Raw genomic sequence first — 56,945 nt, 5'->3', positions numbered from 1 at the left:
CGGGGAGGGGACGCCGGTGCAGGACGCTCTCCTCGAACTCTGGCAAGCAGACGAGAACGGGGACATCGTCCGCCAGACCGGCTCGCTCAAGCGCGACGGTCACACCTTCACGGGATGGGGGCGAGCGGCAACAGACGACGACGGCCGCTACACGTTCAGCACCCGCGTGCCAGGGCCGACCGAGGACGGGGCACCCGCCTTCTTCGCCGTGCTGGTCTTCGCCCGCGGGCTCCTCGACAAACTGCACACCCGCGCATACCTCCCGGACGACGAGGCGGCGCTCGCCGCAGACCCGTTCCTCTCCTCGCTGCCGGAGGACAGGAGACGAACCCTGATCGCCGAGCGCGAACCGGACGGTTCGCTGCGGTTCGACCTCCGGCTGCAGGGGGACGCGGAGACGGTCTTCCTCGACTTCGGCGGCGTCGGCCGGTGACCCGCCCACCCCGGAGCGACGGGGACGTCGGAATCCTCGATCCGGCACAGGCCGCATCCACGGGGGCGGCGCTCTGCTCGGACAGAGCCGTCGTGCAGGCCATGCTCTACGTCGAACTCGCCTGGGCGCACGTCCTGGTCGAGAACGGCGTCGGCGACGCTGCGTGGCTGCCCGCCATCGACGACGCCTGCGACGTCGAGCGCTACGATCTGTCCGCCATTGCACGGGATGCGGTCGGCGGCGGCAACGCGCTCATCCCGCTGCTGGCGAGGCTCAGGGCCACGACGGCGGAGCGCTCGCCGGAGGCCGCCGCATTCCTGCATCTCGGGGCGACCAGTCAGGACATCGTGGACACCGCGCTGCTGCTGGTGGCCACGAGCACCATCGAAGCGACCATTGCGGCGCTCGACAGGGCGGGGAGCGCCCTGGTCGCGCTGATCGGCGAGCACCGGTCGACCCTGGGTGTCGCGCGCACGCTGGCCCAGCACTCGCTGCCGTCCACCTTCGCGCTCAAGGCGGCGCACTGGCTCGCCGGGATCACCGCGGCGCAGCGTCAGCTCGGTGCGCTGCTGCCGACGCTGCCGCTGCAGTGGGGCGGCGCAGCGGGCACGCTCGCCTCGCTCTCCGCCGTGCGCCGAGCGGACGGCCGACCGGTCGACGCGCTCGCGCTGGCGGATGCGCTGGCTGCGCGCCTCGGACTCGCAGCTCCGGTCGCACCCTGGCAGACGAACAGGTGGCCCGTGCTGCGCAGCGGGGCCGCCGCCGCAGAGGCGGTCGCCGCGTGCGCCGTGATCGGCGCGGACGTCGCCATGCTCAGCCGCCCGGAGTTCGGGGAGCTGTCCGAACCGCGTGCGGCCGGACGCGGGGTGTCCTCGGCGATGCCGCAGAAGCAGAACCCGGTGCTCTCCGTGCTGCTGAAGCGCGAGGGTCTGCGTGCGCCGTCCGACCTCGGCGCGCTCACCGCCGCGATCACAGCCACGGTCGACGAGCGCTCGGACGGCGGTTGGCACGCGGAATGGACGCCGCTGCGCTCACTGCTGCGCTCGGCGGTGGTCTCCGCGGAACTCGCGGCCGAGCTGGTCGCCGGACTGGGTGTGCATCCCGGGCGGATGCGGCAGAACCTCGACGAAGCCGGCCCGGCGCTGCTGAGCGAGCGCATCGTCGCTGTGCTCGGCCGGTCGCTCGCTGGCCAGGGTGACCACGACGGGCCCCGCGACGTGCGGGAAGCGCTCGCGGCGGCGCGGGATGCGGTCGCCGCCGACTCCGGCGCTCTCGGAAACGCGTTGCGAGACGCCATCGGCGGCGACCGGCTCGAGGCGGCGTTGCGCGGGGCGGGCACGACCCTGGACGACCTGCTCGATCCAGCAGGCTACCTCGGCAGAGCGGACGACCTCTGCGACCGCATCCTGGCGGACAGGGAATCGTCGGACACCAGAGAGAACGGGAAGACCGCATGACCGTCCCCACCATCGTCCTCACCGCCCTCGCCGGGCAGCCGGGGGATGCGGCGACGCCGACCCTCCTGCTCGGCCCGTCGCTCGGCACCTCGGTCAGTGCGGTCTGGGCGCCGGCTGTTCCGCACCTCGCCGAGCGCTACCGGCTGATCGGCTGGGACCTCCCAGGACACGGCCGCAGCCCTCGCCCCGACGCGCCGTTCACGCTGGACGAGCTCGCCGCAGGCGTCCTCGTCGCGGTCGCTGCCGCACGCGCCGCGGGCGACCTCGGTCACGGCGGCCTGTTCGCAGCCGGTGTGTCGCTCGGCGGCATCACGTCGCTGCGCATGGCGCTCGATGCTCCCGAGGTCCTCTCCGGCGTCGCGCTGGTGTGCTCCGGCGCGCGGATCGGCGACCCTGCCGCCTGGCGGGCACGGGCGGAGACCGTGCGGACCCAGGGCACGCCGACCATGCTCGTCGGCTCGGCGGAGCGCTGGTTCGCCCCCGGCTTCCTGGAGCGGGAGCCCGAGGTGTCCAGCCGTCTGCTGCACTCGCTGGCCGACGCGGACAAGGACGGCTACGCGGCCTGCTGCGAAGCGCTGGCGGAGGCCGACCTGCGCGGCGAGCTGTCGCGCATCCACGTGCCGGTGGTCGCCATCGCCGGCGAACACGACGGGGTGGTGACCGGAGAGGACGCCTGGGTGGTCGCCAGCGGCGTGCGCACCGGGACCGCCGAGTGGGTGCCGGGGGCAGGGCACCTCGCCTCCGCGGAGCGGCCGGAGCGGGTGGCGGAGATCCTGAGCAGGCACTTCTCGCGGGTCGCCGTCTACGACAGTTACAGCGCAGGGATGCGCGTGCGGCGCGAGGTGCTCGGAGCGGAGCACGTGGAGCGGGCGACGGCGCGAAGCGCCGGTGCGGTCGACCAGGACTTCCAGGAGTTCATCACCCGATACGCCTGGGGTTCGATCTGGACGAGGCCGGGGCTTCCGCGCACCACGCGCAGCGCCATCACGCTCACGGCGCTGATCGGGGGCGGTCACTGGGAGGAGTTCGAGATGCATGTGCACGCCGCGCTGCGCAACGGACTGACGGCCGAGGAGATCCGCGAAGTGATCATGCAGAGCGCGATCTACTGCGGCGTGCCCGCCGCCAATCACGCCTTCGCCATCGCCCGCGATCTTCTGGCAAGCCAGGGCGCTTCTGGCGAGCGGACTCCGGGCTAAACTGTTCGTAGAACGCACGGATGTGCGCAGAGCGAACCAACAGAACTAGAAAGGCGATAGGAGACCCTGGTGCAGCACGCATACCTCTACGACGCCGTACGGACTCCGTTCGGCCGATTCGGCGGCGGCCTCGCCGCAATCAGGCCGGACGATCTGGCCGCCTCGGTCGTGACGGGCATCGTCGGCCGGAGCCCGTCGCTCGACCCGGAGCGGATCGACGGCGTCGTCTTCGGAAACGCGAACGGCGCGGGGGAGGAGAACCGCAATGTGGCACGCATGGCGACGCTGCTCGCCGGACTGCCGACGAGCATCCCCGGCACGACTGTCAACCGGCTCTGCGGCTCGTCGCTCGACGCCGCGATGATCGCGAGCCGCGAGATCGAGGTGGGAGACGCCGACCTCTTGCTCGTCGGCGGCGTGGAATCCATGACCAGGGCGCCGTGGGTGCTGCCGAAGACCGAGCGGCCGTATCCGGCAGGCGACCTGAACCTCGCATCCACCACCCTCGGCTGGCGGCTGGTGAACCCGGCGATGCCGGGCGAGTGGACGGTGTCGCTCGGCGAGGCGACGGAGATTCTGCGTGAGCGTTTCGGCATCACCAGGGAACGGCAGGATGCCTTCGCGGCGCGCTCGCACCAGCTCGCCGACGAGGCGTGGAGCGCGGGGCGCTACGACGATCAGACGGTGTCGCTGCCCGGCGTCGCGCTGGAGCGGGATGAGAGCATCCGTGCGGGAAGCACCGCGGACGTGCTCGCCGGGCTGAAGACGGTCTTCCGGCCGGTCGGCGACACTCCGGCAGGCGGCACGGTGACGGCCGGGAACGCGTCGCCCCTCACCGACGGCGCCGGGGCGCTCTTCCTCGGCTCCGAGGCGGCGGCGGAGACGCTCGGCCGTGCGCCGCTCGCCCGCATCGCCGGGCGCGGCGCGTGGGCGAACGAGCCTCAGCTCTTCGGCTTCGCCCCGGTGGAGGCGGCGAACCGCGCGCTCGCCAGGGCGGGCATCGCCTGGGATCAGGTGGGAGCCGTCGAGCTGAACGAGGCGTTCGCCGCCCAGTCTCTCGCGTGCCTGGATGCGTGGCCGGTCGACCTCGGCATCGTCAACGCCTGGGGAGGTGCCATCGCGATCGGGCACCCTCTGGGTGCGACGGGTGCGCGCCTGCTCGGCACACTGGCCGCGAGGCTCGTGGCCGAGAACCAGCGCTGGGGCGTTGCGACGCTCTGCATCGGCATCGGGCAGGGGCTCGCGATCGTGCTGGAGAACGTCACCGGCACGGCCACGGGAGGAACGGCATGACGACCATCACCGAGAGCGCACTGGAGGCCGTGTCCGGCATCCAGGACGGCGCGACCGTGCTGATCGGTGGATTCGGCAAGGCCGGGCAGCCCGTCGAGCTGATCGCCGCGCTCCTGGAGCACGGCGCCTCCGACCTCACCGTCGTCAACAACAACGCCGGCAACGGCGACGACGGGCTCGCCGCGCTGATCGGCGCGCGTCGCGTGCGCAAGATCGTCTGCTCCTTTCCCCGCCAGGCCGACTCGCACCGCTTCGACGCGGAGTACCGCGCCGGCCGTATCGAGCTGGAGCTGGTGCCGCAGGGCAACCTCGCCGAACGCATCCGTGCTGCCGGTGCCGGCATCGGCGGATTCTTCACCCCCACCGGCTACGGCACGACGCTCGCGAACGGCAAGGAGACCAGGATGCTCGGCGGCGTCGGTCAGGTGTTCGAACTGCCCATCCACGGGGACGCCGCCCTCATCGCCGCGCACACCGCCGACCGGCAGGGCAACCTCGTCTACCGCAAGACCGCGCGGAACTTCGGCCCGATCATGGCCACCGCGGCGGCCACGACGATCGCACAGGTCGGCAGCGTGGTGCCGACGGGCGGGCTCGACCCGGAGAACGTCGTGACGCCGAGCATCTTCGTCACCACGGTCGTCGACCTCGGCGCTGGGAAGGAAACGCTGTGAGCGCGCAACGCAACGCAATGCTGGACGCACCGCTGACCAGGGGGGAGCTGGCGCAGCGAGTGGCCTCCGACATCCCCGCCGGATCGTTCGTGAACCTCGGCATCGGCCAGCCGACGCTGGTCTCCGACTACTTCAGCCCCGGCCAGAACGTGATCCTGCACACCGAGAACGGGATGCTCGGCATGGGCAGGCAGGCGGCCGGCGACGAGATCGACGACGACCTGATCAACGCGGGCAAGATCCCGGTCACCGAGCTTCCTGGCGCGTCGTACTTCCATCACGCGGACTCGTTCGCGATCATGCGCGGCGGCCACCTCGACGTGTGCGTCCTCGGAGCGTTCCAGGTGTCCGCATCCGGAGACCTGGCGAACTGGCACACGGGGGAGCCGGACGCCATCCCCGCGGTGGGCGGAGCGATGGACCTGGCGACGGGCGCCAAACGGATCTTCATCATGATGACCCTGTTCGGCAAAGACGGGAAGAGCAAGCTGGTGCCGGTCTGCGACTACCCCGTGACGGGGATCGGATGCGTGAGCCGCGTCTACACGGACGTGGCCGTCTTCGACATCGCAGACGGGCGGGTCACGGTGACCGACACCTTCGGCATCACGGTCGCTGAACTACAATCGAGGCTCGATGTCCCGCTCGACGTCGCGCCAGGGCTCCGCCTGGGCTGAGCGAGCGGGCCGACCGGGCGGGCTGAGCCGAGGTTCCGGTGCGAAAGGGGTGGCATGGCGCAGGAACGGGCAGCGCAGCAGAAAACGGCGGAGAGCGGCGACGAGCACTTCGTCCAGTCGCTCGCCCGCGGCCTGGCGGTCATCCGCGCGTTCGATGCCGACGACCCGAGCATGACGCTGAGCGAGGTCGCCAGGAAGACCGGCATGAGCCGGGCGGCGGCGAGGCGCTTCCTGCTGACCCTGATCGATCTCGGCTACCTGCGCACGGACGGCCGCGAGTTCGAGCTGACCGCCAGGGTGCTGGAGCTCGGCTACGCGTTCCTTTCCGGGCAGTCGCTGCCGCGGCTCGCCACTCCCGTGCTGCAGGAGCTGTCTGCCGAGCTGGGGGAGTCGGTGTCGATGGCCGTGCTCGACGGCACGGACATCGTCTACGTCGCGCGCGTGCACACCCGCAGGATCATGTCGGTCGGCATCGCCGTCGGCAGCCGCTTCCCCGCGTACGCGACGTCGATGGGCCGCGTGCTGCTCGCCGGGCTCGACGACACGCAGGTCCGTGCGGTGCTCGCTCGCAGCGACCTCCGGCCGCTGACGCCGAACACGACGACGGATCCGGCCGCTCTGGTCGAGGCCATCGCCTGCGTCGCCCGTGACGGGTGGGCGTCCGTGGACCAGGAGCTGGAGCTCGGTCTGCGCTCGATAGCGGTGCCGGTCCGGAACCCGTCCGGCGCCGTCGTCGCCGCGATCAACGTGTCCCTGTCGGCCGGTCTGCTCGCCCAGCAGCACGACGCCGGGCGGGTCGAGCGGATCAGGGATGCGCTGGCGGCTGCGGCGGACCGTCTGCTCGAGATCCAGCGAACCGTCGACGTCTCCACCCCGATGTCCGGCGGCGCGTTCGCGAGCTAGTAGCCTGTAGTGGTGAAAACCTTCGACGACCTCTTCGCCGAGCTCAGCGAGAAGGCTGCGACCCGCCCGGAGGGTTCCGGCACGGTTCGTGAGCTGGATGCTGGCGTGCACGCCATCGGAAAGAAGATCGTGGAGGAGGCGGCCGAGGTCTGGATGGCCGCCGAGTACCAGTCGGACGAGGAGACGGCCGAGGAGATCTCGCAGTTGCTCTACCACCTCCAGGTGCTGCTCATCGCGAAGGGTCTGAGCCCGGCCGACGTGTACCGACATCTGTGACCGGCACCCCCGCGTCCTGATCGTCCCCTCGTACACGAAAGACCCCTCATGCTGAAGATCGCCGTTCCCAACAAAGGCTCCCTGTCCGAGACCGCGGCGCAGATGCTGCACGAGGCCGGCTATGTCGGCCGCCGCGACCCCAAAGAGCTGATCGTCACCGACGCCCGCAACGACGTCGAGTTCTTCTACCTGCGCCCGCGCGACATCGCCACCTATGTCGGCTCTGGCGCGCTCGACGTCGGAATCACCGGGCGCGACCTGCTGCTCGACTCCGGCTCGACCGCCGGCGAGATCGCCGCGCTCGACTTCGCCGCATCCACGTTCCGGTTCGCCGGGCCCACCGGCTCGTTCTCCGAGCTGGCCGACCTCGACGGCAAGCGCGTCGCCACCAGCTACCCCGGGCTGGTCGGGGCGTTCCTGGCCGAGAACGGCATCGCATCCACCACCCTCATCAAGCTCGACGGCGCGGTGGAGTCCGCTGTGCGGCTCGGCGTCGCGGATGCGGTGGCCGACGTGGTCGAGACCGGCACAACGCTGCGCAAGCAGGGCCTGGAGATCTTCGGCCCCGTCATCCTGGAGTCGGAGGCGGTGCTCATCTCGTCCGCGTCGCCGGCGGCCGGCGTCGACACGCTCCTGCGCCGCCTGCAGGGCGTCATGGTCGCCCGCCAGTACGTTCTGATCGACTACAACCTCCCTGCCGTCCTGCTCGACAGGGCCGTCGCGCTCACCCCCGGAGTCGAGTCGCCGACCGTGTCTCCGCTGGGCGAGCCGGACTGGCTGGCGGTGCGCGTCATGATCAAGCGCGACCAGACCAACCACATCATGGATGCGCTGTACGAGCTGGGCGCGCGCGCCATCCTCGTCACATCGATCCACGCTGCGCGGATCTGATGTCCGTCGCGGTCAGGGTCATCCCGTGTCTGGACGTGGCAGACGGCCGCGTCGTCAAGGGCGTCAATTTCCAGAACCTGCGTGACGCGGGCGATCCCGTGGCGCTCGCGCGCCGGTACTACGAGCAGGGAGCGGACGAGCTCACCTTCCTCGACGTCACGGCGACGGTCGACAACCGGGCGACCACCTACGACGTGGTGCGCGCGACGGCGGAGCAGGTCTTCATCCCGCTGACCGTGGGCGGCGGCGTGCGCAGCACGGAGGACGTCTCGCGACTGCTCGCGAGCGGAGCAGACAAGGTCGGCGTGAACTCGGCCGCCATCGCGAGACCGGAGCTCGTCGCCGAGATCGCCGACCGGTTCGGCGCTCAGGTGCTCGTGCTCTCGCTGGACGTCAAGCGCTCGGCCGTCACCGCATCCGGTTTCGTCGTCACGACCCACGGCGGCCGCACAGAGACCGACCTCGACGCCCTGGAGTGGGCGGAGCGCGCGATCGGTCTGGGCGCCGGTGAGCTGCTGGTCAACTCGATCGACGCCGACGGCACCAAAGAGGGGTTCGACACCGAGCTCATCCGGCTGATGCGCGGCATCAGCAGCGTGCCCGTGATCGCCTCAGGCGGCGCGGGGAAGGTGACCGACTTCGTCCCGGCCATCGAGGCTGGGGCGGATGCGGTGCTCGCCGCGAGCGTGTTCCACTCGGGCGAGATGACGATCGATCAGGTGAAGGACGAGCTCGTCCGCGCCGGACTGGAGATCAGGGCATGAACGGTCAGATCCCGAACGGTCAGGGCGCGAACGGTCAGGGCGCGAACGCCGTCGACCCCGCCATCCTCGAGCGCGTCGCCTTCAACGCCGACGGGCTGGTGCCCGCCATCATCCAGCAGTGGGACACCAAAGAGGTCCTGATGATGGGCTGGATGGACGCAGAAGCCCTCGGCCGCACCCTCAGCGAGGGCCGCGTCACGTTCTGGTCCCGCTCCCGGCAGGAGTACTGGCGCAAGGGCGACACGTCCGGCCACGCGCAGTACGTCAAGGGCGCCGCGCTCGACTGCGACGGCGACACCCTCCTGGTGACCGTCGAGCAGATCGGCGCAGCCTGCCACACTGGAACCCGCACCTGCTTCGACGCCGACCAGCTCTCACCCGTGGTCGGTCACGTCGAGGCGAGTCAAACGGAGGATTCGTGATCGACACCGTCACCAGCTCCACCACCCGCGACGGCTTCGCCGAGCTTCTCGCCGACCACCGGGTCGTGCCCGTCGTCCGCGAGCTGTTCGCGGACGGGGAGACGCCGGTCGGCATCTACCGCAAGCTCGCGTCCGGCCGCCCAGGCACCTTCCTGCTCGAATCGGCGGAGCAGGGCGGTATCTGGTCCCGGTTCTCGTTCGTCGGCGTCTCCTCGTTCGGCGTGCTCACCCAGCAGGGGGATGCGGTGCGCTGGCTCGACTACGGCATCCCGGCCGAGCGCGCCATCGGCTCCTCGGCAGCGCTGCCGCCGCTGGAAGCTCTCGCCGCGCTGTATGCGCGGTGGCAGACCCCGCGCATCCCCGGCCTGCCCCCGCTGACCGGCGGCCTGGTCGGCTTCATCGGCTGGGAGGCGATCCGCCAGATCGAGCGGCTGCCGCATCAGCCGCCCGCCGACTACGACATCCCCGGCCAGGCGCTCGCGTTCTGCTCCGACCTCGTCGCCATCGACCACCGCTACGGCACCGTGCAGCTCATCGCGACGGTGCTGAACGACGGCGTCGACGACGCCGACACGATGTGGGAGTCGGCGCAGCGCAGGCTCGACGCGATGCAGGAAGGCCTCGCCCAGCCGTCGGAGGCCTGGCTGGCCCAGGTCGACCTCGGCACCCCGGCGCATCCGGTGTCGCGCACGGCGAAGGACGAGTTCCTCGCCGCGGTGGAGACGGCCAAGACCCGCATCGTCGACGGCGACATCTTCCAGGTCGTCATCTCGCAGCGCTTCGAGCTGGAGTGCGAGGCGGCTCCGCTCGACGTGTACCGCGTGCTGCGATCGCTGAACCCGAGCCCGTACATGTACCTGCTCGCGCTGGAGCGGCCGGACGGCGGGGAGTACTCCATCGTCGGCTCGTCGCCCGAGGCGCTGTTCAAGGTGCAGAACGGGCGAGCGTTCACGCATCCGATCGCCGGTTCCCGTCCCCGCGGCTCGTCGCCGGAGGAGGACCTGGAGCTGGAGACCTCGCTCCTCGCCGACGACAAGGAGCGTGCGGAGCACCTGATGCTCGTCGACCTCGCCCGCAACGACCTGCTCAAGGTGTGCGCTGCCGGTTCGGTGGAGGTGACGGAGTTCATGCGCGTCGAGCGGTTCAGCCACATCATGCACATCGTGTCGTCCGTCGAGGGCGACGTGCTTCCTGGCAGGACGGCAGTGGATGTGTTCCGCGCCACCTTCCCGGCCGGCACGCTCTCCGGCGCTCCCAAGCCGATGGCGCTGGCGATCATCGACGAGCTGGAGCCCGCGCAGCGCGGCGTCTACGGCGGTGTGATCGGCTACTTCGGGTTCTCCGGGGATGCCGACCTCGCCATCGCGATCCGCACGGCGACCATCATGGACGGCGTCGCACGCGTGCAGGCAGGCGGCGGCCTCGTCGCCGACTCTGTTCCGCAGAGCGAGTTCGAGGAGTCGCAGAACAAGGCGGCCGCGCCGCTGCGCGCCGTCGCCGTCGCCAACGCGATGAGGCGGGTGACCGGTGAGCGAGCAGAGTGACGTCTCGGCCGTGCGCCGCGTCTCCCGCAGGGCCAAGTACCTGACGCTGCTCGCCCTGGTGGTGGGCAGCCTGCTCGCGCTGCTCGCATCGACGCAGACCTGGTTCACCGTGCACCTCACCGACGTCGCTGAGCACACGACGACGCTGGCCGTCGCGGGTTCCGCTGCCGCCCCCGCGCTCACGGCGCTGTCCCTCGCCGGGCTGGCGCTCACCGCCGCCCTCGCGATCGCGGGGCCGGTGTTCCGCATCGTGCTCGCGCTGCTCGGGCTGCTGCTCGGCGCGTCCGTGCTCATCTCCTCGATCAGCGCTCTGGCCGACGCTCTGCGCGCATCCTCGGCGACGATCACGACAGCGACCGGCGTCGCGGGCACGGCGTCGATTCAGCGGCTGGTCGACTCGGTCGGCGCGGAACTCTGGCCCGGCGTCGCCGTCGCCGGGGGCGTCGTGCTCGTGCTCGCGAGCGCCTCCGTCGTGCTGACCAACCGGCTCTGGCCCGGCTCGTCGCGCAAGTACCAGACGCGCTTCGAGGACCAGGACGGCACAGCGCTGCTCCTCGACGGGGACGCTGACGCAGAGACATCGGCCGAGGTGTCGGACGACGCGGAAGCGCGCGCCGTGGCAGAGGGTGACGCAGCGCAGGGCACCGGCGTCATCGACAAGGACACCGCCATCGACAGTTGGGACGACCTCACCCGCGGCGAGGACCCGACACGCTGACCCGACGCGCTGACCCGCCGCCCCGGTGGCGAGCGAACGCGCGCCACTCGCTAGACTTGAACCCGTATTCCCCCGATCCACCGTGCGCGGCGCCTCTCGCGGCGCGCACCTCACGAAGCAGGAGTCCCATGAGCACCGAGTCAGTCGAACCAGGCCACGGTCACTCGCCGGCGGCGTGGACGGCCGTCATCATCATGCTGGTCGCCTTCACCATCGGTGCCGTCGCGTTCTACTTCGACGCCCCGATCGTCGTCTGGGCGGCCGCGGGACTCGCCATCATCGGGCTGATCGTCGGATGGGCGATGAAGAAGGCCGGTTACGGCGTCGGCGGCGTCAAGTACCAGTCGAAGGGCCACTGACGCGTGCTCGACGACCTCGTCGCCGGCGCACGCGAAGACGCTGAGCGGCGCCGGGCAGAGCGCCCGCTCGCAGTGGTCGAGGCCGCCGCAGCCGACCGCGCTCCCGCCCTGGATGCACTGGGCCACCTCGCACCTGCCGATCGCGTCAAGATCATCGCCGAGGTGAAGCGCGCGAGCCCGTCTCGCGGCGCTCTCGCCGAGATCCCGGACCCCGCCGCCCTCGCGGTCTCCTACGAGACCGGTGGAGCGAGCGCGATCAGCGTCCTCACCGAGGAGCGCAGGTTCAAGGGATCGCTCGCCGATCTCGAAGCGGTGCGCGATGCCGTGTCGCTTCCCGTGCTGCGCAAGGAATTCGTCTCGGACCCGTACCAGGTGTTCGAGGCGCGCGCGGCAGGAGCCGATCTCGTGCTCCTCATCGTCGCGGCCCTCGACCAGAGAAAGCTCGTGGAACTGCACGAGCTCATCACGTCGCTCGGCATGACCTCGCTCGTCGAGGCGCACACCGCGGACGAACTCAGCCGTGCTCTCGACACGGGGGCCGGGCTCGTCGGGGTCAACGCCCGCAACCTCTCCACGTTCGAACTGGACAGAGACCTGTTCGGCCGCCTGGCCGACAGCATCCCGTCCGGTGTCATCCGCGTCGCGGAGTCCGCCGTCACATCGGCGGACGACGTCGCGCACTATCGGGCGGCAGGGGCGGACGTCGTCCTCGTCGGCGAGGCGCTCGTCACGAGCGATCCCGTCGCGACGCTCGAAGAATTCCTGGTGGCCTGATGTCCTTGCGTTCCGAAACCGGTCCGTACTTCGGCGACTTCGGAGGGCGTTTCGTCCCCGAGTCGCTCGTCGCTGCTCTCGACGAGCTGTCGGTGGCGTGGGAGGCGGCGAAGGCAGACCCCGCGTACCACGCGGAGCTGGATGAGCTGAACCGCACATACACCGGCCGTCCGTCCATCATCACCGAGGTGCCGCGCTTCGCCGCGCACGCGGGCGGCGCCCGCATCATCCTCAAGCGCGAGGATCTCAATCACACCGGCTCGCACAAGATCAACAACGTGCTCGGCCAGGCGATCCTCACCAAGCGCATCGGCAAGACGCGCGTGATCGCCGAGACCGGGGCCGGACAGCACGGCGTCGCCACCGCGACCGCCGCGGCCCTGTTCGGCCTGGAGTGCACCATCTACATGGGCGAGGTCGACACCGAGCGTCAGGCGCTCAACGTGGCCAGGATGCGTCTGCTGGGGGCCGAGGTCGTCGCCGTCAAGACCGGATCGCGCACCCTCAAGGACGCGATCAACGACGCCATGCGCGACTGGGTCACGAACGTCGAGAACACCAACTACATCTTCGGCACCGTCGCGGGGCCGCACCCGTTCCCGGCGATGGTCCGCGATCTGCAGAAGATCATCGGCGAGGAGGCGCGCCAGCAGGTCATCGACCTCACCGGCTCGCTTCCGGATGCGGTCGTCGCGTGCGTCGGTGGCGGCTCGAACGCCATGGGCATCTTCCACGCCTTCCTCGACGACGAAGACGTGCGCCTGGTCGGCTACGAGGCGGGAGGCGAAGGAGCGGAGACCCCGCGCCACGCCGCCACCATCACCAAGGGGCGCCCCGGCGTCCTGCACGGCGCACGCAGCATGTTGCTGCAGGACGAGGACGGCCAGACCATCGAGTCGCACTCGATCTCGGCCGGGCTCGACTACCCGGGCGTCGGCCCGGAGCACGCGTGGCTCGCATCCATCGGCCGGGCGCAGTACCTCCCCATCTCGGACGCCGAGGCGATGGATGCGCTGCGCCTGCTCAGCCGCACAGAGGGCATCATTCCCGCCATCGAATCCTCACACGCTCTGGCCGGCGCTCTGAAGCTCGGTCAGGAGCTCGGTGATGGCGCCACGATCCTGGTCAACCTCAGCGGCCGGGGAGACAAGGACATGGAGACAGCAGGACGGTACTTCGACCTGATCGACCACGACGCGGTGCAGTCGTGAGCGGCGGCGTGACGGGCGCGGGGAGCCGCGTCGAGAGAGTGATCGCGCAGCGGAAGTCCGAAGCGTCCGGCGCCCTGGTCGGGTACCTCCCTGCAGGGTTCCCCGACCTGAAGACCAGCATCGACGCTGCCGTCGCGCTCGCGCAGAACGGCGTCGACGTGATCGAGCTCGGCCTGCCGTACTCCGACCCGGTGATGGACGGCACGGTCATCCAGGCGGCCACCCAGCAGGCGCTCTCCAACGGCTTCCGCCTGCGCGACGGCTTCACCGCCGTGCGCGAGATCACCGCCCAGGTGGACATCCCCATCCTGGTGATGACCTACTGGAACCCCGTGCTGCAGTACGGCGTCGACCGGTTCGCCGACGACCTGCTCGCCGCAGGGGGAGCCGGCCTCATCACACCGGACCTCATCCCGGACGAGGGCGCATCCTGGCTCGCGGCGTCGGAGCGCACCGGTCTCGACCGTGTCTTCCTCGCCGCCCCGTCGTCCACCGACGAGCGCCTGCGGCAGGCAGTGGATGCGAGCCGCGGCTTCGTCTACGCCGTCTCGACCATGGGCATCACCGGGGCACGCTCCGACGTCGACTCCGCCGCCCGCTCGCTCGTCGCACGACTGCGCGACGCGGGGGCGACGAGCACCTGCGTCGGCATCGGCATCTCCACGGCCGCGCAGGTCACGGAGGTCCTGGAGTACGCGGACGGCGCGATCGTCGGATCGGCGCTCGTGAAGGCGCTGGCAGACGACGGCGTCGAGGGTGTCGGCCGTCTCGCCGCCGCCCTCTCGGCCGGCACCGCCGCCTAGGCGCGGCAGCCTCTCCAAACCGAATTAGACTATGGTGGCCGCGCGTGGTCTACGCGCGGTCTGATCAACACGAAAGGTGAGTCATCGGGTGTTTGCGACGATGAGCAGCTGGTACGCGAGCATCCCCAGCCCTGGGCCGGAGTGGCAGCAGATCCCGATCGACATCTTCGGTCTGCACTGGCGCATCCAGACGTATGCGATCTGCATCCTGATCGGCATCGTCGTCGCCGCCATGTGGACCTCCAGGCGACTCTCGAAGCGCGGGGGAGAGCCGGGCGTCGTGCTCGACATCATCCTCTGGGCGGTGCCGCTCGGCATCATCGGCGCCCGCGTCTACCACGTGGTGACCCACCCGGCCGACTACTTCTACCCCGGGGCAGACCTCCTCAAGACGCTCTACATCTGGGAGGGCGGCAACGCCATCTTCGGTGCGCTGATCGGCGGAGCGGTCGGCGCGTACATCGGCTGCCGCTGGTCGGGCATCCGGTTCTGGTCGTTCGCGGACGCCCTGGCGCCCGCCCTGCTGCTCGCTCAGGCGCTGGGCCGTCTCGGCAACTACTTCAACCAGGAGCTGTTCGGCCTGCCGACCAACCTGCCGTGGGGCCTGCAGATCGACTCGGGCAACAAGGCCATCCCCGTCGGCCTGCCGGACGGCACGCTGTTCCAGCCGCTGTTCCTCTACGAGATCATCTGGAACGTGATCGGCATCGTCGTGATCATCCTGCTCGAGCGCAAGTTCCAGCTTCGCTGGGGCAAGGCCTTCGCGGTGTACCTCATCTGGTACGGACTTGGACGCTCCTACCTCGAGTCGATCCGCATCGACCCGAGCGAGTTCAGCTTCCTGGGCATCCCGACCAACGTGTGGGCCGCCTTCGCGGCCGTCGTGCTCGGCATCGCACTCTTCATCGTGCAGTCGCGTCGCCACCCCGGGCTCGAGCCGAGCGTGTACCGCCCGGGTCGTGAATGGGTCAGGCCGGATGCTGAGGTAGACTCTGACGACACCTACTCGGATGACGAGGTTTCCGGCGATGACGCCGAGGAGCCCACCGAAAAGGACGCAGCCAAGGCCACAAGCTCACTCGGCGCGTAATCACACTGTCGAGGTCATCCCCGAGCACCTCCACCTCACCGTCTCCCAGAGCAGCACCAAGCCTCTCGTGAGCGGCGGAACCCCCTTCCCCTCAGTCCAGGGCCGATGGCGTCCCCCCGCACCACCGAATATGTGAGGACGGTCGTTGATGGCGCTTATGCCCTCCCGCTCCCGTTTCAGCACCACCCCTGTGAAGCAGGGTCTGTACGACCCAGCTCACGAGAAGGACGCCTGCGGGCTCGCGATGGTCGCGACGCTCCGCGGAACGGCCGGACACGACATCATCGACGCGGCGCTCGATGCCCTGCGCAACCTGGAGCACCGCGGTGCGGTCGGCTCTGACGCAGGCACGGGCGACGGCGCCGGAATCATCACGCAGGTGCCGGACGCATTCCTGCGCGCGGTCGCCGGGTTCGAACTTCCTGCGGCGGGCCGCTACGCGGTCGGCAACGTCTTCCTCCCCGTCGAGCCTGGCGAGCGCGCCACCGCCAAGGCAGGGATCGAGGCCATCGCGGCCGAGCAGGAGCTGACCGTCCTCGGCTGGCGCGAGGTTCCGGTGGCCGCTGACGAGATCGGCACGCTGGCGCGCGGAGCCATGCCCTTCATCGAGCAGCTCTACGTCTCCAGCACCCGCACCGGCGAGGATGGCGAGCAGGTCGGCGGCATCCTCCTCGACCGCCAGACCTTCTTCCTCCGCAAGCGCGCCGAGCGCGAACTCGACATCTACTTCTCGTCGCTGTCCAGCCGCACGCTCGTCTACAAGGGCATGGTCACGACGCTCCAGCTCGAGCCGTTCTACCCGGACCTCTCCGACCAGCGCTTCGCCTCCAAGCTCGCGCTCGTCCACTCGCGATACTCGACCAACACCTTCCCATCCTGGCCGCTCGCCCAGCCGTTCCGGATGATCGCGCACAACGGCGAGATCAACACCGTGCAGGGCAACCGCAACTGGATGCGGGCCCGCCAGTCCCAGCTCGAGAGCGAGCTGCTCGGCGATCTGTCTCCCGTGCTCCCCATCGTCACGCCGGGCGCGAGCGACTCCGCCTCGTTCGACGAGGTCGTGGAGCTGCTGTCGCTGTCCGGCCGGTCGCTGCCGCACGCCGTCATGATGATGGTGCCGGAGGCGTGGGAGAACCAGACCGAGATCGAGACGTCCCGCCGCGACTTCTACGAGTACAACTCGATGCTGATGGAGCCGTGGGACGGCCCGGCCGCGATCGTCTTCACGGACGGCTCGCTCGTCGGCGCGACGCTCGACCGCAACGGACTCCGTCCCGGCCGGTACGTGGTGACCAACGACGGCCTCGTCGTGCTCGCCAGCGAGATCGGCGTGCTCGACATCGAGCCGAGCCGTGTCGTGCGCAAAGGCCGGCTGCGCCCAGGGAAGATGTTCCTGGTCGACACCGTCGAGGGTCGCCTGATCGAGGACGACGAGATCAAGGCCGACCTCGCGGCGGGCGCCCCGTACGGCGAATGGCTGGACGAGGGACGCATCAACCTCAAAGACCTGCCTGAGCGCGAGCACATCGTGCACACTCCCGCGTCGATCACCCGCCGCCAGCGCACCTTCGGCTACACGGAGGAGGAGGTGCGCATCCTGCTCAAGCCGATGGCCACCACCGGTGCTGAGCCGCTCGGCGCGATGGGCTCCGACACGCCCGTCGCCGTGCTCTCCGACCGTCCCCGGTTGCTGTTCGACTACTTCACGCAGCAGTTCGCCCAGGTGACCAACCCGCCGCTCGACTCGATCCGCGAGGAGGTCGTCACCTCCCTGAAGCTCGGCCTCGGCCCGGAGCGCAACCTGCTCTCCGCAGGGCCGGAGCACGCCAAGCAGGTCGTGCTCGACTTCCCGGTGATCGACAACGACGAGCTCGCGAAGATCCAGCACATCGACCCGCGCCCTGGCAGCCGCCTCACGACGACGGTGAAGGGCCTCTACCGGTTCGACGCTGGAACGGACGCGCTCGCGCTCCGCCTCGCCGAGATGTGCGACGAGGTCGACGACGCCATCGCGGCGGGCGCCCAGTTCATCGTGCTGAGCGACCGCGACTCCACGAAGGACCTGGCGCCCATCCCGTCGCTGCTGATGCTCGCGGCGGTGCATCACCACCTGATCCGTGCCGAGAACCGCATGAAGGTGGGCCTGATCGTCGAGGCCGGCGACGTGCGCGAAGTGCACCACATCGCGCTCCTGATCGGCTACGGCGCATCCGCGATCAACCCATACCTGGCGATGGAGACCTGCGAGGAGCTCGTCCGAAGCGGCGCCATCGCCGGCATCACGCCGGAGAAGGCCGTCAAGAACGTGATCAAGGCGCTCGGCAAGGGCGTGCTCAAGATCATGTCGAAGATGGGCATCTCCACCGTCTCGTCGTATGCGGGCGCTCAGGCGTTCGAGGCGGTCGGACTCAGCCAGGAGTTCGTCGACCACTACTTCACCGGCACCACGAGCAAGCTCGGCGGCGTCGGCATCGAGGTCATCGCGGCCGAGAACCTGTCCAGGCACGAGAGCGCATACCCGGCGGAGAGCGCCATCGTCGCGCACGAGCGCCTGGCGACGGGCGGCGAGTACCAGTGGCGCCGTGACGGCGCTCCGCACCTGTTCAACCCGGAGACCGTGTTCCGGCTGCAGCACTCCACGCGCACCAGGCGGTACGACGTGTTCCGCGAGTACACCAAGCTCGTCGACGACCAGGCGGAGAGCCTGATGACGCTGCGCGGGATGTTCAGCCTGCGCACCGGCGTCCGTCCTGCCGTTCCGCTGGACGAGGTCGAGTCGGTCGAGTCGATCGTCAAGCGGTTCTCGACCGGAGCGATGAGCTACGGCTCGATCTCCCGGGAGGCGCACGAGACGCTCGCCATCGCGATGAACCGGCTCGGCGGCAAGTCGAACACCGGCGAGGGCGGCGAAGACCTCGACCGTCTGCTCGACCCGGAGCGTCGCAGCGCGATCAAGCAGGTCGCTTCCGGCCGGTTCGGCGTGACGAGCATGTACCTGACGCACGCCGACGACATCCAGATCAAGCTGGCGCAGGGCGCGAAGCCAGGCGAGGGCGGACAGCTCCCGCCGACCAAGGTCTACCCGTGGGTGGCCCGCACCAGGCACGCGACAGCGGGCGTCGGCCTCATCTCGCCGCCTCCGCACCACGACATCTACTCGATCGAAGACCTCAAGCAGCTCATCTTCGACCTGAAGCGGGCCAACCCGGAGGCGCGCGTCCACGTCAAGCTCGTCTCCGAGTCCGGCATCGGCGCTGTCGCGGCCGGTGTGGCGAAGGCACTGGCGGACGTCGTCCTGGTCTCCGGCCACGACGGAGGAACGGGCGCATCGCCCGTCAACTCGCTCAAGCACGCAGGCACCCCCTGGGAGCTCGGCCTCGCGGAGACGCAGCAGACGCTGATGCTCAACGGGATGCGCGACCGCGTCGTCGTCCAGGTCGACGGCCAGCTCAAGACCGGCCGCGACGTGATCGTCGGCGCTCTGCTGGGAGCGGAGGAGTTCGGCTTCGCGACGGCGCCGCTCGTCGTCTCCGGCTGCATCATGATGCGGGTCTGCCACCTGGACACCTGCCCGGTCGGCGTGGCCACCCAGAACCCCGAGCTGCGCTCCCGGTTCTCCGGCAAGCCCGAGTTCGTGGTGAACTTCTTCGAGTTCATCGCGCAGGAGGTGCGGGAGTACCTCGCCGAGCTCGGCTTCCGCACGCTCGACGAGGCGATCGGCCACAACGAGCTGCTCGGCGTCGACGGCGCGATCGACCACTGGAAGGCGTCCGGTCTCGACCTCTCGCCGATCCTCACCGGTCCGGAGTTCCCCGCGGACGCCCCGCGCAAGAACGCGAAGGCGCAGGACCACGAGCTCGACAAGCACTTCGACAACCATCTGATCGCGGAGAGCGCCGACGTGCTCGCCCGCGGCGGTCACATCGAGCTGAACCTCCCCATCCGGAACACGGAGCGCGCGGTCGGCACGATGCTCGGTCACGAGGTCACGGTGCGGCACGGCGAGAACGGCCTGCCCACCGGTTCCATCGAGATCACCCTCACGGGATCGGCAGGGCAGTCGCTCGGCGCCTTCCTGCCGAGCGGCATCACGCTGCGGCTCGAGGGCGACTCGAACGACTACGTCGGCAAGGGTCTCTCGGGCGGCCAGATCGTCGTCCGTCCTCCGAAGGGCAGCGTTTTCCCCGCGGAGCAGAACGTGATCGCCGGCAACGTGATCGGCTACGGCGCGACCCAGGGCAGCATGTTCATCCGCGGCATCGTCGGTGAGCGCTTCCTGGTGCGCAACTCGGGGGCCACCGCGGTCGTCGAGGGCGTCGGAGACCACGCGCTGGAGTACATGACGGGCGGGCTCGCCGTCATCCTCGGCAGCACGGGCCGCAACCTCGGGGCGGGGATGTCCGGAGGCACCGCGTACGTCTACGAGCTGCAGAAGGACCTCGTCAACAGGGACTCGCTCGCGAGCGGCGAGCTGGAACTGCTCCCGCTCGGCAGCGCCGATGTGGAGATCGTCCGCGACCTGCTCGAACGGCACGTCGCAGAGACGGAGTCCGAGCTGGCGGCCCGGCTGCTCGCCGACTTCGACGACACGGTCGCGAAGTTCGTCAAGGTGCTGCCGCGGGACTACGCCGCCGTGCTGCAGATGCGTCAAGACGCCGTCGACGAGGGACTCGACCCCGACGGCGACATCGTGTGGAACAGAATTCTGGAGGTGACAGGTGGCTGACCCCAAGGGCTTCCTCAAGGTAACGGAGCGCGAGCTCCCCAAGCGCCGGCCCGTCTCGGTGCGACTGATGGACTGGAAAGAGGTCTACGAGGCCGGCGACTCCGCCCAGCTCCGCAGGCAGGCAGGCCGCTGCATGGACTGCGGCGTGCCGTTCTGCCACCAGGGCTGCCCGCTCGGGAACCTCATCCCGGAGTGGAACGACCTGATGTACCGCGGCGAAGGCCGCCAGGCCATCGAGCGGCTGCACGCCACGAACAACTTCCCGGAGTTCACCGGCCGGCTGTGCCCCGCTCCCTGCGAGTCGTCCTGCGTGCTCGGCATCAACCAGCCCGCGGTCACGATCAAGCAGGTCGAGGTGTCGATCATCGACCAGGCCTGGCAGAACGGATGGGTGCAGCCGCATCCGCCAGAGCGCCTCACCGGCAAGACGGTCGCCGTCGTCGGCTCCGGCCCCGCAGGCCTCGCCGCGGCCCAGCAGCTCACCCGCGCCGGTCACACCGTCGCCGTCTACGAGCGTGACGACCGCATCGGCGGTCTGCTGCGCTACGGCATCCCGGACTTCAAGATGGAGAAGAAGCACCTCGAGGCGCGTCTCAACCAGATGATGGCGGAGGGCACCCGTTTCCGGGCCGGCGTCAACATCGGCGTCGACATCACGTGGGACGACCTGCGCGCCCGCTACGACTCGGTCGTGGTGGCGACAGGGGCGATGGTCCCTCGCGACCTCCCCATCCCCGGCCGCGACCTCAGCGGCGTGCACTTCGCGATGGAATACCTCGTCCAGCAGAACAAGACGGGCGCGGGCGACCAGGTCGCCGACCAGATCTCGGCGGAGGGCAAGCACGTGGTCGTCCTTGGCGGCGGAGACACCGGAGCGGACTGCATCGGAACGGCGCACCGCCAGGGCGCAGCGAGCGTCACCAACCTCGCCATCGGCACCCAGCCGCCGTCGGAGCGCCCAGGCCACCAGCCGTGGCCGATGACGCCGACGCTGTTCGAGGTCTCCTCGGCGCACGAGGAGGGCGGCAAGCGCGAGTTCCTCGCATCCACTGTCGAGTTCCTCTCCAACGAGTACGGAGAGGTCCGCGCCATCCGCGTCGCTGAGACCGAGTACCTCGACGGACGCCGTGTGCCCAAGGCGGGCACCGAGCGCGAGATCCCGGCCGACCTGGTCCTCCTCGCCCTCGGCTTCACCGGCCCTGAGCAGGACGATCTGGATGCGCAGCTCGCGCTGCCGTTCGACGACCGCGGCAACGTGGCGCGCGACAGCGACTACCAGACCAGCCAGCCGGGCGTGTTCGTGGCCGGCGACGCCGGCCGCGGCCAGTCGCTCATCGTGTGGGCGATCGCGGAAGGCCGTGCAGCGGCGGCCGCAGTAGACCGGTATCTTGAAGGGGAGACGCATCTGCCGTCCCCCGTCCGACCCACCGACAGGGGAATCCTCGTCTGAGCTGAACGGACACCCCGGCACCCCGCGGGCGTCATCACCGAATCGAGCGCCGTCAGGGGCGCAGAATCACGGAGCAAGTAAAAGTATGAGAAGGGCGAAAATCGTCGCGACCCTCGGGCCTGCGACATCGAGCTATGACAACATCCGCGCGATCATCGACGCGGGTGTTGACGTGGCCAGGATGAACCTGAGCCACGGAAGCTACGACGTCCACGAAGGCGTTTACGCCAACGTGCGCAAGGCGGCAGACGACGCAGGCAAGCCGGTCGCCGTGCTGGTCGACCTGCAGGGCCCGAAGATCCGCCTCGGCAAGTTCGAGGCAGGTCCATACGACCTCGCCGAAGGCGACATCTTCAAGATCACCACCGAGGACATCATCGGCACCAAGGAGATCTCCTCGACCACGTTCAAGGGGCTTCCCCAGGACGTCAAGCCGGGCGACTTCCTCCTGATCGACGACGGCAAGGTCCGCGTGCAGGTGCTCGAGTCCGACGGAACCGTCGTGACCACCAAGGTCATCGTGGCCGGCCCGGTGTCCAACAACAAGGGCATCAACCTTCCCGGCGTCGCCGTGAACGTGCCTGCGCTGTCCGAGAAGGACGAAGCGGATCTCCGCTGGGGCCTCAAGCTCGGCGCAGACCTCATCGCGCTGTCGTTCGTGCGGAACGCCGCCGACATCGATCGCGTGCACGAGATCATGGCGGAGGAGGGCCGCAAGCTCCCCGTCGTCGCCAAGATCGAGAAGCCGCAGGCCGTCGACAACCTCGAGGGCATCATCGAGGCGTTCGACGCGATCATGGTCGCCCGCGGCGACCTGGGTGTCGAGCTGCCGCTGGAGGCCGTGCCGATCGTGCAGAAGCGCGCCGTCGAGCTCGCTCGCCGCGCAGCCAAGCCGGTCATCGTCGCGACGCAGATGCTCGAGTCGATGATCTCCAGCCCTGTCCCGACCCGCGCGGAGACCTCCGACGTCGCCAACGCCGTCCTCGACGGCGCGGACGCGGTCATGCTCAGCGGCGAGACCAGCGTCGGCGAGTACCCGGTCATCACCGTGCAGACCATGGCGCGCATCGTGGAGTCGACGGAGGAGCACGGTCTCGACCGCATCCAGCCGCTCGGCACCCGCCCGCGCACCCAGAGCGGAGCGATCACCCTCGCCGCGGTCGAGGTCGCCGACTTCGTCGAGGCCAAGTACCTCTGCGTCTTCACCGAGTCGGGAGAGTCCGCCCGTCGCATGTCGCGCCTGCGCAACAAGATCCCGATCCTGGCGTTCACGCCGGAGGAGTCGGTGCGTCGTCGCATGTCGCTCAACTGGGGCGTCGAGTCGTTCGTCGTCTCGCGCGTCACCCACACCGACCAGATGGTCGCACAGGTGGATGAGGCCCTGAAGTCGACCGGGCGCGCGGAGAACGGTGACAAGGTCATCATCATCTCCGGTTCCCCTCCCGGAATCCCCGGCACCACCAACGACATCCGCGTCCACAGGGTCGGAGACGTCCTCTAAGACGACCGGATGTGCGAACGGCCCCCGCGGTGTGCGGGGGCCGTTCGTCGTCTACGCTCGTCACTTCCGGTCGTCACCTCCGGGATGCGCGGCGGCCGGTTCCCACGGAGTTCGCAGCATCCCGGAGGGTTCGACGCACCGCCACAGGCGTAGTCTCGAAGGCATGAAACGCCGTTGGGTTCGCTGGCTCCCCGCTGCTGTTGTGCCCGTCGCCATCGCGGCGGGTGCGATCGTCGCGCCGCTCGCGGCCGGGGCGGCGGATCTTCCGTCCAAGACCCCGGACGAGGTGCTGAGCCTCGTCGCGGCGAGCGACGTGAAGGCGTTCTCCGGCACGGTCGAGCAGAGCTCTGAGCTCGGCTTGCCGTCGATCCCGTCGACGGGGCCGGGCTCTAGCGCAGGTTCCGGTTCGGGCACGGGCGACGCAGCGAGCATCATCGAGCTCCTGACCGGCGACCACACGGCGAAGGTCTATGTCGACGGGCCGGCCAAACAGCGAGTGCAGGTGCTCGACCAGCTTGCGGAGCGAGACGTGATCCGCAACGGCTCCGACGTCTGGCTTTACACCTCCACAGGCAAGAAGGTCACGCACGTGACCCTGCCTGACCGGTCGGCCGTGAAGTCCCCGGACAACAGGCAGCCGGACCCGGATGCGACCACGGGAGCTGCGACCACCCCCTCCCAGCTCGCGCAGCGGTTCCTCACCGCGGTCGACCCCAGCACGTCCGTCACCCTGGGCGACCCGGTGAAGGTCGCCGGACGCGACGCGTACGACCTGGTCCTCACGCCGAAGACCGACGCGACCCTGGTCGGGTCGGTGTCGATCGCGGTCGACGGCACCACGGGCATCCCGCTGCGGGTGCAGGTGGATGCGCGCGGCCAGAGCACACCGGCGTTCGAGGTCGGGTTCAGCGACTTCAGCACGGCGACGCCGTCCGCGAGCGTGTTCGCGTTCACGCCCCCGGCGGGCGCGACGGTCACCGAGCAGTCGACGTCCGGCGTCGGCGAGAAGAAGGCGCAGGCGGGAACGCGTCAGAAGCCGACCGTCACCGGCAGCGGCTGGGACGCCATCGTGAGCGTGCCGGCGGGCTCCGTTCCGGCCGACCTGACGTCGTCTCCGCTCTTCGCCCAGCTCACCACCGCCGTCGATGGCGGCCGCGCGTTCAGCACCACGCTCGTGTCGGTGCTGGTGACCGACGACGGACGCGTCTTCGCCGGAGCCGTGCCGGTGTCCGCCCTGCAGGCCGCCGCTCGGTGACGGACGCAGCCGCCGCCATCACGACGAGCGGCCTCACCAAACGCTTCGGCTCCCGCGCCGCGGTCGACGGCATCGACCTGAGCGTGCCGCGCGGGTCGGTGTTCGGTTTCCTCGGGCCGAACGGGTCAGGCAAGACCACGACCATCCGGATGCTGCTGGGCCTCGTTTCCGCGTCGGCGGGGGAGATCCGCCTGTTCGGGCAGCCGATGCCGGACCGCGGGGCCACCGTGCTGCCGCGCGTCGGTGCGCTGGTCGAGGGTCCGGCGTTCGCGCCATACCTCTCGGGATTCGCGAACCTCGTCCGCCGCGACTCCGCCGACCGGTACGCGCCATCCGCCACCCGCCGCGAACGGGTCGCCGCCGCGCTGGACAGGGTGGGTCTCACGCACGCCGCAGGCAAGAACGTGCGTGCGTACTCGCTCGGGATGAAGCAGCGGCTCGGGATCGCGGGTGCGCTGCTCACCGACCGCGACCTGCTCGTCCTGGACGAGCCGACGAACGGCCTCGACCCGCAGGGCACCAGGGAGGTGCGCTCGCTGGTGCGCTCCCTGGCCGACGAAGGCAGGACGGTGTTCGTCTCCAGCCACCTGCTGGCCGAGATCGAGCAGATCTGCACCCACGCCGCCATCATGCGCACGGGACGGCTGGTGGCTCAGGGCTCCCTCGACGAGCTGCGCGGAGCGACGGGCCCGCGGGTCCGCGTCGAGACACCGGATGCGCGGGAGGCGGCCACCGTCCTCACCCACCTCGGCATCGCCCCGGCGACCGCGACGGACGGGGTGCTGGATGCGCCCCTCCCCGAACCGGCGCCGGTTGCGGAGGAGATCGTGGCCGCCCTCGTCGCCGCCGGGGTGCGGGTGCGCGGCTTCGGCGTGCACGGCGCGACGCTGGAGGAGCGGTTCGTGGAGCTCACCGGGGAGGGCTTCGATGTCGAGCAGTGAGGGAGTGACGCACGCGCCGCATCCATCGGCCGGGTGGTCACTGCTGTGGTCGGAGCTGTCCGTGCTGTTCCGCCGCTGGCGCACCTGGGCGATGCTCGCCGCGCTGGCGGCCATCCCCATCCTGATCGCCGTCGCCGTGCGCATCACCGGAGGGTCGAGAGCCGGGCGCGGTCCGGCGTTCCTCGACCAGATCACGGCCAACGGGCTGTTCGTCGGCTTCACGGCTCTCGTGGTGTGCGTGCCGCTGTTCCTGCCGCTCACCGTCGGTGTCGTGGCCGGGGACACCATCGCCGGAGAGGCCGGCCACGGCACCCTGCGCTACCTGGTGATCGCCCCGGCCGGGCGTCTGCGGCTGCTCGCGGTCAAGTACGCGGGGGCCGCTGCGTTCTGCATCGCGGGGACGGCGGTGGTGATCGCGGCCGGTTCGGCGATCGGCGCGATCCTGTTCCCCGTCGGGCCGGTGACGCTGCTGTCCGGCAGCCAGGTGGGGGCGGGGGAGGCGTTCCTGCGGCTGCTGCTGATCGGCGCGTACGTCGTCGTGTCGCTCCTCGGACTGTGCGCGATCGGCCTGTTCTTCTCGACGCTCACCGACGTGCCGGTCGGCGCGATGGCGGCGACGATCGTGCTCTCTGTCGTCTCGCAGGTGCTGGACCAGCTTCCGCAGTTGGACGCGCTGCATCCCTGGCTGTTCAGCCACTACTGGTTCGGATTCGCCGACTTCCTGCGCGATCCGGTGTCGTGGGACTCGTTCGGCAGCAATGCGCTGCTGCAGCTCGGCTACGTCGCGGTCTTCGGGGCGCTGGCGATCGGACGCTTCACGACGAAGGACATCCTGTCCTGAACCCGACCGGCCTGTCCTGAACCCGACCGGCCGGAGCGACGACCTGTTCGCCTAAGGGATCGCTTCCGCGGTCGACTCCAGGTCCGACTTCGGGTGGTCGCGCTGCGTGGCGATGGTGACCCCGGCGGCGACGCAGACCACGGCGATCCCGAGCAGTTGCACACCGGTGAACCGCTCGTGCAGCACGAGCACGCCGAACAGCGTGGCGATAGCGGGCCCGAGGCTCGTGATGATCGCGTAGAGCCGCGGGGTGATCCGGCGCAGGATGAAGGTGTCGAGGCTGTACGGGATGGCGGACGACAGCACGCCGGCGGCGACGAGCATCCCGATCACGGTCCAGTCGATGCGGCTGTAGTCGACGACGAGGAGCGCGATCGGCAGCAGGATGATCGTGGCGACGACGCTCGCGACGCTCAGCCCTTCGAGCCCGGGCAGGCGGGTGGCGACGCGGCGGGTCAGCAGGATGTACGCCGCCCAGCTCGCGGCCGCCGTGAGGGCGAGCACGACGCCCAGCGGGTCGATGGTGCCCTCTGCGCTGGTGAGCAGCACGACGCCTCCGGCGGCGAACAGGGCGCAGATCACGTCCACGATCCGGCGGGAGCCGGCGAGTGCGAGTGCGAACGGGCCGAGGAACTCGATGGTCGCCGCGATGCCGAGCCCGAGCCGCCCGACCGCCTCGTAGAAGCTGAGGTTCATCGTCGCAAGCACGACGCCGAGCGCGATGGCCGGCCAGAGCCTCCGCCAGGTGAGTTCCGCCCGCTTCGGCCGGTAGAACGGCAGCACGGCGATGGCGGTGATGATCTGGCGCACCGCCACGACGACGACCGACCCGACGATCGGGATGAGCAGCCCGGCGACCGACGAGCCGAAGTTGATGCTGACCTCGGTGGCGACCTGGGTTCCTGCGCCGATCAGGCGGTCGCGTTTCGAGCTCACCAGACGAGCTTAGGGGCTGACCAAAACGAGTGGTCCCGAATTGCCGTGCGCGCGTCAGGCCGCGCGGCAATTCGGGACCACTCATTGGAGGATCAGGTGACCAGCAGACGCCGCATGATGGCGCGCGTGGCCGACGGCCGGCGCACGATGTCGAAACCGGCGGACGCGAAGAGCGAGACGGTGCCGTGGTAGCGCTCGGCCGCGGTGAGCGACGGGCGCACGCCGGGGTCGACGGGATAGCCTTCCACGACCTCCGCGCCGCGCGCGGCGGCGTGATCGACGGCTCCGGCGAGCAGTTCGCGGGCGACGCCGCGCTTGCGGTGGTCGAGGCGAACCACGAAGCAGGTGACAGCCCACGGGTCGTCCGGGTCGCCCGGCTGACGTTTCGTGATCGGCGAGCGCCGGAGAGCCGGGTACGCGCTGAACGGTTCGACGGCCGCCCAGCCGACCGGCTCGTCACCGAGCCGTGCGATCACACCGGGAGACCCGGCTTCGACGCTCGCGTGCAGCAGCTCCGCCTTGCGTTCCCGGGACGCATCGTGGAACTGGGCTCCGGTGAGCTTGAACCACTGGCACCAGCATCCGGATGCGTCCCCGCGCTCCCCGAACACCGCGCGGAGCTCGTCCCACGTCTCTGGACCGACCGACTCGACGCTGATGGTCTGCTCTGACATGCCTGCCAGGCTAGCGCGCGTGCAACGCCCCGGCCAGGATCGTCGGGTGCTCGACGTGCCCGAAGTGGCCGGTGGCCGGCACGACCACGGCGCGGAAGTCCGGGATGATCGCGGCCAGCCTGGCGTCGTCGTCGCGGGCCACGAAGACGTCCCTGTCGCCGTGCAGCGCGAACACCGGGCAGTGGATGCGCGCCCAGCGTTCCGCCGCCGGGTACGTCGCCGCGCACTGCATGGCCCGCAGGAACGCGCCGGGCCGCAGGTCGTGCGCCAGCTCGTGCACCGCCTGCCGGTCGACGACTGTGAACAGCGGAGCGGCGAGCAGGGTGAGCAGTCCGGCGCGGTCGATGGCGTGCACGAAGCGCGCGGCGAGAGGGCCGAGCGCCGCGAGCATCCGGATTCCGGCCGTGAGGAACATCAGCGGCGCGTAGTGCAGGAGCCGCCCGGAAGGGCCGAGGCGATCGCCGCGTCCGCCGAAGGTCGTGGCGGAGACCAGCACGACGGACACCGTCGCCGCCGGCTCGCGCACGGCGAGCTCCAGGGCGATGAAGCCGCCGAGCGAGTGGCCGACCAGACGCCACCTGGTGTAGCCGAGGGCGCGGGCGACCTCGGCGACCGCATCCGCGATGCTGGCGGCGTCGAGCCTGGTCAGATCGGCGACGGGGGAGTCGCCCCAGCCCGGAAGGTCAGGCACGACGAGGTCGGCCACGGAGCCGCCGGATTCCGCCGCCGCGATGGCCGCCCTCCAGGTGGTCCAGGAACCGGCCGCGCCGTGCAGCAGGATCGTGGCCGTGTGCGACTCCCGCGGCGTGTGCCGCACGGCGACGGCGCCGATCGCGGTGGCGACGGTGGAGCTGGTGAGGGAGGTGGCGACGGCCGTGGTGTCCATGCCTGTTGTTCGGAGCGGAGCCAACGTAGGATGCCGAACGAGGGGAAGGAATCCTGTGACAACATCGACCGCCACGCTCACTCCCGAGACTCTCGACCGATTGGATGCGTGGTGGCGAGCCGCCAACTACCTCTCGGTCGGGCAGATCTACCTGCTCGACAACTCGCTGCTGCGCGAGCCGCTCTCGCGCGACCATATCAAACCGCGGCTGCTCGGCCACTGGGGCACCACGCCCGGCCTCAACTTCATCTACGCGCACCTCAACCGGGTGATCCAGGAGCGCGACCTGGACACGATCTTCGTCGCCGGACCCGGTCACGGAGGGCCGGGCGTCGTCGCCAGCGCGTACCTGGACGGGACGTACAGCGAGACGTACAGCGCCATCGATCGGAGCGTCGACGGGATGCGCAGGCTGTTCCGGCAGTTCTCGTTCCCCGGCGGCATCCCCAGCCACGCCGCGCCGGAGACTCCGGGGTCGATCCACGAGGGCGGCGAGCTCGGCTACGCGCTCTCCCACGCGTACGGGGCCGCCTTCGACAACCCGGAGCTGCTGGTCGCCGCCGTGGTCGGCGACGGCGAGGCGGAGACGGGGCCGCTCGCAACGGCCTGGCACTCGAACAAATTCCTCGACCCCGTGAACGACGGCGTCGTGCTGCCGATCCTGCACCTCAACGGGTACAAGATCGCCAATCCGACCGTGCTCGCGCGCATCCCGGAGAGCGAGCTGTTCGAGCTGATGCGCGGCTACGGGTACACGCCGTACCTCGTCTCCGGCGGCTTCGACGGCGAAGACCCGCGCCTGGTGCACGAGCGGATGGCGGAGACGATGGACACCATCCTCGACCAGATCGCCGGGATCAAGAAGGCGGCGGCGGACGGCGAACTGACAGAGCGCCCCGCCTGGCCGATGCTCATCCTCCGCACCCCCAAGGGCTGGACCTGCCCGAAGGAGATCGACGGGCATCCGGCCGAGAACAACTGGCGTTCGCACCAGGTGCCGCTCGCCGACGCCAGGGACACCGAGGCGCACACGCGCCTGCTGGAGAGCTGGATGGCGTCGTACCGGCCGGAGGAACTGTTCGACGAGTCCGGCGCTCCCGTCGCGCTGGTGACCGCGCTCGCACCAGAGGGCGACAAGAGGATGAGCGCCAACCCGGTCGCCAACGGCGGCCTGCTGCGCCGCGACCTGCGGCTGCCCGACTTCCGCGACTACGCAGTGGATGTTCCGTCCCCCGGCGAGACCGTCGCCGAGGCCACGAAGGTGCTCGGCGAGTGGTTCCGGGATGTGATGGCGGCCAATCCGCGCGACTTCCGCCTGTTCGGGCCGGACGAGACCGCATCCAACCGGTTGCAGGCCGTGTACGACGTGACAGGGAAGCAGTGGAACGCCGAGTACTGGCCGATCGACTCCGACAACCACCTCGTCCCCTCCGGCCGCGTGATGGAGATGCTGAGCGAGCACCAGTGCCAGGGCTGGCTGGAGGGCTATCTGCTCACCGGACGGCACGGCGTCATCACCTCCTATGAGGCGTTCATCCACATCGTCGACTCGATGTTCAACCAGCACGCCAAGTGGCTCAAGTCGTCCAGGCAGATCGCCTGGCGACGACCGGTTGCGTCGCTGAACTACCTGCTCAGCTCGCACGTCTGGCGCCAGGATCATAACGGGGCGTCGCACCAGGACCCCGGTTTCATCGACCACGTCGTCAACAAGAAGGCCGACGTGGTGAGGGTGTACCTGCCGTTCGACGCGAACACGCTGCTGTCGACGTACGATCACTGCCTGCGCTCCGTCGACTACGTGAACGTCGTGGTGGCGGGCAAGCAGCCGGCGCCCAACTGGCTGACGATGGAGGAGGCCATCGCGCACTGCACGCGCGGCATCGGCATCTTCGACTGGGCCGGCACAGAGCAGGCGGGGGAGGAACCGGATGTGGTCCTCGGCTGCGCGGGTGACATCCCGACCCTGGAAGTGCTGGCCGCCGCCTCGATCCTGCGGGACCGCATCCCGTCGCTGAAGGTGCGCGTGGTCAACGTTGTCGACCTGATGCGGTTGCAGAGCGAGGGCGAGCACCCGCACGGTCTGAACGACCGCGAGTACGACGCGCTGTTCACCACGGACAAGCCGGTGATCTTCGCCTACCACGGCTACCCGTGGCTGATCCACCGCCTCACCTACCGGCGCGCCGGGCATGACAACCTGCATGTGCGCGGCTACAAGGAGGAGGGCACCACCACGACGCCGTTCGACATGGTGATGCTCAACGACCTCGACAGGTACCACCTGGTGATCGACGTGCTCGACAGGGTGCCGGGACTCGCGGCCAGGAACGGCGCTCTGCGGCAGGAGATGCAGGATGCGCGCATCGCCGCACGCGAATACACCCGCGAGCACGGTGAGGACATCCCCGAGGTCGCCGAGTGGGCCTGGGCGGGCGGCACGAAGACCACCAGGTTCGACACGACGGGCGGCGACAACGACTGAGGAGGGAGCGGCGGCGAGGCCACTCGGATGCTCGGCCGCTCTGATGCTCTCGCGTCAGAGCGGCGGCATCGTCGTCGGATCGACCACGGTGAGCTCGGCGATCTTGGCGGTGCGGCCGTCGCCGGACGAGCGCCCGGTGAGACGTCTGCCGACCCACGGCAGCACATAGCGCCGGTAGTACTCGGCCGTGCGCCGCGAGGTCGCGCTGGCCGGACCGGCCGCCACCTCCTCGACGCCCCACTCGGCAGGCACGGGAACGCCGAAGGCGGTGAGCACGTTGCCGGCGACGCGCGCGTGCCCCAGCGGGTTGAGATGCAGGCGGTCCTGCGACCAGTAGCGGATGTCCCAGAGGCGTTCGTCCGCCCAGTTGTCGACGTAGGTGACGCTGTCGAGGGGGAGGTGCACGCGCACGGCCGCGTCCAGTTCGTTGCCGCGGCGGCGCATCAGGGAGCCCATCGGCAGGTGCAGCGACGGGTTGGCGCCGCTCAGCAGGAGCAGGTGGATGCCGGCGTCGGTGACGGTGCGTGCCGCATCCACCAGTTGCTGCGCGACCGCTTCGATCGACACGCGCGGGCGCATGATGTCGTTTCCTCCACCGTTCAGGCTGATCAGCTCCGGGCGCTGGGCGACGGCAGGGGGGAGCTGCTCGGCGATCAGCGGGCTGAGCTTGCGGCCGCGGATGGCGAGGTTGGCGTAGCGAACGCTGCCGGGGTCGCCGTTCGCCGCGGCGGCCTGGGCGAGGCCGAGCGCGACGAAGTCCGCCCAGCCGCGGGTGCGGCCGTCAGGAAGCTCGTCTCCGACGCCCTCTGTGAAACTGTCGCCGATGGCGATGTAGCTCGTGAACACATCGCTACGTTACCCGCCTGCGGGTAGCATGGGCGCCAGCCGACAAAAGGAGCGCGAATGTCACGGGTCAGCCCTTTCCTCTGGTTCGACGACCAGGCAGAGCAGGCGGCGGAGTACTACGTCTCCGTCATCCCCAACTCGCGGATGCTGGAGGTGAGCCGGTTCGCGCCGGATGCGCCCGGGCAGGCGGCCGGGGTCTCCCGGGTGCGGTTCGAGCTCGACGGGGTGGAGGTGATGGCGCTCAACGGTGGCCCGATGTTCCGGTTCACCGAGGCGTTCTCCTTCTCGGTGTCCGTCGACGACCAGGCAGAGGTCGACCGGCTGTGGGATGCGCTCACCGCCGACGGCGGGGAACCCGGTCAGTGCGGCTGGCTCACGGACCGGTGGGGTCTGAGCTGGCAGATCGTGCCGTCGGCCCTGGATGCGCTGATCGGCGACCCGGACCCTGAGCGTGCCAACCGCGCCATCCAGGCGATGCTGAGCATGGGCAAGCTGGACATCGCCGCGTTGCGCGCCGCTGCGGACGGCTGAGCCTTCTCTGGCGGGATACAGGCGGGATGCGGGCGGCCTGCGGGCGGGCTGCGGCCGGGCTCAGCCCGCGATCAGCGTCTGCCAGGCGAGCAGGTGCTCGGCGGTGATGCCGCCGTAGCCAGGCATCGCCGAGAGCTGCTGTCGCACGAGCGCTGTCTGCGTCTCGAGGGCGACCGCCGTGTCGTCGCCGAACGTGTACTGCGGGCCTCCGGCGACCGCGGGGGTGTCGGTCTCGACGCCGATCGTGAACGGCACGGAATGCGCTGAGGCCGCAGCGGCAGCCGGTTGCGCGAGCGCGACGATGCCGTCGTCGCCCGCCGCATGGTCGGAGAACGCGACGATCGCCACGGTGTCGACGTGACCGAGCAGGCTGTCGAACGCCGTCGAACCCCCGTAGCTCTTCGCCGCGAGCCACCAGGGCAGATCGGCCCCGATCGGCGTGCCCTCCGCGACCGCGGATGCCGCGTCGAACATCGCGTTCAACTGGGGGACGATGACGCCGAGGTCCGGCTCGCCGCCGCTCGCTGCCCACGGTTCGACATCGAACTGGATCGCGTCGAAGTCGGCGGTGGCGAGCGCGTCGTGCGCCCACTGCGCCGCGAGCTGCGGCTGCTTCGCCCACTCCGGGTCGCCGCCGAGAGCGGAGACGGTGGTGACGCCCGCTGCGTGCAGTGCGTCGACCGCCTGGGGCAGCCAGGTCGCGAACGCGCCCTCCTGCGGCGCCCACGGCACCGAGAGGTAGACGGTGGTCAGGTGGTGCTCGCTCGCGAAGGCGGCCAGTGCATCCGGCTGGAACTGCTGCTGGCCGAGGCCGCGCGCATCCGTCGTGGGGTCGACGGGGTTGCCCCACGCCCAGACACTGGTGATCGCGGACGGCGACGAGCCCTCCGAGACGTTGGATACGGCGTTCGCGGCTGTCGGCGCCAGCACGGCGGCCGCGAGAACCGCGAACCCTGCACCGGCCATGACCGACCTCGCACCTGAGAACCGCACGCACACCCCTTTCAGCGTCGCCGATTGACGATTGCGCTGCCATTTCGGGTGTGCAGCACGTCCATTGTCGCAGGCGGCCCGGGGGACGTTAACCCTCAGTCCGGGGTACATCTGCGGTCGCGCCTGGCACGACGACGCTCGCGAACATCCGGAGGGTGCGGCCGTCGCCTGGGCCGTTCGCCGCGCGCGCCTGGTAGACATTGCCGAGCTCCTGAGCGAGCTGGGCGAACTCGGCGTCGGTCAGCCAGAGGCCGTTCATGCTGTAGCCGGCGCCGTCGGCGACGAGGTCGGGGGAGCCTGCGTTGAGGTACTGGTCGAACGTGTTCAGCAGGGCGGCGACGAACGCGCGGAACATGGCCGCGTGCTGTTCGACCGTCAGTGTGGCGAGTTCGTCCGGGCTGACGCGCGCCGCATCCACCCGCAGGGCGAGAGTGCGCTCGACGCCGCCGCGCACCCGTCGTTCGCCGACCACCTCCAGCACGCCCGCCGTGGTCAGCAGCGAGACGTGGCGGTAGAGGGAGGCGGTGGGCACGTCCGAGAGCTCCCCGGCGAGCTGGGCGGTGGTGAGGGCGCGGTCGCCGAGGAACGCCTGCACGATGCGGAGGCGCACCGGGTGCAGGAGGAGTTCCGAGCTGTTCATCCTCGTAGTCTATGACTCGCGTTCTCGCTCGTGATAATGTTCTCGCCGACGAGAACAATACGACGAGGGGATGCACGATGAAGCCGGATCTGGACCTCGGGTCCCTGCCGCCCGCCGTCCTCGTCATCCTGGGCATCGTGCTGATCGCCGAGGTGACGCTGGCCGTCGTCGCCCTCGTCTCGCTGGTGCGGCGACCTCGGGAGCGCGTGGCGTTCGGCAACAAGTGGGTGTGGGTCGCGATCATCGTGCTCGTGAACCTGATCGGCCCCATCCTGTACTTCGCCGTCGGGCGGCTCCGCGCCGTGCCAGAGCAGGAGCCAGCGGCGGTTCCGCCCGGGCGTGTGACCATGGCGGAGGTCGCGGACGCCCTCTACGGAGAACGCGATCGGGAGGAGCCATGAGCGCGGCACTGGAGACCATCGCCCTGACCAAGACGTTCGGCGGCAGACACGCGCTCGACGCTGTGGACCTCAGCGTCGACGAGGGCTCCGTCTTCGGTTTCCTCGGCCCCAATGGCGCTGGCAAGACCACCGCGCTGCGGATCATCACCGGCCTGGCGCGTCCGACCAGTGGCACCGTTCGCGTGCTCGGCCAGGACGTCGCGTCCGCGGGCAATGCGGTGCGCGCTCAGGTCGGATTCCTGCCGGACGTCCCAGCGTTCTACGACTGGATGACGGCGCCCGAGTTCATGGGGTTCGTCGGCGGCCTGTTCGGACTCGAGCACCGCATCCTGAGACAGCGGACCGCGATGCTGCTGGACACGGCTGGGCTCGGGGGAGTGACCACCAGGATCGGCGGATACTCCCGCGGGATGAAGCAGCGGCTGGGGATAGCGCAGGCCCTCATCAACGCCCCGCGGCTGCTCCTGCTCGACGAGCCGACGAGCGCGCTCGACCCGATCGGCCGCAAGGATGTGCTCGACATGCTGGATGCGCTCCGCGGGCGGGCGACGATCTTCTTCTCCTCGCACATCCTGAGCGATGTCGAGCGGGTCTGCGACACCGTCGCCGTCCTGAACCGCGGGCGGGTGCTGGCGCAGTCGTCGATGCAGGCGCTGCGGGCGCGGCACGGCGGACACCGGATCGTGCTGGAGGTCACCGAGACCGCCGACGCGGACGCGCTTGCCGCGCTCATCGGGGTGCGGCCGTGGGCGACCACGGTGTCGCGGGACAGTGCGGGCGTCATCGACGTGCTGGTATCGGACGCGACCGCCGCGCAGCACGAGCTGCCGTCGCTGGTCGCCTCCCGAAACGCGGGGCTGATCCGGCTGGAGGCGGGCGAGCTCACCCTCGAGGACGTCTTCGTCGAGCTGGTCGGGGAGGCGAGCTGATGCGCTCCGCACTGGTGTTCGCGCGCAAGGAGACGTTCGAGATCCTCCGCACCTGGCGGGTGTTCGTGCTGCCGGCGATCCTGCTGCTGTTCGCGGTGACAGGGCCGCTCATCGCGAAGTACACCCCCGAACTGCTGTCGGCCGTTGCCGGCGACCAGTTCTCCTCGCTCCGCCTGCCGACGCCGACCGCCGCCGACGCGTACGGCCAGTGGATCAAGAACCTCGGCCAGATCGGCGTCTTCGCGCTGATCATCATCTACGGCGGGATCGTCTCCGGCGAGCGGCGCAGCGGCACGGCCGTGCTGGTGCTGACGAAGCCAGTATCGCGGGTCGCGTTCGTCGTGGTGAAGGCGGTGGTGAACATCCTGTACCTCACGCTGCTGCTCGCGGCGGGCACGCTGGTGACCTGGGGCGTGACCGCGCTCGTGTTCGGCGACGCTCCAGGCGGCCCGCTCTGGTCGTCGGCGCTTGTCTGGCTCGTGCTCGCAGTGTTCTACCTGGCGCTGATGACCCTGTTCTCGGTCCTCATCCCGTCGGCCGCCGGCGCGGCAGGGCTCGGCCTCGGGCTGTTCGTCGTGATCTCGGTCGCGGCGGTCTGGCGCCCGGTGGCCGACTGGTCGCCCGGCGGGCTGCTGGGCCGCGCATCCACTCTGGCGGCCGGTACAGCGACCGACGCGGTGCTGTGGCCCGTGCTCGTGTCGCTCGGGGCGGCCGTGGTGGCCGTGTGGGCGGCGGCAGCGGTGTTCAGGAGGCAGGAGCTCTGAGCGACTAGAGCGTCTTCCGCACCACCTGGCTCCCGCTCGTCACCACGGTGTTCGCCGCCACATCCTTTGCGATCACCGCTCCCGCTCCGATCACCGCGCCGCGGCCGATGGTGACACCCGGCGCGACCGTGACGTTCGCGCCGATCCAGACGTCCTCCTCGATCACGATGGGCGCGGTCGTGATGCCGTCGTACCGCGCATCAGGGGCGACCGGATGCCCGGCTGTGCTCAGCGTCACGCCGGGGCCGATCATCGTGCGGTCGCCGATGGTGATGCCGCCGATGTCGTAGAACGAGCAGTTCTGGTTGACGAACACGTTCGCACCGAAGCTGATCGCCAGGCCGTGATCGCAGTAGAACGGCGGGTAGATCGTCACCTCGGCGGGCAGCGGCCTGCCGAGGATGGCGCTCAGCAGCGCCGTGCGTCCCTCCGCGTCGGAGTACGGGAGCACGTTGAGCCGCGAGGTCAGGTCGAGCACCGCCTGAACGCGCTCGACCACGGCGCGCGACTCCGGCGTGCGTCGCGGGATGATGGCCGTCCGCTCAGTCACGCCAGGAACCGCCGAGCACAGCCGGTCACCGCCAGCCGGCGGCCGGTGCGACATCCTTGACCAGCGATTCCAGGATGCGCGCGTTGAAGTCCACTCCGAGCTGGTTCGGCACCGTCACCAGCACGGTGTCCGCCGCTCGCACCGCCTCGTCGGCCGCCAGCTCTGCCGCGATCACGTCCGGCTCGCCGACGAAGCTCCTGCCGAAGCGGGCGAGTCCGCCGTCCAGATGGCCGACCTGGTCCTGCGACTCGGCCACGCCGCGGGCGCCGAAGTAGCGGCGCGTCTCGTCGTCGATGATCGGGATGATGCTGCGGCTCACCGAGACGCGCGGTTCGCGCTCGTGGCCCGCATCCCGCCAGGTGTCGCGGAACATCCGGATCTGCTCGGCCTGAAGCTGGTCGAACGGCACACCCGTGTCCTCGGTGAGCAGCGTGGAGCTCATCAGGTTCATGCCCTGCTCCGCCGTCCAGACCGCGGTCGCCCTGCTGCCGGCACCCCACCAGATGCGCTCGTCGAGTCCGGGGGAGCGCGGTTCGATCGGAAGCGGCTGCGACACGCCCGTCATCTGCGGGTTCGACATCGCGACTCCCGCCCCGGCGACGGCCGCACGGAACACCTCGGTGTGGCGTCGCGCCATGTCGGCGTCCGACTCGTCGTCGGCCGGCACATAGCCGAACGACTCGTAGCCGCGCACCGCTGTCTCGGGTGATCCGCGGCTCACCCCGAGCTGCAGCCTGCCGCCGCTGATCAGGTCGGCCGCCGCGGCGTCCTCCGCCATGTACAGCGGGTTCTCGTAGCGCATGTCGATCACGCCGGTGCCGATCTCGATGCGCTTGGTCCGCGCGCCGATCGCCGCGAGCAGCGGGAACGGGGAGGCGAGCTGCCTGGCGAAGTGGTGCACACGCACGAACGCGCCGTCCGCGCCGACCTCCTCCGCCGCGACGGCCAGTTCGATGGTCTGCAGCAGGGCGTCGGCGGCCGTGCGGGAGACGGAGCCGGGGATCGGCTGCCAGTGGCCGAAGGAGAGGAATCCGATGCGTTTCACAGTGGTGTCAATGATGCCGTCGCTCCGGCTATTCCGCCAGCGGGACTATTCCGCCGTGCGCGCTGCGGCGTATCGTCGCAGCGTGGTCGACTGGTTGTGCGCTGCGTGCGCTGTGGAGTATCCGGCGGGGGATGCGCATCCCGCGTCATGCCCGATCTGCGAGGACGAACGGCAGTACGTCCCACCCGGCGGACAGGAATGGACGTCGCTGCAGGCGTTGCAGCGGGCAGGCGAGCGCGTCACCATCGCCGAGCTGGAGCCCGACCTCTTCGCGCTGCGCTCCCAGCCGAAGGTGGGCATCGGCCAGCAGAGCGTCCTGCTGCGCACGCCGGAGGGAAACCTGCTCTGGGACCCGACCGGCTACGTCGACGAAGCCGCTGCTGCTGCCGTGCAGGACCTCGGCGGCGTCGCGGTCATCGCGACCAGTCACCCGCACATGTTCGGCGCTCAGACCTGCTGGTCCCGGATGCTCGGCGACCCGCCCGTGCTGGTCAACGCGGCCGACCGGGGCTGGGTGCAGCGGGACGAGCCGTGCATCCGGGACTGGACGGGAGACGAGGAGGTGCTGCCCGGCGTCACCCTGCGCACCATCGGCGGCCACTTCCCCGGGAGTTCGGTCGTCCACTGGGACCGTGGGGTGGTGCTCTCCGGCGACACCGTCTTCCCCGGGCCGTCGCAGCGCTGGGTGACGTTCATGCGCAGCTACCCGAACGACCTGCCGCTGTCGGCCGCCGTGGTGCGGCGGACGGCCGACCGCGTGTGCGCGCTCCCGTTCGACCGGCTCTACGGCAACCTCGGCAACGTGGTGCCGGTGGATGCCAGGGATGCGGTGCTCCGGTCGGCGGAGCGCTACATCGGCTGGGTGAGCGGGGCGTTCGACGACCTCACGTGAGATACGGCGCCAGCTCGAACTCCAGCGCGGGCTTCGGCTTCGCGCCGACGATCGTCTTCACCACCTCGCCGTTCTGGAACACCTTCATCACCGGCAGCGCCATCGCCCGGTAGGTGGCGGAGGACTGCGGGTTCTCGTCCGCGTTGATCTTCACGATGCTGATGCGGTCGGCGTGCTCGGTGGCGAGCTGTTCGAGGATCGGGCCGAGCGCGCGGCACGGGCCGCACCACTCCGCCCAGAACTCGACGATGGTGGTCCCGGATGCTGCGAGCACCGCATCCGGGAATGTGGCGTCTGTGACGGCGTTGAGTGTAGTCATGCGGCGAGGCTAGACCGTGACCTCGGGGTCAGGGTCAAGCTGTGCGAGCATGGAATTCGGAGGTGCGCATGGAGACACTGACCCAGGAGCAGATCCGGGAGTCGTTCGTCAACTGTTCGAGGAGCGAGGCGGCGGAGTTGCCGCTGCCGCCGGGGATGCACGAAGTGGACTGGTCGAGGCGCGAGTACCTCGGCTGGCGCGACCCCCGCATCCCGCAGCGCGGCTACGTGGTCGTGCCGACGGAGAACGGGCCGGTCGGCATCGTGCTGCGGGCGTCCGACGCGTCGATGCGGTCGCACGCGCCGTCGATGTGCGGCTGGTGCCAGGATGTGCACGTGACGCGCGACGTCTATCTCTATGTCGCGCGCAGGGCCGGTCAGGCCGGACGCAACGGCGACACGGTCGGCACCATGCTCTGCGGCGGTTTCGAGTGCAGCGAGAACGTGCGCAGGACGCCGCCTCCGGCGTATGTCGGATTCGATGCGGAGGCGGTCGTCGCCGACAGGATCGCCGGGCTCGCCGAGCGCGCCAGGCGTTTCGCCGCCACCGTGGTCGGCGCCCGCATCTAGCGCCATACTGAGCAGATGAGCGACGGAACGAAGGCAGATCCGTGGGTGCTGAGAACGGCGCCGGGATCGAGCGAGTACAGCATGTGGCGCGACGAGGAGGCTGACCCGCCCGCGCTGGTCTGCCAGGTCGGCTCCACGACGCTGCGGTATCACCTGAGCGCCATCGACGACCTCGCCGCCTGGCTGCGCGAGCAGGGCGACTGGGTGCCGCTCGGCGCGGCCGACGAGCAGAAGACCGCCGCCGAGGGAACGGTCGAAGCGTGGGGACGCTCGGAAAGCAATCCCGTCGGCGGCTGGTACGGCCTGCGCGCGGGCTACCGCGGACGGTTCGGGATGTACCTCCCGCCGCTCCTGGAAGCCCTCGGCCTGGCCGAACTCACGCACGACGCCCGGAACAACCGGGTGCGCGCGCTGTGAGTCCGGCCCGCCAGGCTACTTGACCACGTAGCCGTTGAGCTGCGCCGCCACCGCCGCGCTGACGGCCGCGGTGCCGCCCAGGATGACGACCTTCTTCGGCTTGAGGCGGCTCAGTTCAGCGGCGATCGACTGCGGGATGGCCGTGGACTGGGTGAGCAGCACCGGAGCGTTCGCGATGCCGGCCACCGGTGCGCCGGAGAGCGCATCAGGGAAGTTGGTGCCGACCGCGACGTACGCCGCCGCGACGCCGGGCGAGAAGTTCGCCTGGGAGACCGAGGCGCTGGTGATGTAGCGGTCGTCGCCGGAGATCCGCGTGACAGAGCCGGACGTGTACGACGAGAGCTGCGACATGACGGAGGCGTTGATCGCGTCGGTGCCTCCCAGCACCACGATCCTGCCCGGCCGCAGGCGCTGCAGTTCGGTGGAGACGCTGGGCGGGATGCTCACGCTCGTCACCAGCAGCAACGGGCCGCTGTGTGCTGTGCCTGCGGCAACGGATGCGCCGGTCAGGGCGTCGGGGAAGTTCATCCCCGTCGCGATGTACGCCACCGACGGGTTCGCCCCGAACGCGCTCTTCGAGACGGCGACGCTGGTCTCGAACCGGTCGGAGCCTGCCAGCCGGGTCACGCCGCCAGAGGTGTACGCGCCGAGCGCCGACACCGTGGCGTCCGACACCGCCGTCGGGCCGCCGAGCACCACGATGCGCGCCGGTCTCAGACGTTTCAGCTCGGTGGCGATCACATCGGGAACGCCGTACGGCTGGACGAGCAGCACCGGTCCCTTCTGCTTACCGGCCGCCGGGCCGCCCGCCAGTGCATCCGCATAGTTGTAGCCGGACGCGACGTACGCCACGGGCACGCCGGGGGAGAAGGTGGACGAGAGCGCAGCACTGGTGCCGAACGCGTCCGACCCGGCGAGCCGGTTGCCGAGGGCGAACGCCTGCAGGTCGTTCATCGACCCGTTGAAGACGTCCTGGTCGCCGGGGAACGGGCCGACGCCGTTCGCGAACTGCCAGATCGTGTACGCGCCCCACCCTGGCGGAAGCGGAGGGGTGCTGATGTTGGAGTAGTTGGCGACGAAGAGCGGGTATGCGCCGAATGCCGCGCTCCCGCCGGTGCAGAGGTTCCACCAGTTGGTGTTGGTGTAGATCGCGGGGGCGATGCCGGTCATCGAAGTGACCGTGTTCACGAAGTCGGCGACCCAGGCGACCATCTGCGGCGCGCTGAGCCCCCAGCAGGTGTTGCTGCCGCCGTACGGGTTGAACTCGATGTCGAGCAGCGGGGGAAGAGTGCGGCCGTCGGCGGACCAGCCGCCGCCGTTCTGCACGAAGTAGCGGGCCTGCGCTGCGCCCGACGAGGTGTTCGGCGTGGCGAAGTGGTACGCGCCGCGGATGATGCCGACGTTGTATGCGCCGCTGTACTGACTGGAGAACTGGCTGCTCTTGTAGTCGAGCGACTCCGTGGCCTTGATGTACGCGAAGCGACCGCCGTCCGCCCAGACCTGGTTCCAGTTGATGTTCGTCTGCCAGCCGCTGACGTCGAGACCGCGGACACCGGGCGGGAAAGTGGTGGCCGCCGAACTGAACGCGCGGGCCTTGGACTGGCTCGCCGCGTTGTTCCCGGAGGCCGCGTCGGCCGCCGCTCCGCTGAGCGAGAAGGTCGAGCCCATCGTGTGGTTGCCGGTCTGGTTCATCTCGGCGAGCGTCGGGTCGGCGCCGACGGTGGCGTCGGGCGCTGCTGCGGTGGCGTCGGGCGCTGCGGGGGCGCTCGCATCCGGTGCAGGGGTGGGGGCGGGTGACGTCGACGGTGTCGGCGTGGCGGACGGGTCGGCCGTCGGAGTCGCGCTCGGCGACGCATCCGGGGCCGAAGTCGAGGTGGATGTGGGTGCAGGAGGCGACGTCGGCTCGGGTGCCGCGGTGGCGGGGAGCTGTGCTCCAGCCACGACGAGACCGACCGCCGTCACGAGTGTGAAGGTCGTGGCGAGGCCGACCTTGAGCCTGGAACGCATGGTTGTTTCTCCCCTGACCGCCTGTCGGTGCGGTCCCACGCAGACTAATTCAGTATCGGCCGGGGCACACCCCACACGCGCTGACAGGCCCACATTGGGGGACAGGAATCGCCGGGGATTCTGGTTGTGCCGGTGGTGGGACTCGAACCCACACGCCCTCTCGGACAAAGCATTTTGAGTGCTCCGCGTCTGCCATTCCGCCACACCGGCGCACAACAACACCTGAACAATACCGTAGGCTTTTGTCCGTGACTGACCAGGAAGCAACTCCCACCGCACCACGGCGCGTCGTCGTCGCCGAAGACGAATCCCTCATCCGGCTCGACATCGTCGAGATCCTCCGGGACAACGGATTCGAGGTCGTCGGCGAGGCCGGAGACGGCGAGACCGCCGTCGCGCTCGCCACCGAGCTGCGCCCCGACCTGGTGATCATGGACGTCAAGATGCCCCAGCTCGACGGCATCTCCGCGGCCGAGCGCCTCTCCAAGGGCCACATCGCCCCCGTCGTGCTCCTCACCGCGTTCAGCCAGAAGGAGCTCGTCGAGCGCGCGACCGAGGCCGGCGCGCTCGCGTACGTCGTCAAGCCGTTCACCCCGAACGACCTGCTCCCCGCGATCGAGATCGCACTCGCGCGCTACGCCCAGATCATCGCCCTCGAAGCCGAGGTGTCCGACATGGTCGAGCGCTTCGAGACCCGCAAGCTCGTCGACCGCGCCAAGGGCCTGCTCAACGAGAAGATGGGCCTCACCGAGCCGGAGGCGTTCCGCTGGATCCAGAAGGCGTCGATGGACCGCCGCCTCACCATGCACGATGTCGCCCAGGCGATCATCGAACAGCTCGCGCCCAAGAAGTAACACCCAGACAGAGCAGAAGCGCGGCCGGGAGGAATCCGGGCCGCGCTTTCCGCATTTCTGGCTGCGCCTCAGCGATCCTTGATCAGATTCGTGATCCGGATGGTCGAGCAGCGGCGGCCCTGTTCGTCGGTGACGGCGATCTCGTGCGTGGTGAGGGTGCGCCCCAAGTGGATGGGGGTGCACACGCCGGTCACATAGCCGCTCGTCGCGGAGCGGGTGTGCGTCGCGTTGATCTCGATCCCGACCGCGAGCCGGTCGGCGCCGGCGTGCAGGTTGGCCGACATCGACCCGAGGGACTCGCCGAGCACAACGTACGCACCGCCGTGGAGGAGGTCGGCCGGCTGCTGGTTGCCCTCGACGGGCATCCTGGCCACGGCCCGTTCGATGGTGAATTCGAGGATCTCGATCCCCATCTTCTCGGCCAGTTTGCCGAGTCCTCTCTGGTTGACGTATGCGAGCGCGTCCTCGGTCATCGGCGGCCTTTCTCACCTTCATCGGTCGGGGAGTCTGGGTGTCGCAGGTGCCTTGTAGGCTGTCCTGGTGTCAGACTCCGAAAAGCCTACCCTCCTGATCATCGACGGCCATTCGCTGGCATTCCGGGCCTTCTACGCCCTCCCGGTGGACAGCTTCGTCAACCGCGACGGCCAGCACACGAACGCCATCCACGGCTTCATTGCGATGCTCATCAACCTGCTGTCGCAGCAGCGTCCGACGCACATCGCCGTCGCCTTCGACATCTCGCGATACTCGTTCCGCACGCGCGAGTACCCGGAGTACAAGGGCACCCGCGGAGAGACCCCGTCGGAGTTCGTCGGCCAGATCCCGCTGCTCGAAGAAGCCCTGCACGCGATGAACATCACCACCATCGCCAAGGAGGACTTCGAGGCGGACGACATTCTGGCCACCCTGTCGGCCAAGGGCGCAGCGGAGGGCTACCGCGTGCTCATCGTCTCGGGTGACCGCGACACCATCCAGCTCGTCAACGACGACGTGACGCTGCTCTACCCGAACGTGCGCGGCGTCTCCGAACTGAAGGTCTACGACCCCGCGGCCGTGCGCGAGCGCTACGGCATCGAGCCGCACCAGTACCCGGAGATCGCCGCCCTCGTCGGCGAGACGAGCGACAACCTGATCGGCATCGACAAGGTCGGCGAGAAGACGGCCGTCAAGTGGGTGCAGCAGTACGGCACCGTCGAGAGCATCGTCGCGCACGCGGACGAGATCAAGGGCGTCGTCGGCCAGAACCTGCGCGACCAGCAGGAGAACGCTCTGCGCAACCGGCGCCTCAACAAGCTCCTCACCGACGTCGAGCTCCCCGTCGGCCCCGCCGACCTGGAGCGCCGCCCGCTCAACGAGAATGCGGTGCGCGACATCTTCGCCAAACTGCAGTTCAAGACGCTGCTCGACCGCCTGCTCAAGACGGCGGCGGAGGAGGGCCAGCTCGACGGCTCCTCCGGTTTCAGCGCCGCCGTCGAGACCGGCGCCATCGAGATCCCTCCCGTGCGCACGATGGTGGACGAAGAGCTGGCGAACTGGCTGACCAAGGCGTCGGCAGACGATAAGGCCGTCGGTGTGCAGGTCGAGCTCGGGCCGGGTGGCATCACCGGTTTCGGGCTCGCGGCGGACGACGACACGGTCTATGTGCCGTGGGCGGCGGGCCGCAAGGACTACCAGGCGCTCGAGGAGTGGTTCGCCGGCAGCGCGCCCAAGTACTTCTTCCGCGCCAAGCCGCAGTTCAAGGCGATGAGCCGCGCCGGCCTGATCGTCGACGGCCTCGCCTTCGACACGAGCATCGCCTCCTGGCTCGTGCGTCCGGGTGCTGCAGCGCAGTCGCTCGCAGAACAGGTCTACGAGGTGCTGGGGGAGACGCTGCCGGTGTCCGACCCCAATCAGCTCGTGGCGCTCACGGATGCGGTCAGTCCCGCCACGGAGGCCTGGTACATGCGGCGCGTGGCCGAGGCGCAGATGATCGCCCTCGACGATGGCACCCGCGCCGTGCTCGACGACATCGAACTGCCACTGGTGGCCGTGCTCGCCGAGATGGAGCTGAACGGCGTCAGCATCGACAGCGATGTGCTCGCGCGCCTGCGCGGTGAGCTCACCGACAAGGCCAACGACTACGCCGCCAGGGCGTATGCGGAGATCGGCCACGAGGTCAATCTCGGTTCGCCCAAGCAGTTGCAGCAGGTGCTGTTCGACGAGCTGCAGATGCCGAAGACCCGCTCCACCAAGACCGGCTTCTCCACCGATGCCGCGTCGCTGGCCGACCTGCAGGAGAAGAATCCGCACCCCTTCCTCGGCCTGCTGCTGCAGCACAGGGATGCGACGAAGCTCAAGCAGATCGTGGAGACGCTGGAGCGCGCCGTCGAGCCGGACGGCCGCATCCACACCACCTACGACCAGACAGGCACCAGCACGGGCCGCATCTCGTCCAACGACCCGAACCTGCAGAACATCCCCGTCCGCACGGAGGAGGGTCGCGAGATCCGCTCGGCGATCCGCAGCGGCGAGGAGTTCGAGACGCTGCTCACCGCCGACTACTCGCAGATCGAGATGCGCATCATGGCGCACCTGTCCGAAGACCCCGGCCTGATCGAGGCGTTCAACGCGGGGGAAGACCTGCACCGCTTCGTCGGCGCCCGTATCTTCGGTGTGACGCCGGAGGAGGTCACCTCCACGATGCGCTCCAAGGTCAAGGCGATGTCGTACGGCCTCGCGTACGGGCTCAGCGCGTTCGGCCTGTCGAAGCAGCTCCGCATCGAGACGGCGGAGGCCCGCCAGCTCATGAGCGACTACTTCGAGCGCTTCGGCAACGTGCGCGACTACCTGCGCAATGTGGTCGAGCAGGCGCGCGTCGACGGATACACCGAGACCATCTTCGGCCGCCGCCGTCCGTTCGCCGACCTCACCAGCACCAACCGCGTCCTCCGCGACAACGCGGAGCGTGCCGCGCTGAACGCGCCCATCCAGGGTTCGGCGGCCGACATCATGAAGATCGCCATGCTCGGGATCGCCGGCGACATCATCGACCAGAAGCTCAGCTCCCGGATGCTCCTCCAGGTGCACGACGAACTGATCTTCGAGGTCGCATCCGGCGAGTGGGACGCACTCGAGGCCATCGTCCGGGACAGGATGACGCACGCCGTCGACCTCCGCGTGCCGCTCGACGTGCAGGTCGGTCGCGGCCCCAACTGGGACGCAGCGGCCCACTAGTCGCCACCCGCAACGGCGAGATGCCGGTAACTGTCGTGCGCCCTCGGCGTGTCGCGACCGTTATCGGCATCTCGTGTTCGGGGCATGGTGCGGAGGCGATCCGCCGCAATAGGGTCGAGGTATGACAGAAGAAAACCGCACGCCCACTCCGGTCGACACGATCGCCGAGGAGTGGGTGGACACCCAACTCGAGTTGTACCCGGAGTTCCACGTCTGGCTCGGCCGACCCGGCCGCGAGGGCGAGTACGCCGACTATTCCCCGGCAGGAGCCGAGGAGGCGGTCGGCAAGGTCAGGGAGACCCTGGCCAAGATCCAGGCGGCTGAGCCGGTCGACGACATCGACAGGGTCACGAAGATGGATCTGACGCGCGACCTGCAGCTCACCGTCGAGAAGCACGAGGCCGGATTCAACCAGCGCGACCTCAACGTGATCGCCTCTCCCGCCCAGGAGCTGCGCGACATCTTCGACCTGGCCCCGACCGACACGGAAGAGGACTGGGCCAACGTCGCGAAGCGTCTGCACAACCTTCCCGCGGCGATGGACGGCTACATCGAGACCCTGCGCAGCGGCATCGCGAGCGGCAACGTCCCCGCCATCCGCCAGGTGCGCGAGGTGCTCGCGCAGGCGAACAAGCAGGTCGCAGAGAACGGCTTCTTCTTCGAGTTCACGGCTGGGGCGACGGCGGGCGACGCGGAGCTTCCCGCGTCGCTCTCGTCCGACCTCGCGGCGGGTGCGAAGGAGTCGGCGGCGGCGTACGCCAAACTGGCCGGGTTCCTGAAAGACGAGCTGGCCGAGCACGCTCCAGAGAAGGACGCGGTCGGGCGCGAGCTCTACGCGCTCGCCTCCCGCAGCTTCCTCGGCGCAACGGTCGACCTCGACGAGACGTACGAGTGGGGCATCGAGGAGCTCGCCCGCATGGTCGCGGAGCAGGAGTCGATCGCGCGCGAGATCAAGCCGGGCGCGTCCGTGGCGGAGGCCATCGAGTTGCTCGACGGAGACGCCAGCCGCAAGCTGCACGGCACGGATGCCCTGCAGCGCTGGATGCAGGAGACGAGCGACCGCGCCATCGAAGAGCTCGGCAAGTCGCACTTCGACATCCCGCAGCAGATCCGTCGTCTCGAGTGCATGATCGCCCCCACCCAGGAGGGCGGCATCTACTACACCGGCCCGAGCGACGACTTCGCCCGCGCGGGGCGCATGTGGTGGAGCGTGCCGGAGGGCGTCACCGAGTTCGACACGTGGCGCGAGCTGACCACGGTCTATCACGAGGGCGTCCCCGGTCACCACCTGCAGATCGCGCAGGCCACGTACAACAAGGCGCAGCTCAACTCCTGGCGCCGCATCGCGGGCACGTCCGGTCACGCCGAGGGCTGGGCGCTCTACGCAGAGCGCCTCATGGAGCAGCTCGGCTACCTCGACGACCCGGCCGACAGGCTCGGGATGCTCGACGGCCAGCGGATGCGTGCTGCGCGCGTCGTCCTCGACATCGGCGTGCACCTCGAGAAGCAGTTGCCGGACGGCTCCGGCCCGTGGACGGGGGAGTACGCCTTCCAGTTCCTCGGCGAGAACGTCAACATGAACGACGGCTTCGTGCGCTTCGAGGTCAACCGGTACCTCGGCTGGCCCGGCCAGGCTCCGTCGTACAAGATCGGCCAGCGCATCTGGGAGCAGTTGCGCGACGAGTACGCCCGTCGCGAGGGCGCGGCATTCGACATCAAGGCGTTCCACAAGAAGGCGCTCGACATCGGCGGTGTCGGGCTCGACACCCTGAAGTCGGCGCTGCTCGACTGAGTCGCGCGTGGCGACGTCGCCGTACCGGGTGGCGCTCGGAGACGCCTTCGATGGGCTGCATCCGCGGCTGATGGCGTACTTCGACGGAATCCCGGAGGGCGGCCACGGCTTCGGCCGGGGCGTGTTCGACACTGTCGGCACGCCCCGGCGCTGGCTGTGGCCTGCGCTCTGGCTGCTCGCTCGGGCGCACGTCGTCTTCCCTGTGTGGCAGAGGGACGTGCCGTTCACGGTGTCCAACGTGCCGGATGCGGCGGCGTCCGGCGCGCCATCGGTGAGGGCCGTCAGGGTGTTCCGGTTCGCCACAGGCCGCCGTGCGATGGTAGACGAGATCGCCGTCGACGGGCGCACGATCGTGGACACGCTCGGCCGTCCGGCGCGGGTGAGCGCCCGGTTCGACGCCGCCGTCGTCGACGGCGGGCTGGTGCTCACCTCGACGGCCGTTGCGTTCCTTCTCGGGAGGGCGCGCATCCCGGTGCCAGCGCCGATCGCGCCACGCGTGGTGCTCTCCGAGCGGTACGACGACGATGTGGACGCTCAGCGCGTCTCGATCACGCTCGACCTGCCGGTCGTCGGTAGGCTCTACGAGTACGCGGGAACGTTCCGCTACGTGATCGAACAGGGGGAGCGGACCGCGTGAGCAGCCGCATCGTCATCGCCGGGGCATCCGGTTTCATCGGGCAGTACCTGGCCGACGCGTTCCGGGCATCCGGCGACGTCGTGCAGACCATCGGACGCCGGGGAGCCGACGCGGTCTGGGGGGACGCTGACGGCATCCGCAGGCTGGTGGACGGTGCCGACGTCGTGATCAATCTGGCGGGCAAGAGCGTCAACTGCCGGTACTCGGACGCGAACCGGGCCGAGATCTTCCGCTCCCGGCTCGACACCACTCGGGCGATCGGAGCGGCCATCGCCGCGAGCGACAGCCCGCCGCCGCTCTGGATCAACTCGTCGACCGCCACCATCTACCGCCACGCGGAAGACCGGCCGATGACCGAGCGAGGCGGCGAGCTCGGCACGGGGTTCTCCGTGAACGTCGCCACCTCGTGGGAGCGCGCGTTCTTCGAGCAGGAGCTGCCGCACACCCGCAGGGTCGCGCTCCGCATGGCCATCGTGCTCGGCGACGGCAGCGCGCTGCTCCCGCTGATCCGTCTCGCGCAGTCCGGTCTCGGCGGCCCGCAGCGCGACGGCCGCTGGTTCGCCACGGCCGCCCGCAGGAACGCAGGGACCTTCCACGAGTTCCGGGCGCGGGCCGGCCGGCAGCGGTTCAGTTGGGTGCACATCGCGGACGTGCTCGGCGTCATCGAGTTCGTGCGCGCGCATCCTGAGCTGGACGGCGTCGTCAATGTCTCGTCCCCGAACCCCACCGACAACCGCACCTTCATGGCCACCCTGCGCCGCGTGCTGCGGGTCCCGTTCGGTCTTCCCGCATACCGGTGGATGCTCGAAGCCGGCTCGATCGCCATCCGCACGGAGACCGAGCTGGTGCTGAAAAGCCGCTGGGTCGTGCCGGAGAGGCTGGTCGAAGCCGGCTACGAATTCGCCGAGCCCGACCTCGAGAAAGCGCTCACCGACATCGTCGCCGCGCGCAGGTTGCCCACCACCTCTTCACCCCGCTAGACTGGACTGTCACCTTTGTGACACCTCTATCCGCCTGCCGTTTGCGGAACCTAACAGAAGCACCACCGCGACCGGCCTGAATTATGTCCATAACGGAGCACTCACTACATGACAACCGCAACGACCGACAAGGCACCCAAGCAGGTCGCCATCAACGACATCGGATCTGCTGAAGACTTTCTTGCCGCGGTCGAAAAGACGCTGAAGTTCTTCAACGACGGAGACCTCATCGAAGGTACCGTCGTCAAGATCGACCGCGACGAGGTCCTCCTCGACGTCGGTTACAAGACCGAGGGTGTCATCCCCTCCCGCGAACTCTCCATCAAGCACGATGTCGACCCCACCGAGGTCGTCGAGGTCGGCGACACGGTCGAGGCCCTCGTTCTCCAGAAGGAGGACAAGGAAGGCCGTCTCATCCTGTCCAAGAAGCGTGCTCAGTACGAGCGCGCGTGGGGCGATGTCGAGAAGATCAAGGAAGCCGACGGCGTCGTCACCGGCACCGTGATCGAGGTCGTCAAGGGTGGCCTCATCGTCGACATCGGCCTCCGCGGCTTCCTCCCGGCGTCGCTCATCGAGCTCCGCCGCGTGCGCGACCTCACGCCGTACCTCGGCCAGGAGATCGAGGCGAAGATCCTCGAGCTCGACAAGAACCGCAACAACGTGGTCCTGTCGCGCCGTGCCCTGCTCGAGCAGACCCAGTCCGAGAGCCGCACTACGTTCCTGAACAACCTGCACAAGGGTCAGGTCCGCAAGGGTGTCGTGTCGTCGATCGTCAACTTCGGCGCGTTCGTCGACCTCGGCGGCGTCGACGGTCTCGTCCACGTCTCCGAGCTCTCCTGGAAGCACATCGAGCACGCCTCCGAGGTCGTCGAGGTCGGTCAGGAAGTCACCGTCGAGATCCTCGAGGTGGACCTGGACCGCGAGCGCGTCTCGCTGTCGCTCAAGGCCACCCAGGAGGACCCGTGGCAGGTCTTCGCCCGCACCCACGCGATCGGTCAGGTCGCGCCGGGCAAGGTCACCAAGCTGGTTCCGTTCGGTGCGTTCGTGCGCGTCGCAGACGGCATCGAGGGCCTCGTGCACATCTCGGAGCTGTCCGGCAAGCACGTCGAGCTCGCCGAGCAGGTCGTTTCGGTCGGCGACGAGGTCTTCGTCAAGGTCATCGACATCGACCTCGAGCGTCGCCGCATCTCCCTCTCGCTGAAGCAGGCGAACGAGGGCGTCGACCCCGAGGGCACCGAGTTCGACCCGGCGCTCTACGGAATGCTCACGGAGTACGACGACCAGGGCAACTACAAGTACCCTGAGGGCTTCGACCCCGAGACGAACGAGTGGAAGGAAGGCTTCGAGGCCCAGCGCGAGAAGTGGGAGCAGGACTACGCTGCAGCCCAGGCTCGCTGGGAGGCTCACAAGAAGCAGGTCGCGAAGGGTCTCGAAGAGGCCGCTGCCGAGGGCACCACGTCCACCGGCGGCTCGACCTTCACCTCCGAGTCCACCACGGGCGGAACGCTGGCCGACGACGAGTCGCTCGCCGCACTGCGCGAGAAGCTCAGCTCGAACTCCTAAGCGGTTCATCTGGAACGGCCGGTCCCTTCGGGGGCCGGCCGTTCCGGCGTTAACCGGTGGATGCGCGCCGCTAGCATGGACGGGTGCACCTGATCGGACTCACCGGCGGCATCGCCTCCGGAAAATCGACCATCGCCCGCCGTCTCGCCGAGCACGGAGCCGTCGTCGTCGACGCCGACCGGATCGCCCGCGAGGTCGTCGAGCCCGGCACGCCGGCGCTGGCGCGGATCGCGGAGACGTTCGGCCCCGGCGTGATCGCCGCAGACGGCTCGCTCAACCGCCCGGCGCTCGGCGCGATCATCTTCGCCGACGAGGATGCGCGGCTGAAGCTCAACGCGATCACCCACCCCGCCGTGCTTGCCACGTCCACCGAGCGCTTCCGCGCCGCGGGGGAGGCCGACCCCGATGCCGTTGTCGTCTACGACGTTCCTCTCCTGGTCGAGTCGGCCAACGAGTACCCGTTCGACCTGGTGGTGGTCGCTCACGCATCGGCCGCCACGCGCATCCGGAGACTGGTGGAGCTGCGCGGGACGGACGAGGAGGAGGCGCGGCGACGCGTCGGCTCGCAGGCGACGGACGAGGAGCGGCTGGCGGTGGCCGACGTCGTGATCGACACCGACGGCAGCCTGGAGCAGACCATCGCGCAGACCGACGCGCTGTGGGACGGGCTGCGCGGCTGAGCGTTCCGCTCAGAGCGCACACCGGCAGGAATGTCGGTGGTCCTTCCTAGACTGGACACATGCAACCCACGCGCGCCGTCCGTCCGTTCGAGGTCGTCAGCGAATACCAGCCGAGCGGTGACCAGCCCCAGGCCATCGCCGAGCTCGCCGGCCGTATCAACGCCGGTGAGACGGACGTCGTCCTCCTCGGCGCAACCGGAACCGGAAAGTCGGCCACCACAGCGTGGCTGATCGAGCAGGTGCAGCGTCCGACGCTCGTGCTCGCCCACAACAAGACGCTCGCGGCGCAGCTCGCCAACGAGTTCCGCGAGCTCATGCCGAACAACGCCGTCGAGTACTTCGTCTCCTACTACGACTACTACCAGCCGGAGGCATACGTCCCGCAGACAGACACCTTCATCGAGAAGGACTCGTCGATCAACTCCGAGGTCGAGCGGCTGCGGCACTCCACCACCAACTCGCTGCTCAGCCGTCGCGACGTCATCGTGGTCTCCACCGTCTCCTGCATCTACGGCCTCGGTGCGGCGGAGGAGTACCTGGAGGCCATGGTCGCGCTCCAGGTGGGCGAGAACGTCGGGCGCGACAAGCTCATCCGTCGCTTCGTCGGGATGCAGTACGAGCGCAACGACGTCGACTTCTCCCGTGGCAAGTTCCGCGTGCGCGGCGACACCATCGAGATCATCCCTGTCTACGAGGAGCACGCCGTCCGCATCGAGCTCTTCGGCGACGAGATCGAGGCCATCTACACGCTGCACCCGCTCACCGGAGACATCATCTCCAAAGTGGATGCGGTCTCGATCTTCCCTGCCACCCACTACGCGGCCAGCCCTGCCACGATGCAGCGCGCCATCGGCACCATCCAGACCGAGCTGCACGACCGGCTGGTCGAACTGGAGCGCGAGGGCAAGCTCCTCGAGGCGCAGCGACTCCGGATGCGCACGCAGTTCGACATCGAGATGATGGAGCAGATCGGCTTCTGCTCCGGCATCGAGAACTACTCGCGCCACATCGACGGCCGTCAGCCCGGCGAGGCCCCCAACTGCCTGCTCGACTACTTCCCAGACGACTTCCTCGTCGTGATCGACGAGTCGCACGTCACCGTGCCGCAGATCGGGGCGATGTACGAGGGCGACTCCTCCCGCAAGCGCACGCTGGTCGAGCACGGGTTCCGTCTGCCGAGCGCGCTGGACAACCGGCCGCTCAAGTGGAACGAGTTCAAGGACCGCGTCGGTCAGACGGTCTACCTGTCCGCCACGCCCGGTCGCTACGAGATGGGCATTGCAGACGGCGTGGTCGAGCAGATCATCCGCCCGACCGGCCTGGTCGACCCCGAGATCGTCGTCAAGCCGACGAAGGGTCAGATCGACGACCTGCTCGAGGAGATCCGGCTGCGCGTCGAGCGCGACGAGCGCGTGCTCGTCACCACGCTCACCAAGAAGATGGCCGAGGAGCTCACCGACTTCCTCGCGGAGGGCGGAGTCAAGGTCCGCTACCTGCACTCCGACGTCGACACGCTCCGTCGCGTCGAGCTCCTGACCGAACTGCGCGCCGGTGTCTACGACGTGCTGGTCGGCATCAACCTGCTGCGCGAGGGTCTCGACCTTCCGGAGGTGTCGCTCGTTGCGATCCTGGATGCGGACAAGGAGGGCTTCCTGCGGTCCTCGACCTCGCTCATCCAGACCATCGGACGTGCGGCCCGAAACGTATCCGGCGAAGTGCACATGTACGCGGACGTCCTCACCGACTCGATGAAGAACGCCATCGAGGAGACCACCCGACGCCGCGAGAGGCAGGTCGAGTACAACAGGGTCAACGGCATCGACCCCCAGCCGCTGCGCAAGCGCATCGCGGACATCACCGACGTCCTCGCCCGCGAGGGTGCTGACACGGCGGCGATGCTCGCCGGGCGCGAGGCCAAGAAGAAGAGCCCGACGCCCAACCTCCGCAAGGGCGGCATCGCTGCGCAGGGTGCTAACGAGCTCGAAGCGCTCATCGCCGACCTCAACGACCAGATGCTGGCCGCGGCCGGCGAACTCAAGTTCGAGCTCGCCGCCCGCCTGCGCGACGAACTCGGCGACCTGAAGCGCGACCTCCGCCAGATGGAGAAGGCTGGTCACCTGGGCTGAGCCGTGCGGTATACGGTGGCAGGGTGAGCGCGACGACGACGGCGGGGCGATGAAGCGTCATCGGATGCTGCTCGCGTGTTCGGCGCTCGCGCTTGTCGCCGTGATCGCGCTGGCCGTGCAGGGCGCGCCGGTCTTCTCCGGGATGCGGTGGGTCCCGCCCGCCGCCAGCCAGCAGCCGCTGCCGCAGAACCTCACCGGTCAGACGGATTCCGCCAGCCCTGCGCCGCGCGAGCTGCACCAGGCCGGCCGGTTCGACATCTCCTGGTTCGTCCTCGCAGCCGCCGTCCTCGTACTGGTCGTCGTCGCCGCCCTGATCTGGCGCGCAGTGCGCCGCCGCCTGCAGCTCCCTGAGCGCGACACGCTCCCCGAGCTGCCGGACGCGCTCGGCGACGCCGCGCCCGAGCCGGAACCGAGCCCGGAGCCCGTGCAGGTCCGCCGCGGCCTCGACCTCGCCCACGACCGGCTGGGCGAGCGCCGCGAACCCCGGGACGCCATCGAGCGCGCCTGGATCGGACTCGAGGAGGCCGCCACCGACTCCGGGATGCGCAGACTCCCCGCCGAGACCCCGGGCGAGTTCACGGCGCGCGTCGTCGTCCGCGCGGCCACCGACCGGGCGGCGGCAGACAGCCTGCTCGCCCTGTACCTCCGCGCGCGGTTCAGCGACGCGCCCGTCACGGCCGACGATGTCGACCGCGCGCGGGACGCCGTGGACGCCCTGCGCGAGTCCTGGACGGCTGCGCCGCACGGGGCGGCGCCCGGCAGCGGGGGAGCGGGCCGGTGAGCGCGTCGCGGACGGACGGGACCGCGCCGAGCGCGTCGCGGACGGACGGGACCGCGCCGAGCGCGTCGCCCGCAACACCGGATGCCGCACCCGCCCAGGAGCCGGCCCCGCGCCGCACACTGCTGTTCGCCGTCGGTCTCCGCTGGCGGCTCGCCGGATGCGTCGTGCTCGCCATCGTCGTCGGCTTCCTCGCCTGGTTCTTCGGCCTCGACGCCGCGCACGCGGCCGGACTGGCGGCGGTCCTCCTGGCCGTGGCCGCCTGCGTGACGCTGCTCGGAGACCAGGCTTTCGTCGGCTGGGCGCCGGACCCTGTCCTCCCGCGCGACGGTGCCAGACGCGACGTATCGCAGCTCGGCTGGGCGCTGCACACCAAAGGCGGCGGGGTCGCGCCGGAGGCGGTGCGCCGCCTGCGCTCCGTGACCGCCCAGACGCTCGACCTCCACGGCCTCGACCTCGACGCCCCGGCAGACGCCCCCGAGATCGCGCGCATCCTCGGTCAGGACACCGTGCGCCTGCTCCGGCGTGGCAGCGCGGAGTCCCCGAAGACCGCAACCTACGAGGCGATCATCGACCGCCTCGCCCACGTCGCCGACGCCCCCGTCGGCCCCCTTGACCACAACTCGGCTGCCGTGCCCACCGCATCCACCGGGTCGACCAGGTCAGCAGCCACCACGCCCACCACACCCACCACACGCACCACGCCCGCCACGCCCGAGGAGCCGCGCCCATGACCACCGACAGCCCCACCTCCCCGGCCGACTCGCAGCAGGGCGCCGCCCTCGCCGTGGCGGAGATCGCGCGCCTGAGTTCCGACGTGCTCGACAGGGTCGGAAGCGTTGTGGTGGGGATGCGGTCGGCGCTCCAGCTGGCTCTGGCCACCATCCTCGCGGGCGGGCATGTCCTGTTCGAGGACGTCCCCGGACTCGGCAAGACGCTCGCCGCCCGCAGCATCGCGTCGGCGATCGGGCTCGACTTCCGTCGGCTGCAGTGCACGCCCGACCTGCTTCCGGCCGACATAACCGGCTCTTTCGTGTTCGCGCCGTCGACGGCGGAGTTCGTGTTCCGGCCCGGCCCCATCTTCACCGGCCTGTTCCTTGCCGACGAGATCAACCGCACGTCGCCGAAGACCCAGTCGGCGCTGCTGGAGGCGATGGCGGAGGGCCAGGTGACGGTCGAGGGCCAGAGCTTCCCGTTGCCGCACCCGTTCCACGTCGTCGCCACCTCCAACCCCATCGAGTTCGAGGGCACGTACGCGCTGCCGGAGGCGCAGCTCGACCGCTTCATGACCCGCCTGAGCGTCGGCTACCCGGATGCGGACGGCGAGAGCCGCGTCCTCCTCGCCCGTGTGAGCAGACGCAGGGAGATCGCCACTGTCGAGCCGGTCATCGACGGTGCGACGCTTCGTGCCATGCAGGACGGCGTCGAACGGGTCGACGTCGACCCGGACATCGCCGCATACTGCGTCGCCATCGCCGCGGCGACCCGTCGCCACCGCGCTGTGGAGGTGGGGGCGTCGCCCCGCGGCTCCCAGGGACTCCTGCTCGTCGCCCGCGCCCGCGCCGTGATGGCAGGACGCGACTTCGTCATCCCCGACGATGTGAAGGCCGTCGCGATCCCCGTCCTCGCCCACCGCCTCTCGCTCACCGTTCAGGCGTGGACGAGCGGCGTGCAGGCCTCCCAGGTGGTGGCCGAGGTGGTCAACGCGGTGCCTGGCCCCCCGTCGATCGGCTCAGCCAGGGACGCGGTCCCCGCCACGGCACCGGATGCGGGACTCCCGGGGTGAGCGACCCCACGGCGAGCGAGCCGGGCGAAATGCCACCAGCAGCGGACCCCGCGCGCACCACCTCCACCCACTGGAATCTCAGCCCAGCCGTCGTCGCTGCGCTGCTCGTCGCAGTGCTCTGCCTCGGCGCCGGCTTCGTCGCCGGGCGTGTTGAACTGGCGATGGTCGGTGTCCCGCTGCTGGTCGCCGCCGCATTCGGCTGGGATCGGCGCCCGGCCGAACGCATCCCTCTGTCGTTCTCCGCACACGCCGACGCCGCGCCGGGCGCGCCCGCCTCGACCGCCGACGTCCAGGCGGCCCCGACCCCCAGCACGCGCACGCGCGCGACAACCGCGCCTCCCACCCAGGGCGCCACTGTCCGGGCCACGGGCTCCGTCACCACCCCCGCGCCGGTCGACGCGTTCGGCGTGCGCATCGCCCTCCCGAACCGTGCGCCGCTCGACGCCGTCG

55 protein-coding genes and 1 tRNA gene (2 of these 56 cut by a window edge) are annotated in these 56,945 nt (G+C 69.7%); 44 read left to right on the top strand and 12 right to left on the bottom strand.

Translation table 11 applies throughout. The features are described from left to right. From pcaG to ACYVGI_RS07670, 24 genes are all read left to right on the top strand, one after another. Positions 1-433, top strand: partial view of a protocatechuate 3,4-dioxygenase subunit alpha gene (gene pcaG, locus ACYVGI_RS07785; RefSeq protein ID WP_460632050.1) — the 3' portion only. 134 nt of this gene lie to the left of the window's left edge; the window shows 433 of its 567 coding nt (coding positions 135-567); the start codon falls outside the window, past its left edge; it ends in the stop codon at positions 431-433. Then, complete coding sequence (locus tag ACYVGI_RS07780; protein WP_460632049.1) at positions 430-1,890, top strand: lyase family protein; 1,461 nt, start codon at positions 430-432, stop codon at positions 1,888-1,890. Before pcaG ends, ACYVGI_RS07780 begins: the two co-directional genes overlap by 4 nt. Further along, the gene (gene pcaDC / locus ACYVGI_RS07775) at positions 1,887-3,089 is read left to right on the top strand and encodes a bifunctional 3-oxoadipate enol-lactonase/4-carboxymuconolactone decarboxylase PcaDC (protein ID WP_460632048.1); all 1,203 of its coding nucleotides are present in this window, start codon (positions 1,887-1,889) and stop codon (positions 3,087-3,089) included. The genes ACYVGI_RS07780 and pcaDC overlap by 4 nt, the downstream gene beginning before the upstream one ends. Before the next feature lie 69 nt (positions 3,090-3,158). Next, on the top strand, positions 3,159-4,382 hold the full coding sequence (locus ACYVGI_RS07770; RefSeq protein ID WP_460632047.1) for a thiolase family protein: 1,224 nt from the start codon (positions 3,159-3,161) through the stop codon (positions 4,380-4,382). Then, positions 4,379-5,056: a 3-oxoacid CoA-transferase subunit A gene (locus ACYVGI_RS07765; RefSeq protein WP_460632046.1), complete on the top strand. Its 678-nt coding sequence runs from the start codon at positions 4,379-4,381 to the stop codon at positions 5,054-5,056. The genes ACYVGI_RS07770 and ACYVGI_RS07765 overlap by 4 nt, the downstream gene beginning before the upstream one ends. A 17-nt stretch (positions 5,057-5,073) precedes the next feature. After that, positions 5,074-5,733: a 3-oxoacid CoA-transferase subunit B gene (locus ACYVGI_RS07760; RefSeq protein ID WP_460632419.1), complete on the top strand. Its 660-nt coding sequence runs from the start codon at positions 5,074-5,076 to the stop codon at positions 5,731-5,733. Positions 5,734-5,787: 54 nt separating this feature from the next. Continuing rightward, positions 5,788-6,636, top strand: a complete 849-nt coding sequence (locus ACYVGI_RS07755) for an IclR family transcriptional regulator domain-containing protein (protein ID WP_460632045.1) — start codon at positions 5,788-5,790, stop codon at positions 6,634-6,636. A 12-nt stretch (positions 6,637-6,648) separates the two neighbouring features. Beyond that, a complete protein-coding gene (locus ACYVGI_RS07750; protein WP_055894116.1) occupies positions 6,649-6,912 on the top strand; it encodes a phosphoribosyl-ATP diphosphatase in 264 nt (87 codons plus the stop codon). Between the two features lie 48 nt (positions 6,913-6,960). Further along, entirely contained in the window at positions 6,961-7,803 is an 843-nt protein-coding gene (gene hisG / locus ACYVGI_RS07745; protein ID WP_055894114.1) for an ATP phosphoribosyltransferase, read from the top strand. Further along, positions 7,803-8,567 (top strand): imidazole glycerol phosphate synthase subunit HisF, encoded by a 765-nt coding sequence (hisF, locus tag ACYVGI_RS07740; RefSeq protein WP_460632044.1) that lies wholly within the window; start codon positions 7,803-7,805, stop codon positions 8,565-8,567. The genes hisG and hisF overlap by 1 nt, the downstream gene beginning before the upstream one ends. Beyond that, positions 8,564-8,989, top strand: a complete 426-nt coding sequence (hisI, locus tag ACYVGI_RS07735; RefSeq protein ID WP_460632043.1) for a phosphoribosyl-AMP cyclohydrolase — start codon at positions 8,564-8,566, stop codon at positions 8,987-8,989. Before hisF ends, hisI begins: the two co-directional genes overlap by 4 nt. Next, positions 8,986-10,533 (top strand): anthranilate synthase component I, encoded by a 1,548-nt coding sequence (locus tag ACYVGI_RS07730; RefSeq protein WP_460632042.1) that lies wholly within the window; start codon positions 8,986-8,988, stop codon positions 10,531-10,533. The genes hisI and ACYVGI_RS07730 overlap by 4 nt, the downstream gene beginning before the upstream one ends. Beyond that, positions 10,517-11,251 (top strand): Trp biosynthesis-associated membrane protein, encoded by a 735-nt coding sequence (locus ACYVGI_RS07725; RefSeq protein ID WP_460632041.1) that lies wholly within the window; start codon positions 10,517-10,519, stop codon positions 11,249-11,251. Before ACYVGI_RS07730 ends, ACYVGI_RS07725 begins: the two co-directional genes overlap by 17 nt. Before the next feature lie 128 nt (positions 11,252-11,379). Continuing rightward, positions 11,380-11,610 (top strand): DUF6704 family protein, encoded by a 231-nt coding sequence (locus ACYVGI_RS07720; RefSeq protein ID WP_460632040.1) that lies wholly within the window; start codon positions 11,380-11,382, stop codon positions 11,608-11,610. Positions 11,611-11,613: 3 nt separating this feature from the next. Further along, positions 11,614-12,384 (top strand): indole-3-glycerol phosphate synthase TrpC, encoded by a 771-nt coding sequence (gene trpC / locus ACYVGI_RS07715; protein ID WP_460632039.1) that lies wholly within the window; start codon positions 11,614-11,616, stop codon positions 12,382-12,384. Next, complete coding sequence (gene trpB / locus ACYVGI_RS07710; RefSeq protein ID WP_460632038.1) at positions 12,384-13,595, top strand: tryptophan synthase subunit beta; 1,212 nt, start codon at positions 12,384-12,386, stop codon at positions 13,593-13,595. Before trpC ends, trpB begins: the two co-directional genes overlap by 1 nt. Then, entirely contained in the window at positions 13,592-14,398 is an 807-nt protein-coding gene (trpA, locus tag ACYVGI_RS07705; RefSeq protein ID WP_460632037.1) for a tryptophan synthase subunit alpha, read from the top strand. Before trpB ends, trpA begins: the two co-directional genes overlap by 4 nt. Before the next feature lie 100 nt (positions 14,399-14,498). Continuing rightward, positions 14,499-15,488, top strand: a complete 990-nt coding sequence (lgt, locus tag ACYVGI_RS07700) for a prolipoprotein diacylglyceryl transferase (RefSeq protein ID WP_460632036.1) — start codon at positions 14,499-14,501, stop codon at positions 15,486-15,488. A gap of 148 nt (positions 15,489-15,636) precedes the next feature. Next, complete coding sequence (gene gltB / locus ACYVGI_RS07695) at positions 15,637-20,214, top strand: glutamate synthase large subunit (RefSeq protein ID WP_460632035.1); 4,578 nt, start codon at positions 15,637-15,639, stop codon at positions 20,212-20,214. Further along, positions 20,207-21,664, top strand: a complete 1,458-nt coding sequence (locus ACYVGI_RS07690; RefSeq protein ID WP_460632034.1) for a glutamate synthase subunit beta — start codon at positions 20,207-20,209, stop codon at positions 21,662-21,664. The genes gltB and ACYVGI_RS07690 overlap by 8 nt, the downstream gene beginning before the upstream one ends. A gap of 85 nt (positions 21,665-21,749) precedes the next feature. After that, the gene (gene pyk, locus ACYVGI_RS07685) at positions 21,750-23,165 is read left to right on the top strand and encodes a pyruvate kinase (protein WP_460632033.1); all 1,416 of its coding nucleotides are present in this window, start codon (positions 21,750-21,752) and stop codon (positions 23,163-23,165) included. A 163-nt stretch (positions 23,166-23,328) separates the two neighbouring features. After that, positions 23,329-24,420, top strand: a complete 1,092-nt coding sequence (locus tag ACYVGI_RS07680) for a LolA family protein (protein ID WP_460632032.1) — start codon at positions 23,329-23,331, stop codon at positions 24,418-24,420. After that, positions 24,417-25,361, top strand: a complete 945-nt coding sequence (locus tag ACYVGI_RS07675; RefSeq protein WP_460632031.1) for an ABC transporter ATP-binding protein — start codon at positions 24,417-24,419, stop codon at positions 25,359-25,361. Before ACYVGI_RS07680 ends, ACYVGI_RS07675 begins: the two co-directional genes overlap by 4 nt. Continuing rightward, positions 25,348-26,202 carry an ABC transporter permease gene (locus tag ACYVGI_RS07670; protein WP_460632030.1) on the top strand — a complete coding sequence of 285 codons (855 nt, stop codon included), beginning with the start codon at positions 25,348-25,350 and terminating at the stop codon, positions 26,200-26,202. The genes ACYVGI_RS07675 and ACYVGI_RS07670 overlap by 14 nt, the downstream gene beginning before the upstream one ends. Positions 26,203-26,253: 51 nt before the next feature. Here ACYVGI_RS07670 and ACYVGI_RS07665 read toward each other — a convergent pair whose 3' ends face one another. The 3 genes from ACYVGI_RS07665 to ACYVGI_RS07655 all read right to left on the bottom strand — a co-directional run bounded on the left by ACYVGI_RS07665 (position 26,254) and on the right by ACYVGI_RS07655 (position 28,698). Further along, on the bottom strand, positions 26,254-27,138 hold the full coding sequence (locus ACYVGI_RS07665; protein WP_460632029.1) for an EamA family transporter: 885 nt from the start codon (positions 27,136-27,138) through the stop codon (positions 26,254-26,256). Between the two features lie 92 nt (positions 27,139-27,230). Then, entirely contained in the window at positions 27,231-27,812 is a 582-nt protein-coding gene (locus ACYVGI_RS07660; protein ID WP_460632028.1) for a GNAT family N-acetyltransferase, read from the bottom strand. A gap of 10 nt (positions 27,813-27,822) precedes the next feature. Beyond that, on the bottom strand, positions 27,823-28,698 hold the full coding sequence (locus tag ACYVGI_RS07655) for an alpha/beta fold hydrolase (RefSeq protein ID WP_460632027.1): 876 nt from the start codon (positions 28,696-28,698) through the stop codon (positions 27,823-27,825). Positions 28,699-28,753: 55 nt separating this feature from the next. Between ACYVGI_RS07655 and ACYVGI_RS07650 the strand changes: the two genes are divergently transcribed. Next, a complete protein-coding gene (locus tag ACYVGI_RS07650) occupies positions 28,754-31,183 on the top strand; it encodes a phosphoketolase family protein (protein WP_460632026.1) in 2,430 nt (809 codons plus the stop codon). Positions 31,184-31,237: 54 nt separating this feature from the next. On the opposite strand, the gene ACYVGI_RS07645 is transcribed toward ACYVGI_RS07650, so the two are convergent. After that, a complete protein-coding gene (locus tag ACYVGI_RS07645) occupies positions 31,238-32,029 on the bottom strand; it encodes an SGNH/GDSL hydrolase family protein (protein WP_460632025.1) in 792 nt (263 codons plus the stop codon). A gap of 57 nt (positions 32,030-32,086) precedes the next feature. Here ACYVGI_RS07645 and ACYVGI_RS07640 point away from each other — a divergent pair, with 57 nt between their 5' ends. Next, positions 32,087-32,560, top strand: coding sequence for a VOC family protein (locus ACYVGI_RS07640; protein WP_460632024.1), 474 nt, complete (start codon positions 32,087-32,089; stop codon positions 32,558-32,560). 60 nt (positions 32,561-32,620) lie between these two features. On the opposite strand, the gene ACYVGI_RS07635 is transcribed toward ACYVGI_RS07640, so the two are convergent. Further along, a complete protein-coding gene (locus ACYVGI_RS07635) occupies positions 32,621-33,526 on the bottom strand; it encodes a hypothetical protein (RefSeq protein WP_460632023.1) in 906 nt (301 codons plus the stop codon). Between the two features lie 115 nt (positions 33,527-33,641). Continuing rightward, positions 33,642-34,193, bottom strand: coding sequence for a helix-turn-helix domain-containing protein (locus ACYVGI_RS07630; RefSeq protein ID WP_460632022.1), 552 nt, complete (start codon positions 34,191-34,193; stop codon positions 33,642-33,644). A 77-nt stretch (positions 34,194-34,270) separates the two neighbouring features. Here ACYVGI_RS07630 and ACYVGI_RS07625 point away from each other — a divergent pair, with 77 nt between their 5' ends. The 3 genes from ACYVGI_RS07625 to ACYVGI_RS07615 are packed head-to-tail and all read left to right on the top strand — an operon-like array spanning position 34,271 to position 36,287. Further along, a complete protein-coding gene (locus ACYVGI_RS07625) occupies positions 34,271-34,594 on the top strand; it encodes a PLD nuclease N-terminal domain-containing protein (RefSeq protein ID WP_460632021.1) in 324 nt (107 codons plus the stop codon). After that, complete coding sequence (locus ACYVGI_RS07620; RefSeq protein ID WP_460632020.1) at positions 34,591-35,523, top strand: ABC transporter ATP-binding protein; 933 nt, start codon at positions 34,591-34,593, stop codon at positions 35,521-35,523. Before ACYVGI_RS07625 ends, ACYVGI_RS07620 begins: the two co-directional genes overlap by 4 nt. After that, positions 35,523-36,287, top strand: a complete 765-nt coding sequence (locus tag ACYVGI_RS07615) for an ABC transporter permease (RefSeq protein WP_460632019.1) — start codon at positions 35,523-35,525, stop codon at positions 36,285-36,287. The genes ACYVGI_RS07620 and ACYVGI_RS07615 overlap by 1 nt, the downstream gene beginning before the upstream one ends. A 4-nt stretch (positions 36,288-36,291) precedes the next feature. Here the strand turns inward: ACYVGI_RS07615 and ACYVGI_RS07610 are convergent, their stop codons facing one another. Continuing rightward, a complete protein-coding gene (locus ACYVGI_RS07610) occupies positions 36,292-36,837 on the bottom strand; it encodes a sugar O-acetyltransferase (RefSeq protein WP_460632018.1) in 546 nt (181 codons plus the stop codon). A 25-nt stretch (positions 36,838-36,862) separates the two neighbouring features. Continuing rightward, positions 36,863-37,882: an LLM class flavin-dependent oxidoreductase gene (locus ACYVGI_RS07605; RefSeq protein ID WP_460632017.1), complete on the bottom strand. Its 1,020-nt coding sequence runs from the start codon at positions 37,880-37,882 to the stop codon at positions 36,863-36,865. 82 nt (positions 37,883-37,964) lie between these two features. Here ACYVGI_RS07605 and ACYVGI_RS07600 point away from each other — a divergent pair, with 82 nt between their 5' ends. Further along, on the top strand, positions 37,965-38,774 hold the full coding sequence (locus ACYVGI_RS07600) for an MBL fold metallo-hydrolase (protein ID WP_460632016.1): 810 nt from the start codon (positions 37,965-37,967) through the stop codon (positions 38,772-38,774). On the opposite strand, the gene ACYVGI_RS07595 is transcribed toward ACYVGI_RS07600, so the two are convergent. Continuing rightward, positions 38,767-39,093, bottom strand: a complete 327-nt coding sequence (locus ACYVGI_RS07595; protein ID WP_460632015.1) for a thioredoxin family protein — start codon at positions 39,091-39,093, stop codon at positions 38,767-38,769. The two genes, ACYVGI_RS07600 and ACYVGI_RS07595, sit on opposite strands and share 8 nt — an antisense overlap. A gap of 68 nt (positions 39,094-39,161) precedes the next feature. Between ACYVGI_RS07595 and ACYVGI_RS07590 the strand changes: the two genes are divergently transcribed. Both ACYVGI_RS07590 and ACYVGI_RS07585 read left to right on the top strand, forming a co-directional pair. Further along, on the top strand, positions 39,162-39,662 hold the full coding sequence (locus tag ACYVGI_RS07590; RefSeq protein ID WP_460632014.1) for an FBP domain-containing protein: 501 nt from the start codon (positions 39,162-39,164) through the stop codon (positions 39,660-39,662). A gap of 15 nt (positions 39,663-39,677) precedes the next feature. Continuing rightward, positions 39,678-40,079, top strand: coding sequence for a DUF6855 family protein (locus ACYVGI_RS07585; RefSeq protein ID WP_460632013.1), 402 nt, complete (start codon positions 39,678-39,680; stop codon positions 40,077-40,079). 15 nt (positions 40,080-40,094) lie between these two features. Here the strand turns inward: ACYVGI_RS07585 and ACYVGI_RS07580 are convergent, their stop codons facing one another. Continuing rightward, positions 40,095-42,086, bottom strand: a complete 1,992-nt coding sequence (locus ACYVGI_RS07580) for a cell wall-binding repeat-containing protein (protein ID WP_460632012.1) — start codon at positions 42,084-42,086, stop codon at positions 40,095-40,097. 127 nt (positions 42,087-42,213) lie between these two features. Next, positions 42,214-42,296, bottom strand: a tRNA-Leu gene (locus ACYVGI_RS07575). A 38-nt stretch (positions 42,297-42,334) separates the two neighbouring features. Here ACYVGI_RS07575 and ACYVGI_RS07570 point away from each other — a divergent pair. Continuing rightward, positions 42,335-42,940 (top strand): ANTAR domain-containing response regulator, encoded by a 606-nt coding sequence (locus ACYVGI_RS07570; protein WP_055894059.1) that lies wholly within the window; start codon positions 42,335-42,337, stop codon positions 42,938-42,940. 68 nt (positions 42,941-43,008) lie between these two features. Here the strand turns inward: ACYVGI_RS07570 and ACYVGI_RS07565 are convergent, their stop codons facing one another. After that, a complete protein-coding gene (locus ACYVGI_RS07565; RefSeq protein ID WP_085367686.1) occupies positions 43,009-43,413 on the bottom strand; it encodes a hotdog fold thioesterase in 405 nt (134 codons plus the stop codon). Positions 43,414-43,480: 67 nt separating this feature from the next. On the opposite strand from ACYVGI_RS07565, the gene polA reads away from it, so the two are divergent. The 11 genes from polA to ACYVGI_RS07510 form a co-directional block, all read left to right on the top strand. Next, positions 43,481-46,153, top strand: a complete 2,673-nt coding sequence (gene polA / locus ACYVGI_RS07560) for a DNA polymerase I (protein ID WP_460632011.1) — start codon at positions 43,481-43,483, stop codon at positions 46,151-46,153. A gap of 121 nt (positions 46,154-46,274) precedes the next feature. Next, complete coding sequence (locus ACYVGI_RS07555; protein WP_460632010.1) at positions 46,275-47,945, top strand: DUF885 domain-containing protein; 1,671 nt, start codon at positions 46,275-46,277, stop codon at positions 47,943-47,945. Between the two features lie 7 nt (positions 47,946-47,952). Next, a complete protein-coding gene (locus tag ACYVGI_RS07550) occupies positions 47,953-48,582 on the top strand; it encodes a DUF4166 domain-containing protein (RefSeq protein ID WP_460632009.1) in 630 nt (209 codons plus the stop codon). After that, complete coding sequence (locus ACYVGI_RS07545) at positions 48,579-49,562, top strand: epimerase (RefSeq protein WP_460632008.1); 984 nt, start codon at positions 48,579-48,581, stop codon at positions 49,560-49,562. The genes ACYVGI_RS07550 and ACYVGI_RS07545 overlap by 4 nt, the downstream gene beginning before the upstream one ends. 108 nt (positions 49,563-49,670) lie before the next feature. Continuing rightward, a complete protein-coding gene (gene rpsA / locus ACYVGI_RS07540) occupies positions 49,671-51,125 on the top strand; it encodes a 30S ribosomal protein S1 (RefSeq protein ID WP_055894045.1) in 1,455 nt (484 codons plus the stop codon). An 83-nt stretch (positions 51,126-51,208) separates the two neighbouring features. Beyond that, the gene (gene coaE, locus ACYVGI_RS07535; RefSeq protein ID WP_460632007.1) at positions 51,209-51,805 is read left to right on the top strand and encodes a dephospho-CoA kinase; all 597 of its coding nucleotides are present in this window, start codon (positions 51,209-51,211) and stop codon (positions 51,803-51,805) included. A gap of 59 nt (positions 51,806-51,864) precedes the next feature. Continuing rightward, complete coding sequence (gene uvrB, locus ACYVGI_RS07530) at positions 51,865-53,931, top strand: excinuclease ABC subunit UvrB (protein WP_460632006.1); 2,067 nt, start codon at positions 51,865-51,867, stop codon at positions 53,929-53,931. 49 nt (positions 53,932-53,980) lie between these two features. After that, entirely contained in the window at positions 53,981-54,712 is a 732-nt protein-coding gene (locus tag ACYVGI_RS07525; protein WP_460632005.1) for a DUF4129 domain-containing protein, read from the top strand. Next, positions 54,709-55,443: a hypothetical protein gene (locus ACYVGI_RS07520; RefSeq protein ID WP_460632004.1), complete on the top strand. Its 735-nt coding sequence runs from the start codon at positions 54,709-54,711 to the stop codon at positions 55,441-55,443. Before ACYVGI_RS07525 ends, ACYVGI_RS07520 begins: the two co-directional genes overlap by 4 nt. Further along, entirely contained in the window at positions 55,440-56,495 is a 1,056-nt protein-coding gene (locus ACYVGI_RS07515; protein WP_460632003.1) for an AAA family ATPase, read from the top strand. Before ACYVGI_RS07520 ends, ACYVGI_RS07515 begins: the two co-directional genes overlap by 4 nt. Beyond that, positions 56,492-56,945 carry the beginning of a DUF58 domain-containing protein gene (locus ACYVGI_RS07510; RefSeq protein ID WP_460632002.1) on the top strand. 986 nt of this gene lie beyond the right edge of the window, so 454 of the gene's 1,440 nt are visible here — the first part of the coding sequence; its start codon is at positions 56,492-56,494; its stop codon lies off the right edge, out of view. The genes ACYVGI_RS07515 and ACYVGI_RS07510 overlap by 4 nt, the downstream gene beginning before the upstream one ends.

Source organism: Leifsonia lichenia (genome assembly GCF_054780215.1).
The sequence above is the reverse complement of the archived record's forward strand: the minus strand, read 5'-3'. Positions and strand labels throughout refer to the sequence as shown.

What these genes read in the sequence shown, in the direction of transcription:
- lgt (WP_460632036.1), top strand. Translation starts at nt 14,499, where the DNA reads ATGAGCAGCTGGTACGCGAGCATCCCCAGCCCTGGGCCGGAGTGGCAG.
- ACYVGI_RS07660 (WP_460632028.1), bottom strand. Translation starts at nt 27,812, where the DNA reads ATGTCAGAGCAGACCATCAGCGTCGAGTCGGTCGGTCCAGAGACGTGG.
- ACYVGI_RS07720 (WP_460632040.1), top strand. Translation starts at nt 11,380, where the DNA reads ATGAGCACCGAGTCAGTCGAACCAGGCCACGGTCACTCGCCGGCGGCG.
- ACYVGI_RS07565 (WP_085367686.1), bottom strand. Translation starts at nt 43,413, where the DNA reads ATGACCGAGGACGCGCTCGCATACGTCAACCAGAGAGGACTCGGCAAA.
- rpsA (WP_055894045.1), top strand. Translation starts at nt 49,671, where the DNA reads ATGACAACCGCAACGACCGACAAGGCACCCAAGCAGGTCGCCATCAAC.
- ACYVGI_RS07515 (WP_460632003.1), top strand. Translation starts at nt 55,440, where the DNA reads ATGACCACCGACAGCCCCACCTCCCCGGCCGACTCGCAGCAGGGCGCC.
- ACYVGI_RS07595 (WP_460632015.1), bottom strand. Translation starts at nt 39,093, where the DNA reads ATGACTACACTCAACGCCGTCACAGACGCCACATTCCCGGATGCGGTG.
- gltB (WP_460632035.1), top strand. Translation starts at nt 15,637, where the DNA reads ATGGCGCTTATGCCCTCCCGCTCCCGTTTCAGCACCACCCCTGTGAAG.
- ACYVGI_RS07590 (WP_460632014.1), top strand. Translation starts at nt 39,162, where the DNA reads ATGGAGACACTGACCCAGGAGCAGATCCGGGAGTCGTTCGTCAACTGT.
- ACYVGI_RS07615 (WP_460632019.1), top strand. Translation starts at nt 35,523, where the DNA reads ATGCGCTCCGCACTGGTGTTCGCGCGCAAGGAGACGTTCGAGATCCTC.
- ACYVGI_RS07640 (WP_460632024.1), top strand. Translation starts at nt 32,087, where the DNA reads ATGTCACGGGTCAGCCCTTTCCTCTGGTTCGACGACCAGGCAGAGCAG.
- ACYVGI_RS07580 (WP_460632012.1), bottom strand. Translation starts at nt 42,086, where the DNA reads ATGCGTTCCAGGCTCAAGGTCGGCCTCGCCACGACCTTCACACTCGTG.
- ACYVGI_RS07525 (WP_460632005.1), top strand. Translation starts at nt 53,981, where the DNA reads ATGAAGCGTCATCGGATGCTGCTCGCGTGTTCGGCGCTCGCGCTTGTC.
- ACYVGI_RS07630 (WP_460632022.1), bottom strand. Translation starts at nt 34,193, where the DNA reads ATGAACAGCTCGGAACTCCTCCTGCACCCGGTGCGCCTCCGCATCGTG.
- uvrB (WP_460632006.1), top strand. Translation starts at nt 51,865, where the DNA reads ATGCAACCCACGCGCGCCGTCCGTCCGTTCGAGGTCGTCAGCGAATAC.
- ACYVGI_RS07655 (WP_460632027.1), bottom strand. Translation starts at nt 28,698, where the DNA reads ATGGACACCACGGCCGTCGCCACCTCCCTCACCAGCTCCACCGTCGCC.
- hisG (WP_055894114.1), top strand. Translation starts at nt 6,961, where the DNA reads ATGCTGAAGATCGCCGTTCCCAACAAAGGCTCCCTGTCCGAGACCGCG.
- ACYVGI_RS07765 (WP_460632046.1), top strand. Translation starts at nt 4,379, where the DNA reads ATGACGACCATCACCGAGAGCGCACTGGAGGCCGTGTCCGGCATCCAG.
- pcaDC (WP_460632048.1), top strand. Translation starts at nt 1,887, where the DNA reads ATGACCGTCCCCACCATCGTCCTCACCGCCCTCGCCGGGCAGCCGGGG.
- hisI (WP_460632043.1), top strand. Translation starts at nt 8,564, where the DNA reads ATGAACGGTCAGATCCCGAACGGTCAGGGCGCGAACGGTCAGGGCGCG.
- ACYVGI_RS07555 (WP_460632010.1), top strand. Translation starts at nt 46,275, where the DNA reads ATGACAGAAGAAAACCGCACGCCCACTCCGGTCGACACGATCGCCGAG.
- hisF (WP_460632044.1), top strand. Translation starts at nt 7,803, where the DNA reads ATGTCCGTCGCGGTCAGGGTCATCCCGTGTCTGGACGTGGCAGACGGC.
- ACYVGI_RS07755 (WP_460632045.1), top strand. Translation starts at nt 5,788, where the DNA reads ATGGCGCAGGAACGGGCAGCGCAGCAGAAAACGGCGGAGAGCGGCGAC.
- ACYVGI_RS07625 (WP_460632021.1), top strand. Translation starts at nt 34,271, where the DNA reads ATGAAGCCGGATCTGGACCTCGGGTCCCTGCCGCCCGCCGTCCTCGTC.
- ACYVGI_RS07760 (WP_460632419.1), top strand. Translation starts at nt 5,074, where the DNA reads ATGCTGGACGCACCGCTGACCAGGGGGGAGCTGGCGCAGCGAGTGGCC.
- ACYVGI_RS07620 (WP_460632020.1), top strand. Translation starts at nt 34,591, where the DNA reads ATGAGCGCGGCACTGGAGACCATCGCCCTGACCAAGACGTTCGGCGGC.
- ACYVGI_RS07680 (WP_460632032.1), top strand. Translation starts at nt 23,329, where the DNA reads ATGAAACGCCGTTGGGTTCGCTGGCTCCCCGCTGCTGTTGTGCCCGTC.
- trpB (WP_460632038.1), top strand. Translation starts at nt 12,384, where the DNA reads ATGTCCTTGCGTTCCGAAACCGGTCCGTACTTCGGCGACTTCGGAGGG.
- ACYVGI_RS07585 (WP_460632013.1), top strand. Translation starts at nt 39,678, where the DNA reads ATGAGCGACGGAACGAAGGCAGATCCGTGGGTGCTGAGAACGGCGCCG.
- ACYVGI_RS07670 (WP_460632030.1), top strand. Translation starts at nt 25,348, where the DNA reads ATGTCGAGCAGTGAGGGAGTGACGCACGCGCCGCATCCATCGGCCGGG.
- ACYVGI_RS07635 (WP_460632023.1), bottom strand. Translation starts at nt 33,526, where the DNA reads ATGGCCGGTGCAGGGTTCGCGGTTCTCGCGGCCGCCGTGCTGGCGCCG.
- pyk (WP_460632033.1), top strand. Translation starts at nt 21,750, where the DNA reads ATGAGAAGGGCGAAAATCGTCGCGACCCTCGGGCCTGCGACATCGAGC.